The organism is Kordiimonas sp. (assembly GCF_048260245.1).
Lineage (GTDB): Bacteria > Pseudomonadota > Alphaproteobacteria > Sphingomonadales > Kordiimonadaceae > Kordiimonas.
Map to the genome: position 1 here is coordinate 1 of NZ_JBLXGZ010000019.1, position 57,671 is coordinate 57,671.

Sequence of the window (57,671 nt, forward strand, 5' to 3'; positions counted from 1 at the left end):
GAGGCGATTGATGGCCCGATCTCGCTGACACACTGCGCCGAAACCGGCACCAGCGAGATCGGGCCATCAATCGCCTCAATAATATCGGCGACGGTGATTTCGTCAGCAGGCCTTGCCAGAGCAAAACCGCCCCTGAGGCCACGGTGGGATTTGAGCAGCGTTGCCCGTCCCAGCGCATTCAAAATCTTGGCAACCGTTGGCGCAGGAATGCTGGTGGCGGCGGAAAGGTCCTGCGCGCTCACACGGTCGTCGGTATGTGTCATTTCACACATCAATACCACGGCATAATCTGCTAAATTTGTCAGCCGAATCACGGCGCCTGTCCTTATATGATTATGTATTCAGCGTCAGAACCGGGAGTTTTCCGGCCTTATCGGCTAAATCCTACCAAATTACTCATGATTTACATATGGGGAGTGCACCCCATGAGTCAATGGCTATTTCATGCGGGTTTGGTGGGCTTATGACGCATTTCAGTGATTATTGCACCTCTTTATTGAGGAATTGATAAGCATCAAGGTTAACAGCGACCCAAATTGGCTTTACATAAAGACCATGTCTGCAAGAGAGACCCGTGCCCGATGGATTTGACCGAGCTGAAATTATTGTATGAAAAAGCGCTGTTTATCCGCGCTTTTGAGGACCGCATCGCGTTGAGCGCCGATGGGGGCCATGTGCCCGGCCTTGTGCATCTGAACTCCGGCGCAGAGCTTGTGGAGCTTGCGGTGACAGCCCGCCTTGAAGGACCAAAGGATCAGGTTACCGGTTCACACCGTAGCCATGGCCTTGCGCTGGCGTGCGGGGCGGACCCGCTTGCCGTCGCGCGGGAGATACTGGGCCGCAAGGGCGGCCTCTCCGGCGGGCTTGGCGGTACACAACACCTGATGGCGCCGGAAGTGGGTTTCCTGACCTCAAACGGTATTGTCGGCGGGCAGGTGCCGCTGGCGGCGGGCGCGGCGCTTAGCGCCAAGACATTGAAGACGGGGGGCATTGCTGTTGCCTTCATGGGTGACGGCGCCGCCAATCAGGGCGCGGTGCTTGAGACGCTCAACCTCGCAGCCGCGCTCCACTTGCCGCTGCTTTTTATTGTCATCAACAATGGTTTTGGCCAGTCCACAGCGGTGGGATATGCCACGGGTGGCACGCTGGTGGGCCGTGCCCGCGCTTTTGGCCTTGCCGCCGATCAGGTGGACGGTCAGGACGCGCACCAGATGCTCAAAACCGCTGACCGTATGGTCGGCTGGGTGCGCAAAACCGGCAGCCCGGCCTTCATTGAAGCCAAGGTCACACGCCTTGGTGGTCATTACCACGGTGACGGCGAAGCCTACCGTGCGGGTGGTGAGCGCACAGACCCGCTGGCGCGGCTGCGGGACACGCTGATCAAAATGGACGAAGACACAGACACGCTGGATGAACTAGCCCTGACGGCAAAGCTGCGGGCAGAAGAGATTATCAGCAAGGCTGAAAAAAGTCAGGACACCAGCGACCGCGCACTGGCGCAGTGGCTGGCAGCGGGAGGCGTGTGATGGCAAAACGGACAATCGCACAGGCCCTCAATGCGGCACACCACGCTGTTATGGCCACCGATAACCGCGTGGTGGTGATTGGTGAAGATATCGTCGGAGGGTCCGACGTGGACGGCACAGTAGAACTGGGCGGTGCTTTTGGTGTCACCAAGGGGCTCGCACAGGCTTTTGGCCGCGATCGCGTCATCGACACGCCCATCTCGGAGGCTGCCTTTGTCGGCATGGCGACAGGGGCGGCGCTGACCGGTCTCAGGCCGATTGTCGAAGTGATGTTCTGTGATTTTCTTGGTGTATGTTTTGACCAGCTTTTGAACCAGACCGCCAAGCTCAGGTTCCTGTCCGGCGGGCGGGTCGCCCTGCCGCTGGTCATGCGTACCACGATGGGCGCGGGGGACGGCTCCGGTGCGGCGCACAGCCAGTCATTGCATGGCCTGATGGCAGGGGTCCCCGGCCTTACCATAGCCTGCCCGGCAACGGCCGCAGATGCGGCGGGGCTGTTGAAATCAGCCGTCATGAGCGACAGCCCGGTGATCCTGTTTGAACACAAGGGGCTATACGGTCTGGAAGGTGAGGTGGCGGACGGCCTGCCGCCGGTACCGCTTGGCCAGGGCCGTATCGCGCGAGACGGGCAGCATATAAGCATTGTTGCCACTGCGGCCATGCTGCATCAGGCGCTTGATGCGGCCGGGCAGTTGGCGGCAAGCGGTATCGAGGCCGAGGTGATTGACCCGCGCACCATCCAGCCGCTTGATTCGGCGATGATTCTATCGAGTCTGGCAAAAACCGGCCACCTGCTGGTGGTTGATGAAGGGGCGGCCTTTGCCGGGTTGGCTGATGCGGTGCTGTCGCTTGCGGTACAGCAGGGGTTTGCCAGCTTGAAGGCGGCGCCCAAGGCGTTGACGCCCCTGCATACGCCGGTGCCCTATGGCCGCGCGGCGGAGGCGGCCTGGCTACCGGACGCAGGGGATATTGTCACAGCGGTCAGAGCAATGCTGGCATAACGGGAGAAGAGGCATGAAAATCAAGGTTTGGGACGGCGGCACACGCCTGTTTCACTGGTCACTGGTGATCCTGTTTACCTTGTCGGCCTATTCGGCATTTCAGGATAAATACGGCATTTATGCCGCTATTCACCTCTACTCCGGTGTGGCGATCCTCGCGCTTGTCATCTGGCGTATCCTCTGGGGGGTTATCGGCAGCGACACCGCGCGCTTCAGCCATTTTGTCAAAGGACCAGGGGCCACGCTTGCCTATGCGGCAAAAGCATTGCGCCGGGAACCCTATACCCGTGTGGGCCATAACCCCCTGGGCGCGGTCTCGGTGGTGCTGATGCTGGCACTATTGCTGGCGCAGACCATCCTCGGTCTTTACGGTACCGATGCGATGTTCTTCTCAGGCCCGCTGGCGCGCACGATTGACAGCGGCCTCTCGGAAGAGCTGACGGAAATTCACGAATGGATCGGCTTTACCCTGATGGGGCTGGTGGTGGTGCACCTGCTGGCTATTGTGGCTTATGGCGTGCTGCGCCGTGCCAACCTTGTCGGGCCGATGATCACGGGCCGAAAGGACGTGCCTGAGGGCTCCAAAGCGCCGCGCACTGCAAACCCGCTTGTGGCGCTGGGTCTTTTTGCTGCTGTTGCGGCGGCGGTGTGGTTCAGTATTTTGTAACAAAAAAGCGCGCTGGCCAAAAGTCGCGCGCTTCCCTGTTGTCGTTTGTTCGCCTGCTTATTTGCGGTAGTCGTCGTGGCAGGATTTGCAGTGGCTGGCGGCCTTTTTGAACGCTGGGCCAATCTCGGCCATGTCACCACCTTTGGCGGCGGCGGCCAGCGCAGCGGTATCTGCCGCATAGGCGTCAAGCCGTTTGGCAAAGTCGTCCCAGTTTTCCCACACGCTGTCTTTGGCTTCTGTCTTGCCGTCCATGCCGCGAGTGTCTTCCTTGAAGGCCGCTTTCGACATCTCGGCCGACAATGCCATCACGTTCGCCAGCTTGGCCACATGTCCTTCATGGTCGGCCTTGCCCTGCAGGTGCTGCACGATATTGGTCAGCGAATATTTTGCCAGTTCCATCACGTCATGACGGTATTGGGATTGCGCAAAACGCTCTTCGTCGTCGTCACCATGCGCGAAGCTCATACCACCGGCCGCCAACAGCGACAGGGCGGCTGCGCCCGTGATTAATTTACGCCTAACAGTGTTTGTCATATAGCCCTCCGTGGAAATCGAAATTTGGGATGCCGCATTCTGCGCATAAGCTTAGCGCCTGCCCGTCTCCGGGCAAGCGCTCAATACTGACAAAATTGTGATTGTCTGGTTGTCGGGGCTTTGAAAGCCGACTCGAATCACAGAATCACTTTTTGTGGTTGCTGGCGACGGTCACGACGCGGCGGTTGCGCCTGATAGGCTTCCGCGCAGTGAGCGGCACAGTATGGCATGCCAGCCTCGGACGACTTGCCACAGAAGTGGAAATCGGCGTCACCGGGGTGGCCAAGCGGCCATTTGCACATGCGGTCCGTAAGGTCGAGAAGCGACACAAGCTGCTTGTCAGCCTTCTTCGCCACGCGCTTTGGCGGCGCTTTTTTCTTGTCTTTATCGGTCTTTACCGGGGATGGGCGCGATTTCAGCCCCAACCGGTGCGCTTTACCGATAACAGCGTTGCGGGTTACGCCTTCACCAAGCTCCTTGGCGATCTGGCTTGCGCTCAGGCCGTCGTCCCAATGTTTCTTGAGCTGATCAATGCGGTCATCCGTCCATGCCATGATGGTATCCTTGTCTTTTTTCCGGGGGGCTGCCTGCGGGGCGCCCGAGTCTTTCCCCGCTTATATCGCCCAACAGGGCCTCTTGCCAAGGGAACATTCATGCCCATATGGTGTTGCCGGGCCAATCGGCCCTGACAGGCATCAGAATTCCTGCCGGGAATTCACTATAGATAAGCATGACAGCGGAAGGAACAAGTCCCATGAGCGCGACCCTGCATGACGAGACGGACAGCTACCCCAAGCTTGGCGCCCGTACCATTGGTGCGGTCAACTGGCGTGGCCTGTGGACGCTTTACATGCGTGAAACCCGCCGCTTCATGAAGGTCTGGGCCCAAACGCTGGCGGCGCCGGCTGTGACAACCATTTTGTTCATGGTTATCTTTTCGCTGGCGCTTGGCGGGGCGGGGCGGCAGATCGCCGGGCTTGAATATGCGCAGTTTCTTGCCCCCGGCCTCATTGTCATGGCCGTGTTGCAAAACGCCTTCGCCAATACATCAAGCTCCATCCTCATCGCCAAGGTGCAGGGCAATATCGTTGATACCCTGATGCCGCCGCTGTCTGCGCTTGAACTGACGCTTGGTTTTGTTGGTGGTGGTGTGACCCGCGGCCTCGCCGTGGGGCTGAGCGTCGGCCTTGCCTTTGTGCTGATGCCGGGGGTCACCATGCAGGTGGTGCATATCTGGCCGGTGCTATATTTTGCCATCGCCGCCAGCACCATGCTGTCGCTTGCCGGTGTGCTGACCGGTATCTGGGCCGAGAAGTTTGACCATTCCGCCGCCATCAGCAATTTTGTGATTGCGCCGCTCAGCCTGCTGTCGGGTACGTTTTATTCGATCGAACGCCTGTCCACCAGTTGGCAGGTGTTCAGCCATCTCAATCCGTTTTTCTATATGATCGACGGTTTTCGCTATGGCTTTATCGGCCGTGCCGACAGTGACCTTATGGTCGGTTTCGCCTACACCATGGTGATCAATCTGGTGCTGACCTTCATTGTCTACCGCGTGTTCAAAACCGGTTACCGTCTGAAGGCATAAGCCCGGCTGTTTGCATTTTAATACCCCAGGTAGCATAATGTCCCCTTGCTCAATCAATTGTCGGGGGACGGACCATGCAGCTTCCTGCCGTGGATAGTGTGAAAAGACCGCTGTTTGCCGTGGCGTTCTTTACCTTGCTCATTTACATGGTCAACCGGGCGATCAGCGCGATCGTCTATCCCTTCGATAGCGAGATCCTCAGCCAAGGTGTGCAGCAGGAAGCGGGCGACCTGTTCTTTCTCGATCTCGACTTTTCGACGCACTATGTCGCCAATTCCATTGTGTTCCCGCTTCTGCTTGTCGTGTTTTACCGGCTGGCGGCCATGTCGCTCAAGAAGCCGCTCATCATGGCGCTCGCGCTGCATTATGTGTCTGTTGTCAGTGTGTGCGCAGTTGCGGCATACGCGGCTTATGAGGAATTCCACGAGCAGACGGCGCAGCTAACCCAATATGAAGATGCAACGGGCCACATCGTGACCGAAAGATATAGCCAACAGGGCGGCGGCGGCGATTTTGGTCCCTATGTGCAGATTGAGGAAGACGACCAGAACAGGCTGTATTATCTTGGTGACGAAGGCGAGCCGGTTTTTGTGACCCGGCGTAATACCATTGCGCTGCCGCTGCTGGCCATGGTTGGCTTTTTCTATTCCCCTATCGCCGCGTTTCTGCTCGTGCTTATTGGCCTTGCGGCCCTGCCGTTCCTCTACCGCTATGACTATGGCGCCATTTTACCGAATGCTGAGGCTGAGGCAGGGGCAAAGCCGGAAGACTGACATGGCACTATTCCTGTGCGGCGTGTTCGCTCAGCAGGTCGTCGGGGTCATCCATGTCGCGTTCGGCTTCCACCTTTTCCTCCACCGGGTCTGAGTGCGCCGGGTGGGTAACCACCGGGCTGGCTGGTGGTGGCGAGTGCGCGGCGGGCGCGGTGACTTCCTGTTTGGCTGGAGTCTGTGCAGGCGACGTTGCAGCTTGTGGCAGGGCACCGGTGCTGCCCTCCAGCTTCAGGCGGTAAATTGGCTCAGGCAGTTCCAGCCCGCCTGCTTCCATGGCATCCTTGGTGACGCGAATGGCTTCACCGCGCGCAGCGTAAAAGCTGGTGGCGCGCTGGTCGATCCAGCCGCCAAACCAGATGATAATGCTCGAATCGCCCACCTTCTCAACGCGCACGGACGGCGCCGGGTCCTTGAGCACAAAGGCAAGCGAGTGTAACGCCTCAAGCCCCAGATGCAGCGCCGTTTGAATATCGGCGTCGGCATTGATGCCAAGGGTAAAGTCAAAGCGGCGTTCGGGCGCGCGGGTATAGTTGACAATCACCCCCTTGAAGACGGTCGCATTGGGAATGCGTACATGGTTACCTTCCTGGGTCATGATGATGGTCGCACGCGAGGTCAGCCGCATGACGCGGCCTTCATGAGCGTCAATTTTCACAAGGTCGTTGGGCCGGAACGGTTGCCGGACTGAGAGCATCACGCTGGCGATATAATTCTCGATGGTGTCGCGTACAGCAAAACCGATCGCCAGCCCGGCGATGCCCGCCGCGCCCAATATGGTGCCCAGCAAAGCGGTGGCGCCAATGATGTCAAGCGCCACCACGAAGGCGGCGATAAAAAACAGGATGCGCACAAGCTGCCTGAGCAGGTTTTCAACAAATTCATTGGGCGCCAGCTTGTTGAAGGGCCACTCAAACCGGGTGACAAAATAGCCGAAAAAGACAATGACCGAAAACAGGATCACACCCACAATAATGAGCGGCACCATATTGACCGCCTGCGTCGCCCGGTCACCCAGCCGGTCAAGCGCGGGGCGCACGCGTTCACGCACCGAGGTATCCAGCACAAGCCCGTTCCTCACCGCGATCACGCCCTCAACCTTGCGGGCAAGGTCTTCCGCTTCGCCGATCAGTTCGGTTTCGAGCACACTGCCGGACAAGCTCACAACACCGGCATCCACTGTCACCGTGACGCTGCTGAAACGGTCATAATTGGCGTAGATGGCGTCAATGCGCGCCTCAATCACCGCGTCACTGCGGGCGCCGCTTGCCTGCTCGGGCGCGACCTCCTGCGCTGCGGTTTGCCGAGGCCCCGCGATCCCCGCCAATAGGGTGGCCACAATCATGAGTGTCAGGAAAAAATATCGCACGCGTGTGGCCCCCTTGTTCTTGCCGTGGCTGGCCATGATAGCCTTGTCGTGCAGAGCCTACAATACAGCTGAGGCGGGATTACGGCGGCAGCTTGCTCGCAACCTTGCTGCCGGGAATAGGTGGCCTTACCCCTGTCGGCATAATTTAACGCGAAAAAGCCTGCATTCCCCGGCGTCGCCCATTGACTTGCACGGCCTGTGGCGGCATCCTCTGCGCCAACAAGGCCGGGGCGTGAGCGCGTTCCGGCTGCTGCCATTTTTAGGGCCTGCAAGAGCCCGAGAAGGAGAGAAACGTGATCACGCCCCTGATGCCCGTATATTCCCGTATTCCCGTCGCGTTTGAGCGCGGTGAAGGCATGTATCTGTTTGATGAGAACGGCAAAAAATACCTCGATTTTTATTCGGGTATCGGCGTTATGTGCCTTGGGCACTCACACCCCACGCTGGTGAAAGCAGTGCAGGAACAGGCGGCAAAGCTGTGGCACACGGCCAACACCTATGAAATTCCGCTTGGTGCCAAGCTGGCGCAGCGCCTGACCGACGCAAGTTTTGCCGACACGGTGTTTTTCACCAACTCGGGCGCGGAAGCGATTGAATGCGCGATCAAGATGGTGCGCAAATATCATTATGACAAAGGCAACAAGGGCAAATACCGCTTGGTTACCATGGCAAACGCCTTTCATGGCCGTACGCTGGCGGGTATCGCAGCAGCGGGTCAGGAAAAGCTGACCAAGGGGTTTGAACCCCTGCCGGACGGTTTTGACGTGGTGCCCTTTGGCGACATCGAGGCCGTCAAGGCGGCCATCGGCCCCGAGACCGGCGGCATTATGGTCGAGCCGGTGCAGGGTGAAGGCGGTATCCGCCCGCTCAGCGCAGAACAGATGAAAGCGCTGCGCGACCTGTGTGATGAACACGGCCTTCTTCTGGTGCTGGACGAAATCCAGTGTGGCATGGGCCGTACCGGCAAGCTGTTTGCCTATGAATGGTCCGGCATCACGCCTGATATTGTAACAGCGGCCAAAGGCATTGGCGGTGGTTTCCCGCTGGGTGCCTGTCTCGCGACCGAAGACGCAGCAAGCGGCATGACTGTCGGCACCCACGGCAGCACCTATGGCGGCAACCCGCTGGCGATGGCGGTGGGTAATGCGGTGCTTGACGAAATGCTGGCACCTGGCTTTCTCGACCGTGTCCGCGACATGGGCGACAAGCTTCAGGCCCGTCTTGGCGCGTTGCAGCAAAAGCATGGCGAGTTGATCTCCGAAGTGCGCGGCATAGGCCTGATGGCGGGCCTGCGCCTGCCGGACGTGCCGACGCGAGCGGCGGTGATCGACCTGATCGAGCGCGGCATGTGCCCCGCTGTGGCCGGTGACATGGTGCTGCGTATGCTGCCGCCCCTGATTATTGAAGACGAACATCTTGATGAAGCCATCGAGAAACTTGACAGCGCGCTGACAGATTGGCGTGAAAAAGGTTTGCCTGCCTAAGCATGAGGCGACATCAGTCCGGTGGATGGTTCCCGGGCTCCGTTTTGAGAGGAAATGACATCATGACTACCAAGCCCAACCACTTTCTTGACCTCAAGGATATTCCCGCCGCTGACCTGCGGCTGATCATTGATACGGCGAGGGAGTGGAAAGAAGCACGACGTGGCTGGCCCAAGGGCAAGGTGGACGAAGGCGCGATCCTCGCGGGCTATAACCTCGCGATGATTTTTGAGAAATCGTCAACGCGCACCCGCATCAGCTTTGAAGTGGCGACCCGCCAGTTGGGCGCATCGCCGCTTATTTTGCAGGGCAATTCCATGCAGCTTGGGCGCGGGGAAACCACGTCTGACACCGCCAAGGTGATGAGCCGCTATGTGGACGCCATCATGATCCGCGCCAACACCCATGAGGCGGTGCTGGAACTGGCCGAAGAAGGCACGGTGCCGGTGATCAATGCGCTCACCAACCGGTCGCACCCCTGTCAGTTGATGGCCGATGTCATGACGATTGAGGAACACCGTGGCTCGATCAAGGGCAAAAAGGTGGCCTGGGTTGGCGACGGCAACAATGTTGCAACCTCGTTGATTGAGGCGGCGGTCAAGTTTGACTTCTCTCTCGTGCTGGGGTGCCCGGAAGCACTGGCCCCGTATGATGATGTGCTGTCGTGGGCCGAGGAAGAAGGCGGCAACGTGCATGTTGTTTTCAATCCGGAGGAAGCGGTATGGGACGCCGACGCCGTGATCACCGACACCTGGGTGTCCATGGGCGATGACCGCACCGGCTCCCGCGTGCGGGCGCTTGAGCCGTTTCAGGTCAACCGCGAGCTGATGAGCAAGGCGGCGGATGATGCGCTCTTTTTGCATTGCCTGCCCGCACACCGGGGGGAAGAGGTCACCAACAATGTGCTGGATGGCCCGCAGTCGGTGGTGTGGGACGAGGCGGAAAACCGCCTGCACGTGCAAAAAGCCATCCTTGCATGGTGTCTCGGGAAGTTATAAAAGCCGGGCAACAGTGTGATACCGGGCTTGTGCCAAAGTATGTAACATAGTGCGCAGCAGAGTGTGCAGGCCCGGCAACAAGAAGTCAGGTTCCATGGTTGATATTCCGTCTCAAGACAACATTCAGCGCCCTATCGTGGTGCCAGACCCCGATGGCAGTCGTGACAACGAAGTGCGGCCTTTTGCCATTGAAGGTATGGATGTGCGCGGCCGTGCCGTGCGGCTTGGCACCGTGGCGGATCAGATCCTCTCGGCGCACAATTACCCGGACCCGGTGGCACGCATTCTGGGCGAGCTGCTGACCCTGGCGGCGCTTCTGGGTTCGATCATGAAGTTTGACGGCATCGTCACGCTGCAGACCAAATCACAAGGCCCTGTACCGATGATGGTGGCTGACTTCGAAGCCAAAGGCGACGGGGTTGGCCGTCTGCGCGGGTATGCCCAGCTGGACGAAGACAAGCTGAAAACCTACGGTAAAAACCCAAGCTTTGAAGGCTTGGTCGGCAGCAAAAACGGCCACCTTGTCCTGACCATTGACCAGGGCGCGGATATGGACCGCTATCAGGGTATTGTTGACCTTCAGGGTGCAAGCCTGTCTGACGTGGCGCGCAACTATTTCATGAACAGCGAACAGACGCCAACCGAACTGCGCCTCAGTTGTGAGCGTGACGCGGTGACCGGGAACTGGCGCGCGGGCGGTATCATGGTGCAGCATCTGGCACGCGGCGAGGTGGGGCAGGAGCGTATCCTTGACCGCGAAACCAAGGAACAGTGGAACCGGGCATCTGTGCTGATGCACAGCGTCAAGGAAGCCGAGCTGCTTGACCCCGCGCTTGACCTCGATCAGTTGCTTTTCCGGCTGTATAATGAAGACGGTGTGCGTGTGTTCGACAGCGCCCGGCTGATCAAGGGCTGTCGCTGTGAACGGGAACGGCTGCTGGCTGTGCTGGGCCAGTTCAGCAAGGATGACATTGCGGATATGGTGCATGAGGGCGTGATTGGCGTGAACTGCCAGTTCTGTAACAAGACGTTTGAATTCAGCCCGGAAGACGCGCTGGCGCAGGCCGCGCAACAATAATTCCACCTTTGGCGCGCCTGTCCATTTTTTTGCCCTCATTCCCGGCGACAGCATAGGTATATGCAGACCGGGAGCATGCCATGCGCACATTTATCATTACACTGGTTCTAACTCTGGCTTCATGGAGCGCTCCGGCCTTTGCAGCGCCGCCCGAGGTTAGCATCCATAAGGTGCAAGACGGCGTCTGGCGCCATATATCCTTCCACACGTTTGACAATGGTGCGCGCCTGTCATCCAACGGCCTGATTGTTGAGGACGCCGGACGGCTTTACCTCATCGACAGCGCATGGGGCGACGACAGCACCGAAACCCTGCTGGACCTGATTGACGCAGAAATCGGCCTGCCGGTTGTCGCCGCCGTTGCCACCCATTCCCATGCCGACCGCGCGGCGGGTGCCGCCCTTATGGCAACGCGCGGCATTGCCTTTTACGCGCTGGAGGAAACCCGGCGTCTGGCGCCCCGGTGGGGCCTTGTTGCCCCCGCCCAGGCGTTGCCGCTTGAAGCCAGCGCGGGCGCCAGCACCCGCCTTGGCCCGCTGGAGATATTTTACCCCGGCACCGGCCACACCAAGGATAATCTGATGGTTTGGCTGCCCAAGCACAAGCTGCTGTTCGGCGGCTGTGCCGTGCGCGAAGCCGCGAGCCATGACCTTGGATATCACAAGGAAGGCGACCCGGCTGCGTGGCGTAACGCCATGGCGCTGACCCGCGCGCGTTACGCTGCGGCGGAGACTGTTATCCCCGGACACGGCGCATCAGGCGGGCCTGAGCTTCTGGCCCACACCAGCGCGCTTTTGGATGCCCACCTGGCGAAGGTCCGTTAGGGCACTGCTAAGGCACAGCCATCATGGGTTAAGGCAAAAAAGAAGGGCGCCATCGCTGGCGCCCTAATATTTACTCAGAACATTATACTGGGAAGGTTGGGAAACGCTGCCGGCTTAGAACTTGAAGCCGACGTTAACCCTGATAGCCCGAGGCTGCGCCGCAGAACGAACAGCGAGGAAGTCTTCATTCGGACCATCAAAGCTGTTGGTGATATACTCATACACCCGGTAAGCCTTCTGTGTGTTGAGCACGTTGAAGATATCCAGACCGGCATAAACCTCAAACCCGTTCACGTCGGTGGTATAGTCAAGGCTCAGGTCAAGACGAACCTGCCACGGTGTGCGGCCATACTGGCCCCGTTCGATATATTCAAACACGCGGTCCTGGCTTGTCCAGTTGCCGTCACCCGGGTCAAGGCAGTTATCAACACAGAGATAGTTACCAGCCTTGCGGGTCTGGCTGTTGAACGGGTTGCCATAGCCGCGGGCGTTGATCGGCGCGCCCGAGATCATGGAGAAATTGGCCCCCATCGTCAGATCCGGCGTGATGGCGTAGGCACCGTAAGCCTTGAACTGGTGACGGTGATCGTTCGCCATCATGCCGTAGTTCGAGTTGATGAACATCACGTCATCGCCTGATTCGGTCCAGCCCGGAATGTCGTTGCCGGTGTCGGAGTTGACGCCGCCTTCATAGTTACCCGTGCTTTTCGACAAGGTGTACGACAGGCGTGCCATCCAGGTGTCATCCCAGTGCCGGTTGGCGACAAATTCAAGCGCGCGGTATTTACGTACCGGCCGGTCAGAACCGATCGGGTCCGGGTTGCCGTCGCCGTCAAGGTCGTAGCCAAAGGCCTGCGCTTCCCCGAGGTCGACAGTGACCGTCTGGATGCCGCCGGTGTCACAGTCGTGATCGATGGTCAGTTCACGGCCCACATTACCGAAGACCCATTTGTTGATGTTACCGCATCCGGCGACATCCACGTCGATCTTCATGTCTTCGATCGCGTCGTGGAATTTACGGTAGATACCGCGCACGCCAAAGTCCCAGTCGTCATTGACCTGCATCTCGAAGCCAAGGATGAATTCGTCCTGGTAGGAAGCTTCAAGGTCTTGGTCGACAACAAAGTTTTTGTCGTCCCGGCCTTCGCCGCTGCCAAACTGCACCACCTGGCCGATTTGTGCGCCAAGTTGTGGTGTGACGTTGGTCAGGCCAGCCGATGTTTCATTTTCCAGCAGGCCTTCAAGGGCATAATAGGTGCGGGTGTCGATGGTGCCGCCGCCTTCACGCGCGGCAAGGCCGTTGGCGATCGGGAAATAATAGCGGCCCGCATTGGCATAAAGCTTCATGCGGCCTTCGCCGTTCACGTCCCATGCCAGACCAAAACGCGGCGAGAACATGTTATCGACCTTGATGAAGGAATTGCCTTCGGCGTCCTTGCTGTCGAAACGGTCCCAGCGCACACCCAGCGTCGCCGTGAGGTCATCGGTCACCGACCAGACATCCTCAAGGTAAGCGGCCGAGGTATTGGCGTCGAAGGTGCCACCCCGAATTTCGCGGCGCTCCAGAACGTAAGCAAATACACCGTCCGGCACAGAGACGTCGTTCACGCTGTCACCCGGCTGGGTGTCATAGAGGGTGAAGTTGGCCTGCTCGGGGCCAACGGACGCACGCTGCATGAAGGTCGAGCGTTTCTCGTGGTCGAAACCAAACCGCAGCAGGTGGCGGTCAAGCTGCCATTCCATATCAAGCCGCATGGCATCGCGCGAGTTGATGCGGTTGTCGTTACGGTACTGCGTGGTACAGCCGATGTTGGTGTCCACCCCGGCGCGGTCATCATACACGCGGTTACATTCGGTCGAGATATTGGTGTAGTCGTCCGAATTGCGTTCGTTCTGGCCGTATAGGGCTTTTACCGTGAAGTTATCGGTGATCTGGCCGGTGTAGGTCAGCGCCCAGTTGGTGCCGCCGCGTTCGCTGGTGGCGGTTTCGGCATAGTCGCCGTTCTGGTAGCGGTCGGTCACTTCCTTGGATTTATCCGAGAAGATGAAACCTTCGATCGAGTGGTTGTCGGTGATGAACCAGTCAACCTTGCCGCCCCAGAAGCCGGTGTTGTCCTTGTAATCAGAGAAGGACGTGCCGGTGGTGTCGTATGATTCGCCATTGTTCAGGCGCGGCTGGAACAGGGCATAGAAGAAAACCTTGTCCTTGATGATCGGGCCGCTCAGGTGAACGTTGGCCTTGAAGTTGTTCTGGACGTCATCGCTGCGGTAGATGGTTTTGTCATTGTCGCGGTTATAGAAATCATTCGCCTTGCCGCGCAGGGCGTCCGGTTCCCAGAACAGCTCACCGCCACCGTGAAATTCGTTGGTGCCTGATTTCAGCACCGCGTTGACAACACCACCCGTGGTGCGGCCGAATTCAACCGAATAGCCGCCGGTCTTGACCTGAAATTCCTTGAACATGGCAAACGGCACGTCGGAGAAGCCGACACCCGTTTCCACATCACTGACGTTAAGGCCGTTCACAAAGATGGAGTTTTCGCCCACCGATGCACCGCCAAAGGAAATGCCGCCGAAGGCCGGGCCCTGAACCACGCCGGGCGCCAGAAGCGCCACTGCGTCGGCGGAGCGTACGATCGGCAGGTCCTCAAGGGCGCCAGCCGAGATATTGAAAGCCGATTCCGTCGTGGTCATATTGATGCCCGAGACCGCGCCGGCGGAGACGATGATCTCCTCCATCGCCATGTCACCCAGGCTCATCGCCACATTGAGGTCTGTGGTGCCGCCGATGGAGACACGCACGTCCTCAAGCACCGCGCGCTCATAGCCGTCACGCGCGATCGTTACCCTGTAGGTGCCGACCGGCAGGCGCGCGAGGCGGAACTTGCCTGAATTATCAGCCGTGACAACCCGGCGAAAGCCGTTTTCCTCGTTCAGAACTGTGATGGTGGCACCGGCCAGCGCCGTGTTTGCCTCACTTGAGACCACACCGCTGATGGAGCCATCGCTGTTGGCGGCCATTGCACCACCTGCGGACACGGCAGCTGCGCTGACCCCCATGCCCAGTATCAATGCATATTTTCGCAAATTCCGTGCGTTCATTTCCTCACCCATTGATTTTTTGTTGCTGCGGCGGGGCTCTCTGCCCGACCACAGGAATATGAAGGAATAATTTATGCGTGCAATTATTCCTTCTGTAAAGAATTTTTCTCTGGCTCATCATGAAACTGCAAAAAAAGAGACTTTTCTGCTACGTTTGTATCTGTTAGAACCAAGGGGTGGTTTTGGAATAAATAATTCCGCACGTACTTTCAGGCCCCTGAAGCCGCGCTAGACGTCGCGCACAGGGGGCGGAGTGTGGCACTAATGAGAGAATAAAGAATACCAGCGCCACAGTTGGCGTATCTCAGGTGACTTGGGGAAGGGGTTGGGCTTGATTACACAAGGGTTTTCATATCTGGCAGTTTTGCTGTTTGTCGGCGGCGCAATCCGCATGCTTGAGACAAACAGCAAAAGCCGCCTGTTTGACTATCTGCCCGGTGTGGTGCTGCTGTATTTCATCGTCATGCTGATGTCGACCTTCGGGGTCTGGCAACAAAGCGACAGCGTTAACGCGACCTATGGCGCGGTGAAGGGCAACCTGCTGCCCGCAATGATTTTCCTCATGCTGCTCAAGGGTGACCTGCGTAAGATCATCGGCCTTGGCCCCCGCATGTTGCTGGCGTTTGCGGTGTCTGCCGTCAGCATCGGAATCGGTTTTGTTGTTACCTATGCCGCTTTCAAGGCCTGGTTGCCTGCGGATGCGTGGAAGGCTTTTGCCGCCCTGTCGGGTAGCTGGATGGGCGGCACAGGTAACATGGCGGCCATTCAGGGCGCGCTTGATGTGCCCGATACCGCCATGGGCTATACGCTGCTGATGGATTCGGTGGATTACGCGCTGTGGGTGATCATGCTTCTGGCGCTGGTACCCTATGCCGCCGCCTTCAACCGCTGGACCAAAAGCGACACCAGCACCATCGACCGCATCGGCGCGAAGCTTGAGGCGGAGGACGGCGGCACGGCAAAGCCGATCGACTTTACCGCCCTTGTCTTCCTTATTGGCGCTGCCCTTGCTGCCAGTGCGCTGGCGCAGACGGCTGCGTCCCTGATGCCTGCCACCAGCTTTTTCACCGCCACCACATGGGCGGTGCTGATCGCCACCGTCTTTGGCGTGATCGCCGCCATGACACCCATGGGCCGCATGGCGGGCTCAAACGAGGTGGCGAATGTCATGCTGTATGCCATCATTGGCCTGATTGCATCGCGCGCGGATTTTGCCGGGCTGGCGGAAGCACCGCTTTATGTGGCGGCCGGGCTTATGGTGCTGTCCGTGCACGGGCTGGCCATGGTCGGTGCCGCCAAGCTGTTCCGGCTTGACCTGTTTTCCTGCGGTATCGCCTCGCTTGCCAATATTGGCGGGGTGGCGTCCGCGCCCATATTGGCTGCGGCCTACTCACAAGTCCTGATCCCTATCGGTGTACTGATGGCCATGCTGGGCTATATCATTGGCACTGGCGGTGGTTTGCTTGTCGGCAAAATTCTGTCGCTTCTCTAAGAGGTTCATGATGTCACGTTCTAAGTTTAGCTTTGCCCTCGCCGCCCTTCTGCTGCTGCCGTCCTGCACTTCGGATGAAGGGCAGAAACACGATACCGCTGAGGCGCAGGACAGCATCATCGCGGGCCTCGCAGATCCCTTTGTTTCGGACGTGATCGGGGTGGGCGAAAAACACCTGTCGCAGGATTTCTGGGTGCAGGCTGCGGTGGGGGACACCGCCGCCAGTGGTGCGTTGCTGAGCGGCAGCGAAATATCGGCCATGAACGCCGAAAGCATAGACACAGACCCAACCATGTTTGACCTTGGCAGCTTCCCCGACATGCTTTCAGGTGATGAGGTGCGCGCGCGGCTTCGCTCCATCAGCAATGTGCCCTCATACCCGCGCATTTATATGAACGGCAACACGGTATCGGAGGCTGATTTTGCCGCCTATGAAGCGTCGCTCAATATGGACGGCATCGCGGATGAGGTTCCGCTCAGGTTTGCGCTCGCGGTGCGGCGTACGCCCATGCGCACCTACCCGACCATGGATCGCCTGTTCAGCGAGGGGGCCGATAATTTTGATATCGACCGTTTTCAGGAATCGACCCTTTTCCCGGCCGACGTGGTCGCCGTGCTGCATGAAAGTGCGGACGGTGCGTGGTATCTGGTTCAAAGCTATAATTATATCGCCTGGGTGCAGAAAAGAGACCTCGCCACCGGCCCGCGTGAGGCTATTTTTGACTATAAAGCCGCCGACCGTTTCCTTGTGGTGACGGGCGCCAAGGTGCATACGGTTTATAACCCCGAGCTGAAAGCGGTCTCCGAAGTACAGCTTGATATGGGTGTGCACCTGCCGCTGGACCGGCCCGCGGCGCTCGCGCACAATCTGTACGGCCAGAACCCCTATCTGAGCCATATGGTGGTGTTGCCCACCCGTCTTGATGACGGCAGCCTTGAATTTCGCCACGCGCTTATCCAGCGCAATCAGGATGTGCACATCGGTTACCTGCCGTTTACGGAAGAAAACATCATCCGTCAGGCGTTCAAGTTTCTGGGTGAACGTTACGGCTGGGGCCACAGCTATAATGGCCGCGACTGCACCGGTTTTGTCTCGGAGGTGTACCGCTCCATGGGTATCCTGCTGCCGCGCAATTCGGGCGATCAGGGCAAAAGCGTGATTGGGTCCAACATCCGCTTTGAGAAAGACACGACCCGTGCGGCCAAGGAAGACGCGCTGCGCGGTGCCAAGGTGGGGGATCTTGTCTATTTCCCCGGCCACGTGATGATGGTGCTCGGCCACGATGGCGGCGTGCCCTATATCATTCACGACGTGACAGGGCTCAATTATCTGGGTGATAATGGCGCAATCTACCGGGGTACACTCAATGGCGTGTCGATCACGCCGCTCTTTACGCTCCAGTCTTCGACGGAGCGCACCTATGTTGATGCAGTTTATGCAGTAAAATCGATCAGATGATCTGAGGGATAGGGTTTTTTCATGAAAATTACAGGCTATAAACTTGGTATGTTGCGGGTGCCGCTTGTCACCCCTTTCAAAACCGCGCTCAGAACGGTCGAAAACATCGAAGATGTCGTGCTGATCATTGAGACCGACACCGGCCACAAGGGGTACGGCGAAGCGCCAGCGACGGCGGTAATCACCGGTGACACGCATGGCTCTATCCTTGAGGCTATCCGCAGCTATATCATGCCGCGCCTCATTGGCATGGATGTCACCGATCTCAATGATATTACCCAGATTATCCAGGGTGCGCTGGTGAACAACTTCTCCGCCAAGGCGGCGGTAGAGATCGCCATCTATGACCTGTTCGCGCAATATTATAATGCACCGCTCTATAAAATTCTCGGCGGTGGCCAGCCACGCCTGTCAACCGACCTGACCATCAGCGTGGATTATATCGACAAGATGGTCGCCGACAGCATCCGCGCCTGCGACATGGGCTATGAGACGCTCAAGATCAAGGTGGGCAAGGACATCGGGGTTGACCTCAAACGGGTGAAAGCCATTTACGCGGCGGTCAAGGACCGCGCTCTGCTGCGTCTTGACGCCAATCAGGGCTGGTCGCCGCGCCAGACGGTGGCAGCGCTTCGCGAGCTTGAGGCCGCCGGTGTCGAGTTTGAGCTGATCGAGCAGCCGGTCAAAGGCGAAGACCTCAAGGGCATGAAATATATCACCGAGCGTGTCCGCACGCCCGTGATGGCGGACGAAAGCACTTTCGGCCCCCGTGAGGTGATCGAACTTATCCAGATGCAGGCGGCGGACATCATCAACATCAAGCTGATGAAAACCGGCGGCATTTCAAACGCCATCAAAATCGCTGACATCGCCTCCATCTACGGTGTGGAGTGCATGATCGGCTGCATGCTGGAAAGCAGCATCAGCGTCACCGCTGCCGCGCACCTCGCGGTCGCAAAACCGAACGTGATCACCAAGGCCGATCTTGATGGTCCGTCGCTGTGCCAGTTCAACCCGGTCGAGGGGGGCGCCAATTTTGACGGGTCGGAAATCACGCTGTCGGACGCGCCGGGCCTTGGCATTAAGAACATCGATCACCTGACCATGCTGGATGACTGATTCCGCTCAAGGCTCAGGACGCGCATTTCAGGAATAATGGCACGAATAGCCATTATTCCTTGCGCACATCCTGCACCGATCTTGCACAGATTTTAACAAAAAGCCGGGTTTTGTTGCACAGACCCTGCACACATCTGTGCAGGGTGACGCGGGAATAATTCCGCTTTTGCACCCCTATTTTATTCCGTCACGAATAAAATTGAGGTCCTGAATATCGAAGCTGAAGTCAAAGTCGGCGGACATATGCGCCAGTTTCATCCCGGTGACCTTGCCGTCAAAATCAAGCTCGAAACGCACATAGGCGTCCTCGCCGATCATTGGGTCATCCCAGCGGATAATGAAGGTATTCTGTTCAAAGGGCTCAAGCTTCCCCGTGAGCTTGACCGCCCGCGCTGAGCTGAACCGAAGGGCACCGCCGTCCAACGCCACCGTTGCAGCACCGAGCCAGGCGTCGCGGTAGGTGCCTGCATAGGCGTCAAGCGGCAGGAACACGTCGCCCGTGCCCTCGCGCGGGGTGCCTTCAGCGGCGGCCTTTGCCGCAAGCCGTGCGGCCAGCCAGTCGTCATAAACCTTGACCCAGTCACGGCTGACGGCCTCTGGCCCGGTGAGAAACCCATGCAAAACCGCCTGCATCACCGATGTGCGCGCGCCGTAGTGCGAACCATTGCTGAGGATGACCACGCCCAGATCCAACTCCGGCACAAGGCTGACATAGGCCTGCATGCCCGACAGCGTACCAGTGTGTGAGATAACCTCATAGCCCAGCACATCGGCCTTGCGCCACGCCAGCGCATAGGTACGGAAATGGGTGTTGTTCCAGTCGCGGTCGAGGCTGCCGACGCCCAGAATGGTCTCTGATTTCCACATCTCATCGCGGCGCGCTTCCGAGAAAACCCTGACACCACTTGGGCTTATACCACCTGCAAGCTGGGTCAGCATCCATGTGTTCATGCCGCGCGCGTTACAGACCATGCCGCCCGCCGCGGCTGAAACCGTGGCCTTGCCGGTGATGGCGTTGCGCGGGATGGTGACCAGTTTGTCGTCATGCCAGCCGTGCGGCGTGGCGACATCACCGAGACCTTCCACCGGGATGTCACCGGCATAACAGCCCATGCCCAGCGCATCCAGAATGCGGGACTGGACAAAGTTTTCCCATGACATGCCACTGGCGGCGGCCACCACTTCACCAGCCACGATATAGAGCAGGTTGTCGTAGGCATATTCGCTGCGGAAGCTTGATACCGGTTTGAAATGCCTAAGGTTTTTGATGATCTCCTCGCGGCTGAAGCCCGAAGGTTCTGGCCACAGCATCAGGTCACCGGCCCCCGCGCCCAGCCCGCTCCGGTGGGTCAGCAGGTCACGGATGGTAAACTCGCGCGTGACCCAGGCATCCATCATGCGGAAGTCGGGCAGATAGTCGATCACCTTGTCGTCCCAGCTCAGTGTGCCCTCATCAACCAGAATGGCCAGCGCGGCGGCGGTGAAGGCCTTGCTGGTCGAGGCAATGCGAAACAGCGTGTCTGGTGTAACCGCCTCGCGGCTGTGCATGTCGCGGATGCCGTAGCCCTGCAGATGAATGACCTTGCCGTCCTTGACAATACCCACTGCCATGCCGGGGGTGTTGAAGGTTTCCAGCGCTTTTGTCACGATACTGTTGATCTCGCCGTCCGGCAGCGGGTCCGCCTTAGCCGCAAGCGGTGTCAGCAGCAGCGCAGCGGTGAGGGCGAGGGTCTTGAACGGGACGCATAACATGGCAGGTTCCTTAAGGGGTTAGATCAAAAACAGCCCGGTGACGAGGTAAAGCACAATTGTGGCGGCGCCCGCTGTCAGCGCATAGGGCAGTTGTGTGCGCACATGGTCCAGAAGCTCACAGCCCGCCGCGAGCGAGGAGACCAGCGTGGTGTCGGAGATGGGTGAGCAGTGGTCGCCAAACACGCCGCCACCCAGAATGGCAGCCAGCAGGAAGGCGGGCGGCAGGTCGAACACACCGACAAGCGGCATCGCCAGCGGGATGAGAATGGCGAAGGTGCCCCAGCTTGTACCGGTGAAAAAGGAAATCATGCCACCCGCAATGAAAAGCAATGGTGCCAAAAGCAGCGGGTGCAGGTTCCCGCCGATGATTCCGGCAATAAACTGCCCGGTGCCAAGGCCCTTGAGGCTGCCGCCCAATGCGATGGAGAGCAGCAGCAACAGCGTGATGGGCAACAGCTCATTCATGCCCTTGATGCCAATGTCGACAATATGCTTGTGGCTGAAATTACCGTCTGTGATCAACAGGATATACCCTGTGAGGCAGGCAAGCGCCGTGGCATAGAGAATGGAACGCGAACCGCTGCCCGCCGCCATGTCGCCGTCGCCGGTCCACAGCATGAAACCGACCATGCCAAAAATCATCACAAAGAGCGGCAGGATCATGAAGCGGGCGCGGGTGGGCTCGAATTGCTCTTCGGTGACTTCGCTTTCTTCAAGCTCTGAGGCATCGCGGTTTTCTGCCGTGGCGAGCGGGCCGAAGAAACGCCCGGTGGCGGCGGAATAGAAGACGATGACAAGGGTGACGATGGCGTAGAAGTTGAAGATGACCGAGCCCCAGAGCACCTCCGCCGCGCTGACCTCAAACTCATAGGCGTTCAACAGCGCCAGCACAAAAGCACCCCAGCCGTTCAGCAGCACAAGGATGCACACAGGCGCGGACGTGCTGTCGATAAAATAGGCCAGTTTGGCGCGGCTCAGGCCGTAGCGGTCAAACAGTCCGCGTGAGACAAGACCGGACGTGAGCACGCTGAGGTTCGACTCGACGAAGACGATCACGCCGATGAGGGCCGAGGTGAGGCTAGCCTGACGGCCCGAGCGTACCCAGCCGCGGCCAACAATGATCTCCACCACGGCCGCCACGCCGCCGGAGCGGTACATGAAAGCCAGCAGGGCGCCGATCATCAGGGCAAAGGTCAGCAGGCGGGCGTTATCAATGTCGGTCAGGGTGGCGACGATGCGGTCCACCATGGCGAGGCCGGCAATGGGCAGGTCGGTGACAATATTGGCTTGTTGCAAGGCTTCGGATGCAAAAATGGCGAGGATCAGCGCCAACAGGACTTCCTTGCGCCACAGCACGACGCTGATTGCGATGACCGGTGGCAGCAGTGATAGCCAGCCCATGTATTCCTCCCCAAAAAACAGCTGCCCCGCAGCAAAATCGCGGGGACAGGGGCGAGATTGCCCAAGATTTCTGTTGTCTTCAAGCTAATTATTCCATTAGGAATAATATATTCAATAATATATGCGGTACTATTCCCGCGCTGTTTCCCTGCATTTTCAAGGATTTCCGCTATGAATCCCAACTATAAACACGGTGCACTGATGATGGAAGGCGTGAAACTTTCCACTGTCGCAAGCGTGATCGGCACCCCGGTATATTGTTATTCGCGCGGCGCGATTGAGGCGGCATACATGCGCTATCGTCAGGCTTTTTCAGCCTTGCCGGACACCTTGGTCTGTTATGCGGTAAAGGCCAACACCAATCAGGCGGTGATCGGCGCGTTGGCGTCGCTTGGCGCGGGGGCGGATGTGGTGTCGGAAGGGGAGCTCAGACGGGCGCTTGCGGCCGGTGTGCCTGCGGGAAAGATTGTCTATTCCGGCGTGGCCAAAAAGCGGAACGAGATGGCCTATGCCCTGAAGGCGGGGATTTACCAGTTTAATGTGGAATCAGAGCCCGAGCTTGAGGCGCTGAGCGATGTGGCGGCGGGCCTTGGCTTGACGGCCAGCATTGCGCTGCGCGTCAACCCGGACGTGGACGCGAAGACCCACGCCAAGATCGCCACTGGCAAGGCGGAAAACAAATTTGGCATTCCGTGGCAGCGGGTGCGGGACGTGTACCGGTTGGCCGGCGCATTGCCTGGCATAAGGATACAGGGCATCGCCATGCATATTGGCTCCCAGCTTTTGTCGCTTGAGCCCTACGCGGCGGCGTATGACCGGCTCGCGCATATGGTGGTGGCCTTGCAGGCCGATGGTATCCGCCTTGCCAGTATCGACATCGGCGGCGGGCTGGGCATTGCCTACGAAGATGACCAGCCCGCGCCGCCCGCACCGGCTGAGCTTGCGACCCTGGCAAAACAGCATCTGGGCCACCTTGGTAGCCGTCTGATCATTGAACCAGGCCGGTCGCTTCTCGGGCCCGCTGGGGTGTTGCTTGCGGAAGTGATTTATGTGAAGTCGGGCGAAAGCCGGGATTTCATGATTGTGGACGCAGCGATGAATGATCTCATCCGACCGGCCATGTATGACGCCTATCATGGCGTGATGCCGCTTGTGGCACGCGATGGGCCGTGCAAGGTGTATGACATTGTGGGGCCGGTGTGCGAAAGCGGCGATACCTTCGCGACAGCGCGCCCCATGCCGGAGGTAACATCCGGTGACCTCGTGGCCTTCAAGGACGCTGGCGCATACGGCGCCGTGATGGCGGGCACCTACAACAGCCGCCTGCTGGTGCCTGAGGTGATGATAGACGGGGACCAATTCGGTGTGATCCGTCCGCGCGGCAGCTATGAGGCGCTTATCGGTCTTGATACAGCGTGGCAAGCGGTGGCGGTGACGGATGAGCCAGAGGCGGCACCGGAGGCCTAGAGGTTTTCGACCGCCTGCTGGCTGAGGATCAAAAGCTCCCGCCCGTGGGTATCGCGGCTGGAGAGCACCATATATAGCGCGTCGATGAGGTGCTGCAGCGCGACCCGCGCCACAATGTGCGGGGCGCTGGCGCTATAGTGGCTGGCGGCGCGTTCATCCAGCGAGAACAGGCTGTGATCAGCGAGCAGGCTGAGCGGGTTAACGTCATATTTGGTCAGCGAGACAATGGTCAGCCCGGCTTCCTTCGCGGCTTCCGCCAGCTCGATCACATGGCCATTCTGGCCCGAGACCGACAGCGCAAAGAGCACATCACCCCGCCGCATGGAAGCAAGGTTGGCGCGCTGTACAAACGGGTCGCTTTCCGCCACGACCGATTTGCCCATGATCATGAGCTTGAGGGCAAAGTCTTTCACCACCAGTGAATAACCGCCAGCCGCGACAAACTGGATGCGGTTGGCTTTCTCGATCGTGCGTACGACCTCAAGCAAGGCCTGTTCGCTGTTCAACTCCGAGATGGCTTTGACAACATCGGCTTTTGTTTGTGCCAGCTCCTCAAATACCGTGCCGGTGCTGTCGTGGCTGGGTGGTGGAGGGATCTGGCCAAGGTCGGCTTGTGCGCTACCGCGTGCCAGTTCCTCACTGACCGCAAGCTTGAGCGCGGGATAGCCGCGGTAGCCCAGCTTCTGGCTGAACTTCACCACGCTGGACTGGCTTACGCCCACAGCCTCGGCCAGTTGCTGGGAGGAATAATCCCGCAACAGGGAGGCGTTATTCATGATGAATTCGGCAAGTTTCCGTTCGTTCGCAGACATGCCGTTAACAGCCCGCCGAATATTTGCCAAACAATCGTTCATCAAGTCCCCTTACCCGGTTTGCCGTCACACTGCCATGGGTGGCTATCGCCTGCCCGATTGCCTGTGTCAAACTCCCTCTCCTTCAATTCGTTTAGGCCGAAAGCGACCTCAACTCAAGTATTACGGTTAAAGACCATGGCACCCTTGCGCCGAAGCTCAGTTTTCCGTGTCCGGACCAAACCAGCGCAACCACCACCTTAAAACTTCTTCTTCCGCGCGGTAGAGAGGACTGGTGCCGCCACCCGCCGACGGATCGTTCGCCGTGCCGGTCATCAGCGCCACGAGCGCGGTGTTTGTGTAGAAGTCGATCCAGAACTGGCCCATCAGCCCGTACGCGTCGCCCAGGTGACCGGCGAGGTAGCGTGTCTCACCCGAGAGGCCCCATTCCTTGAGGTCGACGATATGGACGGAAAGGCCGTACGCTGTCATCAGTCGCTTGGACGGGCCGTCCGGGTTCACGTCTTCGCCCGTTGTATTGCCGTTTTCCGTCCCGGCATCATAAAGCCAGACAGGCTGGACCATTTCGCTGATGGTTTGCGGATCAAGAAGATGTTTTCCGTCCTTGGTCACGCCGCCGTTCATCAGGAAGGTCGCAACCTCGGCGAGGTCGCGGGCCGAGGCGCGCAGGCCACCTTGCGGCGAAAACAGCGTCGGGTTCTGCCCCGGTATATACCCGTCAAGAAGGGTGTCCGGCGCGTCACTGCGCCCGATCGGCTCCATACCGTAAAAGCAGGAGAAGCGGCTGCTGTCGAGCTGCGGCACCCAGTCACCTTCGGGCTGCCAAGTGCCGTCATCACTGCGTTTGCGGAAAAGTGTGGCCATGGTGTCCGGGTTTTGGGCCGTGACGTCGCAGACGTTATAGCTGGCGTTCAGGCCAAGGGGCGCCAGCACGTTTTCATGCATGTAAATGTCAAAGCGTTGGCCGCTGACGCGCTCAATCACCCCGGCAATGATGCCAAAATTAAGGTTCGCGTAGGTGAAATAGTCGCCCGGTGCCTTGCCTTTACCGCCCGCGAAATGGGCGCCGCCGTCATAATGTTTGCCACCGGGCTGGAAAAAGGCTTGAAAGTCTTCACCTTCTTTCAACCAGTAATAGCTGCCGTCGCGAATGCTGGAGGTATGGGAGAGAAGCATGCGCAGGGTGATTTTGTCATCGGGGAAATTCGGGTTCCTGAGCGGAAAACCAAGATAGTCCGATACATCGGAATCCAGTTCCGCCGCGCCGGTCTCAACCAGCCGCAGCAGGCCGATGGTCGCCACCAGTTTGGAGATGGACGCGACCCGTACCTTGTGCTCAGGGGTTAGCGCAACAGCCTTGCCGCCGTCGGTGCGAGCGAGGCCGCCAGCATAGTCAAACACCGTCTTGCCGTCCTTGAGGACAACCACTTGCAGTCCGCTGACCTCTGGCGCGCCAGACAGCTCACCGCTGATAATGCCGTCAAGCTCAAGTCGGGCGGCGTGGGGCAGGCTGTTATCCGGGAATGCGGCAGGCGAAAGCACACGACCGGCACGCGCGGAGCGCACGGTGTTGTTTTCAAACGCGACCGTGCCGCCAACGATCACCATATCAAAGCCGGTCGCTTTTTGGTGGGGGTCTACATAGCTGGTGGTCTCTCGCACGCCCGCCGGATCAAAGAGGATAAGGTCTGCCACCATGCCGGGTTTGATAATGCCGCGGTCGCGGATGTGCATGATCTCGGCGGGCAGGCCGGTCGCCTTATGGACCGCAGCTTCAAGGCTCATGCTTTTTTGCTGCATGACATAATATTCTATCAGGCGGGCATAGGTGCCGTACCCCCGCGGGTGCCGCATGGTGGGGCTGCCGTCGGTGGAAAGGGCAACACTGGCGTCGCTCACCAGCCGGTCAACGACACGCCGGTCCATGACGAAGTGTGCGGCTGAACCACCCTTGGGGCCTAGGTCTGCGATGAAGTGTGCCGCCGTTTTGCCAGCGGCCTTTGCCGCGCTTGCCAGCGTCTGCCCGGCATAAGGGCCAGCACCGAACAACAGGGCTTGCGGCCCGCCACGCTTTTCAATGCGTGCGGCCAGATAAGCCACAAGTTCCGCGTCCCGCGTTTGCCTGATATGTGCATAATCCGTTGGCGGTAGCGCCCATTCGGGAAACAGGATGCCGATGCCGGTGTAACTGGCGGCATAAGGATAGGCATCGGCGCTTAGCCTTGTGCCGGTCTCGCGTTTGCCTGCCATGAAGGCGAGCAAATCATCCGCCCGGCTTTCGCCCCGGCCATAGACCACCTTGAGGTGGGAGATATGCACCCGGCCCGTGGGGGCCATGGCGACAAGCTCGTCGATGGCATCTTCGACATCGCCGTCATCCTCGCTGCGCATATGGCTCATGATGATGGCGCCTGTGTCGGTAATGACGTCACCAAGGGCCTTGAGTTCTGAGGCGTCTGCATAGACACCCGGCACATATTCAAGCCCCATGGAAAGGCCAAACGAGCCAGCGGCCAGATCCTGACTGAGCGCTGCTTGCAGTGCCTTGGTTTGTGCGGGTGTCAGGTCGCGTGCGCCGTCAGGGATGCCGGCTTTCCGGCGCAGGGTTCCGTGGCCTGACATGGGGATGACGTTGAGCTCAAGCCCTTGTGCCCGCGCTTTGGCTTTCCAGCCCGCGAGGCCATTCGTGCCGTACGTGAGGCTGTCGCTGCTGCCGTCCATGCCCAGGGTGACGGTGGTCACGCCCATGGCGAGGAAGTTTTCAAATGACTGCGCCTGCGGGTCGCCGTGGGTGTGCAGGTCAATAAAACCCGGTGCCAGAACGCGTCCAGCGGCATCGATGCTGCGCCCGGCGCCTTTCTGGTTTTCTGCGCGTTCCGGGCCTTTACCGGGCGCGTAGATATGCTTGATGACGCCGTTCTCTACCAGCACGTCACCGCTGAAAGCCTCCGCGCCGGTACCGTCGACAATTTTCGCGTTGGTGATGAGCAGGCGGTCACTGGCGGACGCACCCATGGCCAAAGAACAAGCGGCGGCGAGCATGAGTATCCGGATAATAGAGCGCATCGCTTACTCCTTTTTAAGCTGACTTGCTCAGGTGCCCGCTACCCCAAAGGCGCGCCGGGGCGAGGGCGCCCTCAGATACGCCGTGGTCCAACAGCCACGCCGGGATTGCCCCGTTCAGGATCAGGCCTGTTGATAAAGCGGCCAGCGCCGGTGCGGTCTGGATACCGTAGCCGCCCTGGCCAGCAAGCCAGAAAAAGTTTGGCAGTACCGGGTCGAAACCTGCCACAGGCGTGCGGTCGGCGACAAAGCTCCTGAGTCCGGCCCAGCTATGGGCGATACGTCGCACTTGCAGCGTGGTGGCTGTCATCACGCGGTCAACCGCAATGGCAATGTCCAGTTCTTCCGGTTGTGCGTCACACGCCGGGCTTTCGGTCTCGTCACAGGGTGAGATCAGCAGCATGCCGGCGTCTGGCTTGAAATAGAAGCCCTCGTCCACGTCGAACACCATGGGCCATGGCGCCGGGTCTACGCCTGCGGGCGGCTCAACAAGAATGGCGGTGCGGCGCTTCGGCATCAGGCCGATTTCACGGCCGCCCGCGATCACGCCGATATGGTCGGCCCATGCTCCGGCTGCATTGACGACGGTGGCGGCGCGGACAATGCCCTCAGGGGTCGTGACGTGCCACATATCGCCGCTGTGGTGCATCTCCAGCACCTCGGCACCCGTTTGCAGCACGCCGCCACGCGCGCGAAACTGCTTCAGGTAGCCCTGATGCAAACCATGTACGTCAATGTCTGCCGAGCCGTCTTCGATAAGGGCGCCGATCATGTCTTCCCCGTGCAGGATAGGCACGAGGTTCTCCGCGTCTGCCGGGCTGATCCAGTAGGTGTTTGCCTTGATGTCAGGTTGCTGTTGCATCCTGTCAAAGGATTCGGCCTGTTTGGCGGTGGCGATAAACATGGTGCTGCGGGGGGTAAGAAGCGGGTTTTCTGCGAAGCCCGCCGGCGGGGTGTCAAAAAAACGGCGACTGGCACGCGAGAGCGCCCGCACCGGTGCACTGCCGTATATTTCTGAGAAGAGCGCTGCTGACCGGCCCGTCGCGTGGTAACCGGGCTGTTCCTCTCGCTCAAGCAGCAGAACGTTGCGCTCGCTCGCCAGTTCCGCCGCCACGGAGGCGCCAGCCATGCCTGCGCCGATGACGATGATATCAAACTCTGTATATGACATGGTTGACCTATTATTCTATCCAACTACCGCGATAGGGGCATATGCACTGTAGGAATAATTTATAGAATAATTTCTCAATTAGGAATAAAAAATTACAAATAGGAAAATTTTAATAATATCAGTGCTCTAGGTTGTTTTCAGTGGGGAATGGTGCGGCTGGTGAGGTGGTTCAGACCCCTGAATACGGTTTTTATTAATTCGTTGTCATGGTCTTCCGGGTAGGTGCCGTAAACCGGGTAGGTAAAGACAGGCGTATTTGGTATTCGCCGGAGTTCGCCGTTTTGCAAAAAGGGCGCGGCGATGCGCAACGGAAAATAGCCCGCAGCGTGATTTTCCAGCAGGAAGGAAATGCCGAGCGTGCCCACGTTCAGGTTCAGGGCGGGTGTTGCCATGCCGGGGAAGTTGAGCGCATGGTCTGCCTGAAATTCCGGTCCCCAATCGACAAAAACATAGCTCTCTTCATCCAATTGGCTGGTGGCAAGGTCGCTGCTGACCAGCACAAGCTGTTCTTCGAATATTTGCCGGATAATGAGGCCGGGCCTGGCTGTTGGCCGGTACAGCACGGCAAAATCAATCAGGCCGTCAAGAAGCTGCTGTGTCAGCATTTGCGATGACGCCATCATCTGCGCGCGGATCGCAACCTCGGGCGCGTGTTTGTGCATCCACGGCAGCCACTTCAGCAGAAACCCGTCCCACAGGCTGGGTTGCCCGCCAACGGTCAGGCGTTTCTTCTGCTCCGGCGGCAGCGCGAGGGTGAGCTTGGCCTGATCCCACATGCGCACAATGGCGGCGGCGTGGCGGGCGAACTCACGCCCCACCTGAGTTGGGCTTGCGCCAGCGCGGTTGCGAATGAACAGTTCCTGCCCCAGCGCTTCTTCCAGCGCCTTGATGCGTGTGCTGACGGTGGATTGCGCCACATTTACCCGCGCTGCCGCGTGCAGGAAAGAGCCGGTTTCCAGCACAGCAAGGAAGGTGCGCGCCTGTGTTATATCCATGAATTTTCTCTTGTATCGGGTTTTCCGATATTATCTATCAAATATATCCGCTTTTCAAATATTTGATGGAAGCGCAGAACGGCAGGACAGTGTTTCATCCATGAAGGATTTGAGAGTGCGCCGTCCTGAGCTTTATGTGAATGGCCCCAGTTATGGGTATGGGGAGAACCCGAGCCAGTCTTTTAACGTACAGTGGCCGCTTAGCGAAGTGATGCTAAGCGCAGAGATGTGCTGTGACCAGACAGTAGATGATATCGCCCGTAAATACGGGGTCAGTGTCACCGATGTGCTTTCGCTGCGCGAAGAGTACGAACTGGATTTCGGCTAGAGCCCGTGGCCCCACGCGGCGACATGGTACCGGGTTATGGTTTGGCATTAAGGCAGCACGGGTTTCAACTTGCGCCTGCCCTTGTCCCCGCCTTCCTGAGCGCTGACGAATGTCATGTGCTTCAGGGGCTTGCCACCGAGCATATGATGGCGCGGGCTCGGCTTTCGGGTGGGGCCAGCGTCCATGCCGTCCGGTCCGCCGGCGCACATTGGCTTGATGAAGATGATCTGCCGTGGTTGTCGCACAGGCTTGTGCAGACCTTGTCGCGCCTGTCGCAGGACGCTTTCCCCTTTGCTTTTGACGGCTTCGCCGAAGGGTTGCAGCTGTTGCGCTATGACGGCGGGCCAGAAGGCAGGCCGGGTGATTTTTACGACTGGCATATCGATATCGGCAACGCGGGCAGTACGGTGAGCCGGAAGCTGAGCATTGTGATCCAGCTCAGTGACCCGGCGGAATATGAAGGTGGCGTACTGGAGGTCAACGCGGGCGGCGATGTGGCCGCGATGCCCACAGCACAAGGTACCCTTGTTGCCTTCCCCAGCTTTATGCTGCACAGGGTTTGCCCGGTCACAGCAGGCACACGCTTTTCGCTCGCGGCCTGGGTGCATGGCCCGGCTTTTCGCTGATAGCCGCCGTTAGACGTCGCTATACTGGAGAGAGCGGTCGCTAGGCCCTTTGGTCGGAGTAGCTTTGGCGCAAGCCTACCTGGCGGAGGTAATGCCGAATGGGCTGGGGCCGGCCGAGCAGAAAGCCCTGCACTTCGTCGCAGCGGCTCGCTTTCAACATTTCAAGCTGCGTCGTGGTCTCCACGCCCTCCGCAAGAACCGGAATGCCCAGTCCATGGGCGAGACCGATGACACCTTTCACGATGCCCGCCGAATGTTTGCTTTCGGCCATGCGCATGACAAAGGACCTGTCGATTTTCAATTTGTCGAACGGGAAATTCTGCAAATAGCTGAGTGAGCTGTAGCCGGTACCAAAATCATCCATAGCAAGCCGGATACCAAGGGACTTCAGGTCGTTCAAAATTTTGAGAGCACGGTCACCGTCGGTGATCAGAACACCTTCGGTTATCTCGAACTCCAGGCGGTCAGCGGAAAGGCCGTATTTATGCAGTTTGCGCTGGACCACGTTGACCAGTCCGTCTTCGAGGAACTGAACCGGGGACAGGTTTACCGCAATGCTGACCGGAACTTCCCACGAAGCGGCTTCCTGGCAGGCTTCGTTCAGCAACCAGTTGCTGATTTCGTTGATAATGCCGGTTTCTTCCGCCATTGGAATAAATTCGGCGGGTGAAATCATGCCTTTTTCGGGATGCTTCCACCTTAGCAGGACTTCAAACCCGACAAGGGCCTCGTCCCTGACAAGGTGCTGGGGTTGGTAAACCAGAAAAAGTTCCCCGCGCTCAATAGCCCCTTCCAGATCCCGCTTGAGCTGCCGTCTTTCCTCCAGCTTTTCGTCAATGGCGTGTTCGAAGAAATTATATTGACCGGTGCCTTCCCCTTTCGCGCGCTTCATGGCGATTTCAGCCCTGATCAGCAGATCTTCGGGATCCTGCGCGTCTTCGGGGTACATCGCAATGCCGGTACAGGCGGTAATATTCAACGTCTCGCCTTTTACCGTGATCGGGCGGGTAAGGGTTTGTTTGGCCTTGAGCGCAAGAAAATCGGCGCCGTCGCTGCTTTCTATATCTTCCTGAATGATACAAAACTGGTCGGCGGAGAGCCGCGCAACGGTATCGATCTCGCGGGCTGCTTCCTTGATACGGCCTGCGACGGCTTTCAGCACTTCATCGCCTCCGGCATGACCAAGGCGCGCGTTCAGGTCATTGAACGAATCGATGTCGATAAAATGAAGTGCCACCTTGCGTCTGGCCTTTTTGGCAAGCGCAAAAGAGTGTTCCAGGCGGTGCGAGACTAACAGCCTGTTTGCCAGCCCGGTGACGTTATCGTGTCTTGAGAGATAGTCGATCTGCTGCTGGGCAGTCTGCCTTTCGCGAATGTCCCGAACAATGGCGACCATCGTTGCGTCGGTATGTTCGGGCACGGGTCGGAAGAAGACTTCCGTTGGAATTTCCCGTGCCTCTGTGGCGATCAACACCGCGTCCCCTGCATAACCAGCGGACCTCACGGACGCATCAAAACGCAGGTTCTGGAAACAGACTGAGAAAGACATGCCTTTCAGTGTCGCCAGATGGCGGCCGCATAGTCCGAGGAAGCTATAGTTTGCATCGACAATCTTGCCTTCCGCGTCAAGGAGGACAATGCCTTCCAGCGCTGCGTTGGCCAAACCCCGTAAACGCCGGGTTTCCTGTGAGCGACGCTCGGCAAGATGGCGATCAACCGTGGCGCCAATCAGGCTGAGGGTTAGAATAAGGAAAGTTGCAAGAGTGACAAATATTGCCAGCACGGAATCCGAGAGCGCGCCGGCACCAATAGTGACCGTTGGGTTTGGCTCTATGCTGAGCGCGGTCATGCCGGTAAAATGCAAACCGCAGATAGTAAGGGTAAGGGCAGAGCCGGCATAAACCTGACGCTTTATGCCAGAGAAGCGGCGGTATAGCGCCAAAGTGCTGATGGAACCGACGAAGCCAATCACGAAAGACAGCATAATCCATGAGGGCGTATATGATGTCACGCCCAGAATTCTGAGGCCCGCCATGCCTGTATAGTGCATGGCAGCTATCCCGATGCATATAACAGCGGCACCGGCGATGAGATGACCTTTCGAATTATGGTTGAGGAAGGTCGCAAAGCCCGTGCCAGCGAGCCCCATGGCAATAAGCCCAGATAAAATTGTTGGTACTAGATCGTAACTTTTGGGCAGGCCGACGTCATATGCCAGCATCGCGACAAAATGGGTCGCCCATATGCCAACGCCGGAGGCCATGGCAGTCAACAGCAGCCAACGGGTGCGCGTCGTTGTTGTTGTTTCCTCTGCCCGAAGAACAAGATTGATTGTTGTATAACAGGCAAATGCACAGATGGCTGCGGCCAAAAACACCAGCCTGAGGTCATGGTCGATAGCGATGCAGCGGTAGAACTCGTTAAACATAAGGCCTGCATAAGGTTCATTGATTTCTGCACACCACTATGCCACGGATTTCTTAACAGTTTGTGTGCAAACGGCGGCTCGGCATGCATACTTTCAGTGACAAGTCCCGCAAACAAGCCATTGCACTGGCGACAATAACTTGGCTATTCCTGCAGCACCATGTGCCGCAGGAAGCGACAAGCTAAACACACGTTGGCTTTCAAGCTTTTCTAGTGGGTTTCTGGCGCGTTCTGGTGCCGGTTTTCGCCTTGGTGGCGCCTTTGGTTTTGGGCCGGGCTTTTGGTGCAGGCGAGATGGCCTGCGGCTGCTCCCTTTTTGTGAATAATTCGGCTAACTCACGTTCAGCCTGCAGCCAGTGGTCTAGCGCATGACCAGTTGGCCGGCCTTCCTGTTCCCATATCAAAAAGCTGCGTTGGGCGATTTGCTCATGTGGCTGGTGCGGCATCGGGTGCTCCTTTAATTTTGAAGAAAGAAGAACACAAAACAGGCCCGCGGGTAATCTCGCGAGTCGGTATTCACTTTAGCACAGCAGCATGTCAGAAACTTGACCAACTGACTTGATCGGCGGGTGTCTTTTGCTCATGGAAGGTTGTCGGCAAGGCCGAGGCGCCGCCGCCAGAAGGGCTTGCCTGCGAAGCGGCTTTCACTTCCGTATAGCTGTGCCCTTACGCGCGCAAACTGTTCAAAATCGTGAAAGACGCGGCGGCCATAGGCTTGCAGCTTTTCTGTGTGACCAAAGATGAGTTTATGGGCGATGGCGGTTCCGGCGTCATGCCCGTGCATCAGGGCCTTGGTTATGCCTGCGGACGAGATTGGGTCGTAGCTGCTGGCCGCGTCGCCCACAGCAAGCCAGCTTTCGCCATATACCGCGGACAGGAGGCTGGATGGGGCTGCACGGGGTATAATGGATATACTGTCCGGCACGGCGCTGGCTGGTATCTGATGGTGTAACCATACGGTGTTGCGAAAAGCTTGGCGCCACCGCGCGGGGTCGCGCAGGTTTTGCTCTTTCACCAGGGCAGCATCGGTACAGTATGTGATGATCGCTTTATTGTCTGGCAGGCGCGCCGCGTACCACCAGCCGTCTTCAACGGATTCGACCAATGTTCGCTCCGACATGGCTTCGCCTGCGGGCATGTCTACAATTGCACAAAGGAAAACAACGTCATCGAGTGTATTACGCATGACGCCGATGCGCCGTGCATAGGCTGCGGGCAGCCCGGACGCGTCAACAACGAAATCTGCCTTGATCGTATGGCGTTTTTTCTCCGGGACCGAGAATTCCAATAAAGCCCCCTCAGGGTACTCGCGTGCGCCCACAAGCCGCCAACCCTGATAAACAGACGCTCCGGCTATGATTGCTTCTCTGAGCATCTGGCTGTCGAAACAGGCGCGGTCAAGGTGATAGCCATGCCCCATGACTTCAAACATGAAGTCATTATAGCCTGGCTCCTTGCTGCTCCAGAGCGATGTGCTCCCGGGGCAGGGCCGGTGTGGACCGTGCAGATTGTTCTTGTCGACCGGATTGTTTAATAGATCTCCCAGCCCCAGTGCACGCAGGGCAGGAGTCGCGGCAGGGGGGATGCTTTCCCCGACCCGGATGGCATTTGGTGGAGGCTCGCAGAATATTTTGACCGAGACGGAAGGCGCGCTTGGCCTGTCGTCCGGTGGCTTCAGGGCACGCAGGAAGGACAGCGCAGTAGCAGAAGCTGCGGGACCACCGCCAATGATGGCGATGGTCTTGCGGTTATGATCATCCTGTTCGGGCACGGCGGTGCCGGTCAGCTTTTGGCTTTGGGAATAGCCGACGTTGGCCATGGCTGTACAACGTCACCGTTCGAGGTGAACAGGCTGGCGACTTCAAGGAACTTGTCAGCGCCGTAGTTGCTGCCCTGATCAGCCGGAATCTGGGTACCCTGGATGATGAAGCCGACCTTGTGCCAGTTGGCGACAAAATCCGGGTAGAGCTGGTAGCGCCCCTCATTTTGCGGATAGTTGGTGTGGGTGCCGTTATCGGCGCCTTCACCGTCACCGCGAACAGAGAACAGCTGGCCACCAAGGTTCCAGACTTTATTGTTCGTGTCAAAGGTGCACAGGTTGGCCGGGTGAACCTGCACCGGGCGCTGCGCGGGCCATGACCAATAGAGCGTGTTATTCTGGCGCGGGTTGGGGTCGGGCTCATGCACTGCACAGCTGTTATAGTCGGTGTGCCAGGGCTGAGACATGAACTTACACAGGTCTCCCGGTTCGACCATCGCTTTCTGTAACGGGACATAGCCCACGCCGAGGAAAGGCTCATCCTTGCTGGCCTTGGTATAGTCCAGCGGCTGCTGGTTCACCCGGAACGGCCCGGTTTCGCCCTGCCAGCTTTGTTTATAGAGGTTTACGTCCCGTACAATGAAGGTCAGGTCAATGCCCGGCGAATACCGCCCGCCAAGGCAGTTGTGCAGCACGTCACGGTCCAGCGCTTCACCGCCGCCAATGGCGGGGGCGTCCTCGACCGACACACCGTCATACCACTGCATCATGAGGAAATATTGCGTGGGGCTGAGGGACAGGAAGCTTTTGGTTGCGTCGCCAAGCGCCAGCGGCATTTTCACGCCTTCCCCGTCCTCGTCCGGGTTGTTGGGGTCGCGCAGCAGATCCTTGAAGTTGGGGATGCGCTCCTTGGGGTTATCCTGATAGCTGATCTGGGCCATATAGTTATGACCGTTCACGCCCTTGTCGGGCAGGCTGGTATTCCAGCGTTGCAGGAAAGCGCCGTGGAAGACCGGCAGGATATCGCCGTAGAATGATGCTTGGTAGCTGGGCTGGTACTGGCCGCCGCTGTATAGCGAGGGGATCAGGCCCAGCTCTTCAACCCAGGTGTTGAACATGTCATCCCAGGTGGAAACCACGTTGCGGGTTTGCGGCGCATAGCCGGGGTCTGTGGTGACAACCCAGCCGCCGACAACCTCCTGTGTGCTCCCGTCGTCGAAGACAACAACAGCGTTCACCGGCCCATCCGAGGTGTCGTCGAACCAGTAGTCGTTATCAATGGGGTCGGTCATGGCGGGTGCGTTGCCGTCCGGCTGGATAATCCCGCTGGCGCGGCCATAAGCACCAGCGACAATCAACCGGCCTGTGCCTTTCTCGATCTCCAGTTCGCCAAGCGTGTCGATGGCGCCGTCATACTGGTACATATTGAAATGATCATCCGGGAAGCTGACGGGGTAGTTGGGCACGTCATGAACCTTGCCAGTGCTGTCGGCGTATTTGCAGGGGGTATTGGCGTCAAAGGAAATGGCGGTGCCTGCGCCACTTGCGGAATGGATGGCGCGGGGGCCCGCGTCAATCACCAGTTGGCTGCGCCGGGTGGTATTGGCAAGGTCGTCACCAAAACTCGGGTCGCGCACAGGCGGGTGGTTCGGCTTGCCGGTGTCGGGGTTGATACCCTTATAGGCGTTGATGCCTTCTTCTTCTCCATTAGCGCTGGTGATCTGGTAGAAGTTGTTCTTCTTGTTTGCCAGGTGCACGGTCCAGACGATGTCGGTGATTTTCTTGCCGCCCACCGTGTCACCGACCTGCACTTCGTGCCCGCCGTCCGCCGCCGGATATTCCTCTTGCGGACTGTCATAGGCATAGATTCGGAAACGCGCCGCCTGGCGTTTCACATTCTGGTCGTTGTCGCGGAAATCGGCAGCTTCAATCGGCGTATCTTCGGTGCCGGGCTTGATGGGCAGGCCGCCAAACAGGCCGGTTTTCTTATCGATAAGGTCGCCGGCGGCGGTTTCAGGCGCGATGTAATATTCTTTCGAATTGCCTACACGGGCAAAGTTGATATTGGGATGGACCCTGAAATAGGTGTCAGACATTGAAGTTCCCCTGAATTCTGTGTGTCAGTATTCTGTGTGTCGGTTGCACGTGAGGCGGGAACCCGGCACGCCCATTTGTGGGGCGCGCCGGGTTGCCGCGCTTCAGTTCTTGGCGGGTAAAAGCTCGTCGCCGTTCTTCATCTGCTGGGACCAGAAATAGATATTCTGGAAAGCGTGCGAGATATTGATGTTCTTGGCAGGCAAGGGCATCAGCTCTGCTGAAGGCGGGAACACCTGTTCCGTATTGTGACAACGAAAACAGTTGTTCATGGTGCTTTGTATCTGCGTGAACGTCTCAATCGTCGCGTTGGACAGTTTCAGCGAACCAATCAGAAGCTGGTTGCCAGCACTGTCAAAATCGGTCGCCAAGGTCATGCCGGGCTTGAGCGCATTTGTCGGGCGGAACCATATGGCACCCACCTCGCGGTAATTGGCCCATACGTCGTCCTCGGCAGCAAGTCGCGGCATCACCGCCTTATTCATGTCAGAGACATTGAGGTCGTTTGTCTCTACGCTTGCTTGCAGTTTGGGGTCGTTCGTGGCGCTGTTGCCAAACTCGTATTGCCGACACGCCTGCGTGATGGGTGACAATTTTTGTGTTGCCTCGTCAAGTTTCAGGTCGGGCGATTTGGCGTAGTTGATATTGCAGCCCGAAAAGGGTGTGCCGCCCTCATAAAACGTATAGTCATCTTTAGAGATTATCGTGGTCGGGGTGAAGTCGGATGGCACATTCGGTGCATTTTCAACCTGCTCAAACGTTGCCCAGATCATCTCCGGATGACCTTTTACCACGCCACCAATATGAAAGCCGACGAGCGCCAAGGTGACCTCGCGGATGTCGCTGGTGTCGATAACGATTTTGCCGCCCTCGTTGGCAAGGCCGTAGACGGAAGATTTCATGGTGAAGAATCTGCTGGTGTCTTCGCCGTTTTCGACGATTCGCCACGATGCTTTCAGTTCAAGGGAGCCAATGGGGAAAGATGTGGTGGCGTTAAACGCGCGGGCGGCGTCTGGGTTTGTGAGATCATTGTCTTCCATGAATTTGACAAAGGTGTCGTCCAGATACTGGGAGTAATAGACCGCGTTGCCGTTCTGGTCGACAAAGATACCGTCTGTGCCGGCTTGGAGGAATTCGTCAAAGGTCTCCGCCTTGTCGCTTTTGCCCATGCGCGGCATCAATACACCACGTGTTTCAACGCCCAGAAGCTCATAGGGCGACGCGAAGCTCAGAAATCGCGGCTGGCCGCCATCGTCTTGTGTTAGCCACAGGAACATCTGCCACGACCATTCATGGAAATTGCAGATAGTGCTGCTGTCAAAGTTTGCGTTGTCAGGTTCTGGAGTCTGGCTGTGGGGAAACCAGCTGTCGATATTTTCCGTCGGGCACGACGACCCGCCATATGCGTTGGCCCCCGACCATGGCGTGATGGCCATGATCATGATCGTTCCGGCCACAAGGGCCGCCTTTGCCATATACTGCTTCATACCAGTCTCCCCCCGTTTGGGATTGCGGTTAGTAGCATCCGGATTGTAGCGTACCGCTGGGCGGAACCGTATGACGGGACAAGGCACAATTCATGCTCTGCGACCACATGGCGTTCTTCAATCTTTGGATGCCAATAAACAACTATAAAGTTTATATCCTGATATATAATTGTATTTTGGACAAAATGCTAAATTAAAAATTTATTTCATGCCATTTATAGCGGTATTTGCACCGTTTAGCACGCTGGGGTAGCGGGACAATCCCATCAGAACGTCAGGCGCCCGGCCAAGGCACCGAATCACTGCATTCGGCGCAGTGGTAATGCGCCGCGGGTCACCTCAGGCAAAGAAACGAATGCGCTCGCCGCCGGATGCCCGTTTGATTGGGGTAATGCTTGCCTCAGCGTAGTCTGGCTTAAAATGGTTCCTTCCGGTTGGGTACAAGTCAATGTGGCCCAGAGAAATGTGGTCGAGAGCGATGTAGTGCGAAAGTCAGACCCAAGTGTAGTAGAACGTGCTGAGCAAGGCCCCGGGAAAAGCCAAGATGGTGCTAACCAGAGACCGGCGTCGCCGTGATTGGCTCTCAGTAAAGAATGACCCCGGTGTCATTTTTCTGTCAAAACACTTGTCGGGTTAAAATGTTTGCGGTATAACAATCCAAATGACACCGGTATCACCTTCTATGACACCGGTGTCATTACGGTCTGCCTTTGGGAAGAGGCAAGTGAAATCTGATTATCAGACTGGAAGGTTCACAATTGACGCCAGCGCCCCTTAAGGGTAGTCGGCGATATAACCTGGGGAGGTTTAACATGATCACCAATATCAATCGGCGCCGCCATGCGCGGCTGCTGGGTACCGTTATCTCATCAGCAATTATGGTGGCCGCAGTGCCTGCAATCACGTGGGCGCAGGACACAAGCTCTGACGCCGCTGAAGTCGATTCGCTGGAAGAAATTGTCGTTACCGGCTTTCGCAGCAGTCTGCAGGCAGCGCTTAGCGCGAAACGCGATTCGGTTGGCTCTGTCGATGCCATCATGGCGGAGGATATCGCTGATTTTCCGGATCTCAACCTAGCGGAGTCATTGCAGCGTATCCCAGGTGTTTCCATCCGACGCGAAGCTGGTGAGGGTCGCAACATTACGGTGCGGGGCCTTGGGCCACAGTTTACCCGTGTTCGGGTAAATGGTATGGAAGGGCTCGGTACGTCAGGCGGTACCGACAGTTCCGGTGGTGCCAACCGGTCACGGCAGTTTGACTTCAACATCTTTGCTTCAGAGCTTTTCAACTCGCTCATCGTTCACAAGACGGCGGAAGCTTCCATTGATGAGGGCGCGCTGGGTGCGACGGTTGACTTGAATACCGGGCGGCCCTTTAGCTATGACGGTGAGACAATCGTTGTCTCGGCGCAGGGTTTGTATAATGACCTTTCCGATAAAATAAGCCCCAGAGCATCAGCGCTGTATTCTAATACGTGGAACGACAAAACCGTCGGCCTATTGCTTGCCGTGTCCTATTCCCAGCGGGATATTCTTGAAGAAGGGGCAAGCACCGTGCGGTGGCAAAACAATGATTTCGCTTCTTGTTCGGGCTGTGCGTCAGATGCCGACTTTGCCGCCGTTAACGCGGCCTATCACCCGCGCATCCCTCGGTACGGCAGGCTGAGCCATGATCAGGAGCGACTGGGCATCAATGCGGCACTTCAATTTGCCCCCGGTGAAAATACGGAAATTGTGATTGAAGGTCTATACGGCTCGCTCAAGGGTACGCGGCAGGAACAGTTTCTTGAGGCTCTGATTCGCAACAATGAAGATGAGATGGATGTCGTTGATTATGCCATCGATAACGGCAAGCTGGTGTCTGGCACATTCAATAACGCCTTCATTCGGGTGGAAAACCGCCTTGATGAGTTGGAGACTGATTTTTATCAGGTAACGGCTACGATCGAGCATGATTTCTCAGATCGTTTTCGTGCTGATGCGCTGTTGGGTACGTCCAAATCGAAATTTGACAACCCTGTACAAACCACCATCATTTTCGACGCCCGTGCAGACAGTTATAGCTATGATTATTCAGCTGACGAAAACCTGCCGTCCTTCGACTATGGTTTTAACGTAACCGACCCGGGTGCGTTTGAATATACAGAGTTCCGTGACCGTCCAAACCATGCCGATAACAGTTTCGACACCCTGCAGTTCAATCTGGAATATGACCTGAGTGACGAACTGAGCGTAACTATGGGTGGTAACTGGAAAAAGTACGAATTCGATGTAGCGGAAGCACGCCGGGATGATCAGGTTGCCGATGTGCTGGGTGCCAGCGTACCTGTTACAGCCTCTCTTGCTGGCTTGCTGGATGGTTTTGGCTCAGGTCTGGATCTGCCAGCAGGCGTGGACACGTCCTGGATTGACCCGAACATCGACGCAGGCGCTGCTCTAGTTGATCTCTATAATCTGCCTGCGACACCGCGTTCCGGTGACATTCGCAATGTCAAAGAAGAAGATCTCGGTGGTTACATCCAGCTTAATATTGACACCCAGTTTGGCGAAATGCCGTTTCGGGCCAACGCCGGTGTCCGGGTTGTTGAAACCAAGCTTGAATCAACCGGTATCCTCTCAGGCGAGACGGTCGTTGTAGAAAATAGCTACACCGATGTCCTGCCCGCGTTTAATGCGGCCCTGAATGTGACGGAAGATTTCATTGTGAGAGGCTCCTACTCGAAGGTGATGTCGCGTCCTTCACTTGGCTCATTGACGCCTGGTGGCTCAATTGGCGTGTTTGGCGATCCTACGCTGAGCTTTGGTAACCCTGACCTGGCACCGTTCAAGGCTGACGCATTTGATGTATCGTTTGAATGGTATTTTGCTGAAGAAGCGCTGTTTTCGGTTTCAGGTTTCTACAAGAAGATCGACTCCTTCATCGCCCGCATCTCGGAAGACAATATCCCGTTTGATACTCTTGGGCTTCCATGCAGCCTACTGGACGCGTCACCGATTGAAGGGCAATGTAATACACCGTTCACGGTTACCCGCAATGTCAACGGTAACGGCGGGAACCTTAAGGGCTTCGAGGTTATTTTCCAGACACCATTCTCATGGTGGGACGGTTTCCTCGGCAATATGGGTGTGACTACCAACTATACCTATGTGACTTCTGAGGTGAATTATGCCGCGCCTGGTGAGGCGGATGACCTTGGCCAACTGGTCGGCCTTTCCGAGAATGCCTATAATGTGACCCTCTATTATGAGGACGAGAAGTTCAGCGCACGTTTCGCTGGTTCTTATCGTGATGACTTCCTCATCCAGTATCCGGACAGGTTGGTAGAGGGTGGCTTCAGCCTCGATTTCTCGGCATCCTATGCATTGACGGAGAATCTGGATGTAACCGTTGAAGCCGTGAACCTGACCGACACCAAATTCAATCAGCGTCATTTGGTGGAAGACGGATCCATCGATCTGCCATACGTCTACCACCACACCGGCCGTAACGTTATCTTCGGTGCCCGGTACAAGTTCTAAAACCGATTGTTGGGGCAGGGCGACGAAGCCTATGCCCCAGCCTCCGGGGTCTCAGGCTCTGAGACCTCCGGCTTCGGCATTTATACCCGCCGATGATTCTACTCTCCCTCGTCAGTGACGATTGAGCGTTTATTCTCTCTTGGGGCAGGACGGAACCCCTTCCAAACGACCTCTGTCCTGGTTCTCAACCTTCGCCTGAAGTGGACCTCCAAGCCGCTTCAGGTTTTTTTTATCCCCCTTTTCCCTGAGGCGGGGCGGTTTATTGCGTGATGGTGATGGCGGCTTCGAGTATGAGCGGGCGCTGGGTGGATACCGTGGCCGGTATGCGGCCGGGATAGGCGCAGTTCTGCATGCTCAGTTCCTGCCGCAAAATCCAGCTGTGCCAGGGTGCGCCATCAACCTTGCAGGCGACGGCAATGGCAGATGGCCAGCCCGGCGGCGGTGCGCGGAAGCGGAATTCTACTTCATCGCCGGTTATAACAGGCGCAGGTGTCGCCTGCAGGCTTTTCCTGCCTGAGGTAATATCCATCCTGTCGGCCCGGCCAAAGCGGAAGGACATCCCGCCATAGCCCTTTTCATTGTCAGATCCGGCGATGGCCACACCGTCCACAAGTGCCGTAAGCGCCACACGGACGTGTAACCTGCTTCTGCCGTCCTTTGTGGGCCAAACATGCACCTCGGTATCCTCGTGCAGGAAATCCGTCGGTGTTGGGGTGGCGTCTGTGCGCCAGACTGTCGTGGTGCGGAGCTCCACACCGCCGTCCGGCAAGGTGTTTGTGGACCGGCTGACCGGGATATAGGTTATATGGTCACCCACCCAAGCATCGCCCACGCCTTTACCGCTGATAAACAAACCACGCCACGACCAGAAGATACCCCGGTGGTGGATATGATCTGCGGGGGCGTTCTCGGTAACAGGGGCGCCTGACGGTGCCATGACAGGGTGCAGGTAGTTGGTGCGCCAGGGTTCTGCGCTGTCGGGCGGGCTGGTCTGGTACCTGAGCATCAGACCCGTGTCGTCGGCGACATCGATATGGTCTGCCGCGTTGCGGATGCTCAGCGTGGTATCTGGCGCTTCGCTGCACGCGGCCACCGATGTGACGGCCGCGCACAACAGGAAGGAGTATAACCTTTTCGCCATATTACTTCAGCAGGTTAGGCAGCCACATTGAGATAATCGGCACGTAAGCCACCAGTATCAGCACAGCGAGCCCAGCCAGATAAAACGGCCACAGGGTCTTGAGTGTCTGCGCGATACTGATCTTGCCGATGGCTGTGCCGACAAACAGCACCGACCCCACAGGCGGTGTAATCAGCCCGATCCCGGCGTTGAGCACAAGGATGATGCCAAAGTGCACAGGGTCGATACCAAAGGCTTTTGCAATTGGCAGGAAGATCGGTGTGCATATGATGATTAACGGCGCCATGTCCATGAAGGTACCAAGGATCAGAAGCGCGATGTTGATCAGGATCAGGATACCGATCGGGCTGTCGGTCAGGGCGCTGATTGCCTCAACCGCTTTGGTCGGTACTTCAAGGTAGGCCATGAGCCAGCCGAAGGCAGCGGCGGAGCTGATGACAAAAAGGATGACCCCGCTCATGCGGGCCGCACGCATACAGGCTGCAAAAAACTCCGACCACGGCAGGTCGCGGTACAGAAGCGCCGTTACGGCAAGGGCATAGAGCACGGCGACCGACGCACTTTCGACCGCGGTGAAGATGCCGGCGCGGATACCGCCAAAGATGACAAAAATCAGCAGCAGGCCCGGCAAGGCTGCGATGAACCGCACGGCCAGTTCGGAAAAACCGGGGAATTTGGCGGTCTCGTAACCACGCTTGCGGGCAATGATATAGGCGGTGAACATGATGGCAATCATCAGCATCAGTGCCGGGATAATACCCGCGGCAAACAGGTCCGCGATCGAGATCGAGCCGCCAGCAGAAGCGGAATACAGAATAAGGTTATGGGACGGCGGCACCAGAAGCGCCACCAACGCGGAGGCCACCGTCACATTGACAGCGTAATCCCGGTCATAACCCCGTTTGACCATTTGCGGGATCATGGCACCGCCCACAGCAGACACGTCCGCAAGCGCGGAGCCCGAGACGCCGCCAAAAAACAGGCACGACAGTACGTTCACCTGTCCCAGGCCGCCACGGATATGGCCGACAAAGGCGGTCGCCAGTGAAATCAGCTTGGCGGAAATTCCGCCCGACATCATGAGTTGCCCGGCAAAGATAAACAGCGGGATTGCGATCAGCGTTGAGCTGTCGGTCCCGGCCACGGTTTCAATCACAAACACATGAGCGGGAAGGCCGAGGTAAAGCACTGTCAGAAACGAGGCGCTGGCCAGGGCAAAGGCGACCGGCACACCCAGAAGCAGAAGCGCCAGAAAGACAAAAAACAGGATACTAACGGCCATGGGTTTGCTCCAATGTCTCTGTCACAGGGGGTTCGGTCTTGGGTGCGGGCAGAAACAGGCGCTCAATCGCGAACAGACAGATGAGCGCGCCACCGGTGAAGAACGGCACAAAATAGATGCCCGTGGGCAGTGCGGCCCCCGCGACCTTGATGCCCCAGGTGTCTGTGGCCATGATGGATGACCAGATGGTTAGCACGGCACCGATGAGGGCACATACCACAAGTGCAATGGCTTCAAGCCGGGCGCGCCATTTGGGGCCGCTGACCTCGACCAGCAACAGAAAGCGGAAATGCGCGCCGCTTCTGATGCCGACCGCCGCACCCAGCATGAGTGCAAATTTAAGTAGCAGCAAGGCTACCGGTTCGGTCCAGCTTGGCGAATCATTGAGCGCATACCGCCCGATCACTTGCCATACTTCCACCAGCACCAGCGCCACAAGGGAACTGCACGAACCTATAAGCGCCAGAAGTGCCAGTATTCGGAAAGGGCCACTTTCGAGGCCATCACTATCGGTCATCTATCCCTCCCCAGGGGTTGCATGTCGTCACGCCCGCGTGTGTGGGCACTTGCGCATCCGGCCTCAGGCCTGCGCGCGCACCGCTTCATAAAGGCGGCGAATTTCCGGGTCTTTCAGGTAACGGTCCAGAAGCGGTTCCGCCGCTTTCCTGAACGCGTCCTTGTCTACCGGGTTGATCTTTACGCCTTCCGACAGAACAATGTCGCGAGACTTGCCGACCGCCGCGTCCCAGTGTTGCCGCATCACCGGCACGGACCGTTTGGCGGCACCAATCATGAAGTCCCGCTCTGCCGCGCCCAGCGCGTTCGCGACTTTCTCCGACATCAGCAGGATATCGGGGGCAAAAGAATGTTCTGTCTCTGACCAGTAATTGGCAATCTTGTACTGCTGGCTGGTCTGGAAGCTCGGCCAGTTGTTTTCCGCGCCGTCAATCAGATGTGTCTGCAGGCTTGAGAACACCTCGCCATACGACAGCGGTGTCGGGTTGGCACCAAGCGCGGCCACGGTTTCGATGAAGATGTCGGATTGTGGTACACGAAGCTTCAAACCATGCAGGTCTTCAGGTGTTTCGATGGCATGGCGAGTATTATAGAAATTTCGTGAACCCGAATCGTAAATTGCCAAGCCAATCAGGCCGATGGAGCGGCAGGCGGCGAGAATCTCTTCGCCAACCGGGCCGTCGAAAACCCGGCGCATATGGTCAGTAGAATCGAACACATAGGGCAGCGACATGATGCGCGTTGCCGGCACCGCGTTATTCAGCGCGGAGCTGTGCACCCGGGTGCAGGCAAGCGCGCCTACGCGGGCAAGCTGCAGCGTGTCTTTCTCTCGGCCCAACTGGCCGGAATGGTATACGCGCATGCCAAGGTTGCCACCAAAGGCATGCTGCAGTTCAGCGTTCATCCATTGCATGGCCTTCACTGTCGGGAAGTCATGTACATGCACTTCCGCAACACGCAGGGTCTGTGCTGGCGTGCTGGCGCGGGCGATCCCGCCGAGTGCAGGCAAGGCAGTGGCGGCAGCAAGACTCGTGAGCAGATGGCGTCGGTTCATCATGACGGCGGGTCTCCTTTTACGCGGTGAAAGCGTCAGGGTAGGCTTCAGGCTCGGCCCCACCTTTGACGGCTGCGCAGAAAATATCACCATCTTTACCAAAGCTGATGCGCGAGCGTTGGCCGGGCAGGATGTCATGAACGCCCGAGATAGCGCCACTGGAGATAAGACAGCCTCGCCTGAGCGGCATACCGCGTTTTGCCGACAGTTCCAGCAGGAACCGCACCGATTCAAACGGTCCGCCCGGCAGGCCTGCAGCGGTACCGGTGGCGATGCTGTCGTCCTCGATAAATGTTTCTACGCGCCAGTCGTCAAATGGCCGGGTTTGCCAGCCATCAAGCTCTGGCCCGACAATCAGGCTGGCGTTGTTGCCAAAGTCGGAAACGATAACGCGCGGGCCATGTTGGTTGATCGTGGCCAGCGGGCTACTGGCGATCTCAACGCCGGTATAAACGGCGGAGATAACAGCTTTTGCCTCATCGCGTGTCCACACGGTTTTATCCGCCGGTGTGTCGTCGGCAACTTCCAGTATGAATTCGGCTTCCACAGCACCAAAGCCGCCCGCGAAGATCGGGAAGTCGGTGGTGTCTGCACCTGCGCACCAGATATGGCGTTTAAAAATTGGCCCGGCCAGTCGGTCTACACCAAATTCCGTGGCGAGCGGTTCACCGATACGGCCCACTTTCCAGCCGCCGATGTCATCCTGCCACAGGTCAATGGCGGCATCCTGAATTGCATAGGCTTCATCCAGGTCTGCCGGGATGGCACCGGGAAAGTCCGCAATTGCCTGGCCCTTGGCCCGAGCCGACACAAATGCGCGGGCAATACCTCCCGCGGATGGGTGTTTGATGCTATTCATATGGTCTTCCCTGTTCCCGCAAACATAATCTGAATAAAACTATGGTAACCGGTGTCATTTTTTGGTTAAGCTATACTCAAGGTCATATTCCCCGCTTCCCACGAGGCAGGAGGAACGCTATAGGAAACCGGTGTCATTTGCAAATGTTATTGGTTGCTGTTTTTAGTTTAAGTCCCGAAGGTCTTGGCAAGCGGGGCGAAAAAGGGGAGAAATTCTATGAAGTTGCGACTTAAGTCGTTCTGTGGCGCCATCGTTGCGGCCTGTTTTTTGGCTGTATTTGCGATTGTTGGCCAATATTCACCGGCGCATGCTGATGCGGACGGGCAGGTCAGGCTTGCCTTCCCGGACGCTGAGGGGTGGGCAAAACACACGCCGGGCGGCCGTGGCGGCAAAATTATCAAGGTCACAAACCTGAACGCCGAGGGTCCGGGATCACTGGTTGAAGCGCTCGCGGCTGACGGCCCGCGCATCGTGGTTTTTGAGGTCGGCGGCGTTATCGACCTTGGTGCAACAGAGTTCAGGCTTACATCACCGTTTGTCACTGTCGCCGGTCAGACGGCACCTTCGCCCGGCATCACAATCATCCGGGGTGGCCTGACGATCGCCACCCATGATGTGATCGTGCAGCATCTGCGCATCCGGCCCGGGGAAGGCGGGTACGCCAAACGCAGCGGCCATGATATTGACGCGGTTACCACCACGGCTGGCGCCTATAATGTGATTGTGGACCACTGCTCGCTCACTTGGGCCACGGACGAGAATATGTCCGCCTCCGGTCCACGTTTTACCGGCGAAAGCCTGGACGAATGGCATAAAGGCACGTCGCATAAAATCACCTTCAGCCATAACCTTGTGGCGGAAGGGCTTTCGCATTCGACACATGCCAAGGGCGAGCACTCCAAAGGTTCGCTGATTCATGACAATGTCAGCGATATCCTGATTTATGCCAACCTCTATGCACATAATTTTGAACGCAGCCCTTTATTCAAGGGCGGTGTGCGCGGCGTGATCGTGAATAATTTCATCTATAATCCGGGCCAACGCGCTGTCCACTATAACCTGCAAGGGCTTGAGTGGGGTGACGTGCCGCCGGTGAACGGTCATATGACAGCCGTGGGCAATGTGCTGCGTGCAGGACCTGACACGCCGGTGCCGTCCAGTTTCCTGATGATCGGTGGTATCGGCGACCTTGACTATTACAGCAAGGACAATATCGCCGTGGACCGCATCGGTCATCCGTTGCCGGAGGTTGGCCGCTACACCACGGGTCGCGCACGTATTATCAAGGCGAAAAAGCCGCTTGATTGGCCGGCGGGACTGAAGGCCAAGCCTGCGCAGGATGTTGAGGCCTGGGTATTGGCCACCGTGGGTGCCCGCCCTTGGGACCGTGACTATAACGATACGCGGGTGCTTGCTGATGTTGCTGAAGGTCGGGGCACTATCATTGATAGCGAAGAGGAAGTGGGCGGGTATCCCAAAATGGATGTAACCCGCCGCGCCTTTGAGCCGTCGCTTTGGAACCTTGACGATATGACCCCCCGCACACCAGAAGCACTGGACAGCGGCAGCAAGGCGCGTGGTACCTAGGGGCGGGTGAAATTGGGGCTGGTATCTCGTCAGCGTGCGAACTAAGCTCCGGAAAATTTAGCGCAAGGCATGGATGGGCCTGTCGCGGCGCTCGCGCCGCGACGGACGAGGGGAAAGTAAACAGTGAAAACCAAACTGACGATCAACGACATCGCCAGGCTTGCGAACGTGTCGAAGAAGACAGTCTCTCGGGTGATCAACGAATCGCCGAGGGTGCGGTCCGAGACGCGGGAACGTATCAAGGCGATTATCGCTGAACATGATTTCTCGCCTGATTTGCAGGCGCGGGCACTTGCCTTCCGTCGCTCGTTCCTTGTCGCCATGATCTACGATAACCCCAGCCCGCAATATGTGGTCAACATGCAGCGGGGTATACTCGACACCCTAGAGGATACGTCCTTTCAATTGGTGGTGCGGCCATGTGACCGGAATGCACCGCGATTTTATGACGCCATGCAGGCGTTTCTTGAGCAGCAGCGCCTGTTTGGCGCCATCCTGCCGCCGTCGGTATCCGAAGATGAAAAGGTGGCCGAACTATTGCGCTCGGTGAATTGTCCTTATGTGCGCATCGCGTCGGTGGTGTTGGATGAGCCGGACCGGATGATCTGGACCCACGATGCCGAGGGTGCGGCCGAGGCGGCGCGTCATATCGCTAAGCTGGGTCACAAGCGAATCGCCCATATCCGGGGGCCGGAGATGTTCCGCTCGTCACATGAGCGATTGCGTGGCTTCACGGCCGGGCTCGCGGAATATGACCTCGCGCTCGCTGATGATATGATTGTCGAGGGTGGTTATACATTCGATTCAGGCGTTGAATGTGCCCGCTTATTACTTTCCGGGGCTGATCGGCCGACCGCAATTTTTGCCGGTAACGATGAAATGGCGCTTGGGGTTTATCAGGCTGCGCGCGAGATGAAACTGCGCGTGCCATACGATGTTTCTGTGGTCGGTTTCGATGACACACCGATCTCGGCGCGTGTGTCGCCGACCCTGACCACCGTCCAGCTCCCGATCCGCGAGATGGGTAAGTCAGCAGCTGAAATGCTGCTCGCACCGCCGGACCGCCCACGACCAACTGAGCCCATAAGCTTCGTGCCAAAAATCGTGGTGCGAGAGTCTGCTGCCAGGCCGATAAAATAAGCTGAGAATTCATTTGCACCCCTGATGCCAACCATATATGTTTCCACAAAATGACACCGGTTACCCAGGTGGTGCGCACCGGTAGAAGTGCGAAAGACAAGCGCACAATGATCTGAGGAGAAGAGCATGTTTGAAAAGACTTACCAGGCAACCCACCCCGTGATGATGGACGGCGCCAGCAATGACGAGCTGCGCGAGCGTTATCTCGTGACCGGCATGTTCAAGGCCGATGAAGTCAGCCTGAACTATTCGCACAACGAACGTTTTGTCATCGGTGGTGCTGCGCCGGTCTCGAAAGCTGTGCCGCTGCCGGAGCAAGCTGAGCCGGTTGCCGGCAAACCCTTCCTTGAGCGCCGCGAAATGGGCGCCGTGAATGTGGGTGGCGGTGCAGGCCGCATTACCATCGACGGCGAGGCCTATGAGATGCAGCCGCGTGACGGGCTTTATATCCCGATGGGCTGCAAGGACGTTGTGTTTGAAAGCCTGGATAAAAGCAACCCCGCGAAGTTTTACCTTGCGTCCACACCGGCGCACACGCGCTTTGATATCGTTAAAATCTCCATCGATAAGGCTGTGCCGCTTGAGCGTGGGTCACTGGAGACCTCCAACGAACGCACGATCTACCAGTATATTGTGCCGGAAACCTGCAAGTCCTGTCAGCTTTTGCTCGGCCTGACGATCCTGAACACCGGCAGTGTGTGGAACACCATGCCGCCGCACCTGCATGATCGCCGCTCGGAAATTTATTTCTACTTCGATCTCGCGGCCGATGACCGCGTGTTCCACTTCATGGGCGAACCTGACAAGGCCCGTCATATCGTGGTCGAAAACGAAGAAGCGGTGATCTCCCCTCCATGGTCGATCCATATGGGCTCAGGCACGCAAAACTATGCCTTTATCTGGGCCATGGGTGGTGAAAACCTTGATTACACCGACATGAACGTTCTTGATATCTGCCAGCTTAAATAAGGGCGGGACCGATGCAAAATCCATTTGATCTTTCGGGCAAGGTGGCGCTGGTAACCGGCGCCAACACCGGGCTTGGTCAGGCCCTTGCGGTGGGTTTGGCCGCTGCGGGTGCTGACATTGCCGCCGTAGGCCGCAGTACGCCGGATGAAACAAAGGCGGAAGTTAAGGCCTTGGGTCGCAAGTTTCATTTCATCAAGGCTGACCTTGGTGATGCTTCCGTGGTCGGTGACGTGATGGATGCAGCTGTGCAGAATTTGGGCACGGTTGATATTCTGGTCAACAACGCAGGCACTATCAAACGCAATGACGCGCTCGACTTCACTGAAGACGAGTGGGACACCGTGATGAACGTCAACCTCAAGACCGCGTTTTTTCTCTCGCAGGCGTTTGCGCGCCATGTGACGGGGGCGGACAAGGGTGGCAGCATTATCAATATCGCCTCCATGCTCTCATTCCAGGGTGGCATTCGCGTGGCGTCCTATACCGCCAGTAAAAGCGGTATCGCGGGGCTGACAAAACTGTTGGCCAACGAATGGGCGTCAAAGCGCATCAACGTGAACGCTATCGCGCCCGGTTATTTTGCCACCAACAACACCACGGCCCTGCGCGCAGATGAAAAACGCAACGCGGAAATCCTCGGACGCATCCCCGCGGGTCGCTGGGGCCAGCCGAGTGACCTCTCGGGCGCTGCGGTGTTCCTCGCGTCCGAGGCCGGGGCTTATGTGCACGGCGCTGTCATCCCGGTGGATGGCGGCTGGCTCGCGCGCTAGGCCCCTCTGATGACAGAGCGCATCGCATTTTTTGGTGAACTGTTGCTCCGGCTTTCGACGCCGGGGCGGCAGCTTTTGCTGCAAAGCCCTTCGCTGGAAGCCTTTGTCGGCGGGGCCGAGGCCAATGTTGCGATCGGTCTGGCGCATCTTGGCCATAAGACACGCATGATCAGCGCGGTGCCCGAAAGTTCGCTAGGCCGCGCGGCGGTGGGCGAGATTCGCAAACATGGGACGGACTGTTCCACCGTTGCCTATACAGGCGGCCGTATGGGTCTTTATTTCCTCACCCCCGGTGCTGGCTTGCGGTCATCTGAAGTGATCTATGACCGGGCGGGCTCCTGTTTCGCGGAGGCCACGCCTGAAAGCTGGGACTGGCCCGCACTGCTGGACGGTTGCAGCCATTTGCATCTGTCGGGCATCACGCCCGCGCTTGGCCCCGGTGCAGCAAAAGCGGCCATCGCTGCGGCGGAATACGCCCGCGCGAACGGTATCAAAATCTCCTTTGACGGCAATTACCGCGCCCGTCTGTGGGACGCTTGGGACAGCGACCCGCGCACCATCCTCAACGAGCTGGTGGGATATGCCGACATCTTGTTCGGCAATCACCGCGATATGTCGCTACTGCTGGACCGTGAGTTTTCCGGCGAAGGTCCGGCACTGCGCCGCGCGGCGGCAGAAGCCGCGTTTGATGCCTTCCCGAACCTGAGCCTGATGGCGTCAACGGCCCGGCACATTGACGATGCCGACCGGCACCGCATTGCCGCCCGTGTCGACCTGCCCGGCCATTTTGCCCAGACAGACGAGGTTGTCGTCTCAGGCATTGTTGACCGGATCGGTACTGGCGATGCCTTTGCCGCCGGTGTGCTGCACGGCGTGCTGACCGGTGCGTCGCTTGAAGACACGGCGGAGACAGGCCTTGCGCTTGCCTGCCTCAAACACAGCTTGCCGGGGGATGCAGGCCTTTTTGCCAGCGCTGACATTGCCGCCTTCCGGCAGGGCATATCGGATGTGCGCCGCTAAAGCACGGCTTTCTACCAATCGGGGCGCGAAAAATAACTGCATTTTGGGGAGGATGCACCATGATCAACCGTCGCACCATGCTTGCGGGCACCGCTGCCAGCCTGGCGCTTGCCGCCGCGCCCGTAGCCGCAAAAACTGATCCGGTCGCCACGACGACAGAAGGCCGCCTGAGTGGCACACGGGAAGGGGGCCTTTCGGTCTTTCGCGGCATCCGCTACGGCGAAGACACGGCGCACACCCGCTTTCAGGCGCCGGTTGCCGCCGCGCCGTGGTCGGGCACACGCGCCGCCACCGGCTTTGGGCCCGTTTGCCCACAGCGCGGGGACCGTTACGCCCCCCACAGTGAAGACTGCCTTTTCCTCAATGTCTGGACACCGGACCTGCATGAGAAGGCCAAGCGCCCGGTGATGGTTTACTTCCACGGTGGTGCCTATTCTACCGGCAGCGTGACAGACCCCCTCAATGATGGCCGCCATCTGGCCGCGCGCGGTGACGTGGTGGTGGTTACGGTCAATCACCGGCTGAATGCATTTGGCTATCTTTACCTTGCGGGGCTTGATGCCCGTTTTGCCGACAGCGGCAACGTGGGCCAGCTTGACCTGATCCTTGCGCTTGACTGGATCAAACGCAACATTGCGGCCTTTGGCGGTGACGCCTCACGCGTGATGGTGTTTGGCCAGTCCGGTGGCGGTGCCAAGATCGCGACGCTTATGGGTATGCCGGCGGCCAAGGGCCTCTTCCATTCTGCTGCCACGATGAGCGGCCAGCAGGTCACGGCCCAGGGCGCAATGAATGGCACCGCCCGCACGCGGTCCTATATGGCGGCGCTGGGGCTTGGTGACGGCGATGTCGACAAACTGCTTACCCTTCCGACCGGGCGGCTTGTGGAGGCCCTGTCTGCACCTGACCCGATTCTGGGCAAAAGTGTATATTTTGGCCCGACGCTCGACATGAAATGGTTGGTCCGGCATCCCTTCTGGCCTGATGCGAATCCGCAATCGACCGCCATTCCGATGATCCTCGGCAATACGCACGATGAAACCCGGGCCTTTATAAGCCCGGATGGTGACAAGGTACGGGGCCTGTCTTGGGACAATATCGCCGCGCGCCTTGGGCCTGAGCTCAAGATCGACCTGCCGCCTGACTGGGTGGTGGCGCAGTACCGCGCGCAGTTCCCGCACTATAGCCCTGAGGAACTTTTTTACGCCGCCACAACCGCAGGCCGCAGCTGGCCGGGGCAGGTGATTGAGGCGGATGCGCGCGCCGCTGCCGGCGCCAACGCCACATGGGTTTACCAGCTTGATTTTCCGTCCCCCCTGGAGCCGCGCCGGGGCGCTTTCCACACCCATGATATCCCGCTGGTGTTCGGTACGCTGGGGGCGAAGGGGTCGCTGACCGGCACCGGGCCAGAGGCGACAGCGATCAGCGGCAAGATTATGGATGCCTTTATTGCGCTTGCCAGAAGGGGTAACCCCAACCACGCCGGGATGGCAAACTGGCCCGCGTATGACCTGCCTGACCGTGCCACCATGGTGTTTGACAGCCATACCCGCGCAGTGAACGACCCGAGAAAATGGCAGCGCGAACTGTTTGCCCGCGCACCCTATATCCAGCCCGGCAGCTAAGGACCGCACAGGAGAGAGCCATGAAAACCAGCCGCAGAAGCATTCTTATGGGCAGCCTCGCCGCACTTTTGGCCCCTGTTGCCGTGCGCGCGCAAACGGCGCCACCCGCGCTTGCGGGCAGCGAACTGCCGCCGGGCCTGCCGCAGCCGGACGAGACCATAGACCTGTGGCCGGATGGCCTGCCGGGCGGTGAAAACCCGGCGCTTACGGAAACGGTGATTGAGCGCAGCCGTGACCGGCTGGTCACCGACCGCGCGGTTTACGGCATCACGAACCCCCGCATGGCAGTGTTCCGGCCGCGAAAACCTAATGGCGCGGCGATTATGATCACGCCGGGCGGCGGTTACAAATGGGTCGTGGTCGACAAGGAAGGGTATGAAGTGGGCAGGCGCCTGAGTGCGCTCGGCTATACCGTGTTTGTGCTGTTTTACCGCCTGCCAAACGAAGGCTGGCAGGATGGGGCCAATGTGCCGCTGGCGGACGCGCAGCGTGCCATGCGTCTCATTCGCGCGCGGGCGCAGGACTATGGTGTGGACCCCGAGCGTGTCGCCGCCATGGGCTTTTCCGCTGGGGGGCATCTGTGCGCAGACCTTGGCACCCGCTTTGACGCGGGCGTGTATGAGCCCCTGGACGCTGCCGATCAGCTCTCTGCCCGGCCTTTTCTCGCGGCCCCCATCTATCCGGTGATCTCCATGACTGCGCCAAATGCGCACCCCGGCTCCCGCGCGCTGCTTGTTGGGGAAGACGCAGACCCCAAACGCGAGGCGGCCCATTCCCCCGACAGGAACATGCCTGAGGGTGCGCCGCCCTTCTTCATCCTGCACGCCGAAGATGACCCTGTTGTGCCGGTGGAAAATGCAGTGCTGCTGCGTGCGGCCCTCAAGGCAAAGGGAATACCGGTAGAAACCCACCTTTTTGCCCATGGCGGGCACGGCTTCGGGTTGAGAAAAGCCGTTGGCAAGCCGGTTGAAGGCTGGCTTGACCTGTTCCTCGCGTGGGCGCAGGCGGTGGGGTTTGCCAACCGCTACTAGTCCCAAGGCCGCGTCATAACCACATAGTCCGATCACTGGAAGCACCGGGCAAAGTCGTAAGCTTTTTCCGCCCCGCGCGGTGTTCGGCGCAATGTTCGGCGAGCGCGAGAAACCCGGTGTTTTGTGTGCGTGGGCTGAAGGCGGGACCAACCCGGCGTTTTTCTCAATTAATGTGTTGCGAATAATTATTAGTTGCAATACTAAGGGCAGCGATACTCGATTGGCGGGCCATGTGCGCGCCGCTGCCGGTGTTTATGTGTACAGGAGTCCCCGATGAATCTGAATGTTAACTTGCAGGCCCGCGCCTCTTCACCGACTGGACCGACACATGAAAAGGTGCTGGCCGTCACTCACTGGACGGATTTTCTTTTCTCGTTCAAGATTACACGGCCCGCAGGCTTTCGTTTCCGCTCAGGCGAATTTGTCATGATCGGCCTTGAAGTCAACGGCAAACCGCTGCTGCGCGCCTATTCCATTGCAAGCCCGAGCTGGGAAGACGAACTGGAATTCTTCTCCATCAAGGTGCCGGATGGTCCTTTGACGTCGCGTCTGCAAAAAATTGCTGTGGGAGACACGATTTTATTGGGCCGTAAGCCGGTTGGTACGCTGGTTATTGATGCGCTGACGCCGGGGGAGAACCTTTATCTGTTGTCCACCGGCACAGGCTTTGCGCCTTTTGCCAGCGTGATCCGGGACCCGGACACTTATGAAAAATTCAAGCATGTAATCGTGACGCATACCACGCGGGAAGCCGCGGAGCTGGATTACAGCAAGGCGACGCTTGGGGCCCTGATGGAGCATGAATTCCTCGGCGAACTTGCTGCTGGTAAACTTTACTATTTCGATAGCGTGACGCGGGAGCCCTATTTCCGCAACGGGCGTATCACGAACCTTATCGAGAATGGGGACCTGTTCCGGGCAACGGATCTGCCACCGTTCGATCCCGTACGGGACCGGGCGATGATTTGTGGGTCCATGGACATGATCCACGACACAAAACTGCTGCTTCAACAGGCCGGGCTGCGGGAGGGTTCCAACGCGTCCCCCGCCGAATTTGTGGTTGAGAAAGCGTTTGTCGGCTGATTGTGAAGCGCGCCTAGCCTGATCAGCCTTGCAGTGAATTCGCGAGGAAGGGCCATTTTTTAAGTGCGAGTTCAATTTCAATCGCAGCGTCCTGCAGCAAAGGCAGACGCTCCTCGATCAGCTTTTCACGTGAAACCCGGGTGGTCGAGGTTGAGCAGTTGATGCTGGCAATGACCTGGCGGTTGCTGTCAAAAATGGGAACAGCGACCGAGACGATGCCGTAATCGAGCTCGTCCTGCGCTGAATCGTAACCCTGCTGGCGGATCTTGCGCAGGCGCTTCTCAAGTTCTGCTTTTGCGGTAATAGTATGTTCGGTGAATTTTCTCAGCTCAACCGTATCGATGTATTGATCGATGATGCTGTCGCGCTGGTATGCCATCAGGGCACGGCCAAGCGAGGTGGCATGCACGGGGAAACGGGTGCCGACGCTGGCGCCGAGGCGTATTTTTCTTTCGGTGGAGACATGCACGAGATAGAGAATGTCATGCCCCGACAAGACAGAGAGCGAGGAGCTGTCGCCGGTCTGGTCCCTGAGTTTCTGCAGGTAGGGGGTCGCCACCTGCTCAAGGTTCATCGAATTGAGGTAGGCCGAGCCAAATTCAAGCACCTTGGGCTTGAGAATAAACCGCCGTCCGTTTTTGCCCACATAACCAAGCTCAAGCAGGGTGTGCAGGCAACGGCGCGCCACAGCAGGACTGAGGCCCGTGATGGTAGCGACCTCGCTGAGTTGAAGCTCAGGGTGCCCGGCATCGAAAGCGTTCAGTACCTTCAGCCCACGCTCCAGCGTTGACAGATACTCTGGATCTTTGGGCTTGGGAGTATCGTCGGCCATGGACATGAATGTGTGGGTCTCGCGTAAAGTTTGAAGATAGCCTCAACTTTTTACTTTAGGTGTTGGTCTTGTAAAGGGATTTTATCGCCTTGTCGTGTTCGCCCAGCACCGGTGGTGCTGTGACGTCGCTCGCATACTCATGATCGTAGGATATGGGCGAGCGAATAGTGCGGAAGCGCCCCTTGGTGGGGTGCTCCGTCTCCAGCATCAGCTTGAGGTGTTCAAACTGTGGGGTTTTGGTCACTTCCTCGGATGTATACATGGGCGAATGGGGTACTTCGTTTGCACCCAGTACCTCGCACCAGTCGGCCAGTGGCTTTGAGAGGAAAATTGGCCTGAGAAAGGCGATCACCTCGCTGTAGTTTTCTATCCGCGCCATGCGGTCGGCAAAACGCGGGTCATCCAGCATGTCCGGCTTGCCGACGGACAAGGCCAGGTTTTCCCAGAATTTGGTCGGTGACGACATATGCAGCGCCAGCCATTTATGGTCCGCCGTCTCGAACACATAAGACTGGGACACATTCGGGCGGCTATAGGCCGTCATCACCTGATCATCCGAGAAATAATGGGTGAAGTCGTCAAGGTTGAAGTGGCACATGGCTTCCAGCATGGAAACTTCCACCAGGCGCCCGCTGCCGCTTTTGGCACGCTCGAACAGGGCCCCTAATACACCGTAGGCCGCGTAAAATCCGGTCACAGCGTCAGCGAGCGCCGGCCCCACCACGCGCGGGTTCTCGGGGTTGACCAGCAGCCGCAGGAAGCCGCTTGCGGCCTGGGCCACTGTGTCGAAAGCCGGGCTGTCGCGCTCCGGGCCATCCTGCCCAAAGCCGGAGATGGAACAATAAATCAGT

At 58.1% G+C, this 57,671-nt stretch carries 47 protein-coding genes (1 of these 47 running past the window's edge); 24 read left to right on the forward strand and 23 right to left on the reverse strand.

Annotation, left to right across the window (positions count from 1 at the left end; translation table 11 throughout):
* Positions 1-314, reverse strand: a 314-nt coding sequence (locus ACN0VM_RS10915) for an RrF2 family transcriptional regulator (RefSeq protein ID WP_417450915.1), incomplete at its 3' end; no start/stop codon positions are given.
* A 267-nt stretch (positions 315-581) separates the two neighbouring features.
* On the opposite strand from ACN0VM_RS10915, the gene ACN0VM_RS10920 reads away from it, so the two are divergent.
* Genes ACN0VM_RS10920 through ACN0VM_RS10930 form a run of 3 tightly spaced genes read left to right on the forward strand, consistent with a single transcriptional unit; the run spans position 582 to position 3,194 of the window.
* Entirely contained in the window at positions 582-1,526 is a 945-nt protein-coding gene (locus tag ACN0VM_RS10920; RefSeq protein ID WP_417450916.1) for a thiamine pyrophosphate-dependent enzyme, read from the forward strand.
* Positions 1,526-2,527, forward strand: coding sequence for an alpha-ketoacid dehydrogenase subunit beta (locus tag ACN0VM_RS10925; RefSeq protein ID WP_417450917.1), 1,002 nt, complete (start codon positions 1,526-1,528; stop codon positions 2,525-2,527). Before ACN0VM_RS10920 ends, ACN0VM_RS10925 begins: the two co-directional genes overlap by 1 nt.
* A gap of 13 nt (positions 2,528-2,540) precedes the next feature.
* On the forward strand, positions 2,541-3,194 hold the full coding sequence (locus tag ACN0VM_RS10930) for a cytochrome b/b6 domain-containing protein (protein ID WP_417450918.1): 654 nt from the start codon (positions 2,541-2,543) through the stop codon (positions 3,192-3,194).
* Between the two features lie 57 nt (positions 3,195-3,251).
* Here ACN0VM_RS10930 and ACN0VM_RS10935 read toward each other — a convergent pair whose 3' ends face one another.
* Both ACN0VM_RS10935 and ACN0VM_RS10940 read right to left on the reverse strand, forming a co-directional pair.
* On the reverse strand, positions 3,252-3,728 hold the full coding sequence (locus ACN0VM_RS10935) for a c-type cytochrome (RefSeq protein ID WP_417450919.1): 477 nt from the start codon (positions 3,726-3,728) through the stop codon (positions 3,252-3,254).
* Positions 3,729-3,865: 137 nt separating this feature from the next.
* On the reverse strand, positions 3,866-4,282 hold the full coding sequence (locus tag ACN0VM_RS10940; RefSeq protein ID WP_417450920.1) for a GcrA family cell cycle regulator: 417 nt from the start codon (positions 4,280-4,282) through the stop codon (positions 3,866-3,868).
* 200 nt (positions 4,283-4,482) lie between these two features.
* Here ACN0VM_RS10940 and ACN0VM_RS10945 point away from each other — a divergent pair, with 200 nt between their 5' ends.
* Both ACN0VM_RS10945 and ACN0VM_RS10950 read left to right on the forward strand, forming a co-directional pair.
* Positions 4,483-5,316 carry an ABC transporter permease gene (locus tag ACN0VM_RS10945; RefSeq protein WP_417450921.1) on the forward strand — a complete coding sequence of 278 codons (834 nt, stop codon included), beginning with the start codon at positions 4,483-4,485 and terminating at the stop codon, positions 5,314-5,316.
* Positions 5,317-5,390: 74 nt separating this feature from the next.
* Positions 5,391-6,089: a hypothetical protein gene (locus tag ACN0VM_RS10950; RefSeq protein WP_417450922.1), complete on the forward strand. Its 699-nt coding sequence runs from the start codon at positions 5,391-5,393 to the stop codon at positions 6,087-6,089.
* A gap of 7 nt (positions 6,090-6,096) precedes the next feature.
* Here ACN0VM_RS10950 and ACN0VM_RS10955 read toward each other — a convergent pair whose 3' ends face one another.
* Positions 6,097-7,455: a mechanosensitive ion channel domain-containing protein gene (locus ACN0VM_RS10955; protein WP_417450923.1), complete on the reverse strand. Its 1,359-nt coding sequence runs from the start codon at positions 7,453-7,455 to the stop codon at positions 6,097-6,099.
* A gap of 293 nt (positions 7,456-7,748) precedes the next feature.
* On the opposite strand from ACN0VM_RS10955, the gene ACN0VM_RS10960 reads away from it, so the two are divergent.
* The 4 genes from ACN0VM_RS10960 (at position 7,749) to bla (ending at position 11,839) form a co-directional block, all read left to right on the forward strand.
* Positions 7,749-8,939, forward strand: a complete 1,191-nt coding sequence (locus ACN0VM_RS10960; protein ID WP_417450924.1) for an aspartate aminotransferase family protein — start codon at positions 7,749-7,751, stop codon at positions 8,937-8,939.
* A 62-nt stretch (positions 8,940-9,001) separates the two neighbouring features.
* Complete coding sequence (gene argF, locus ACN0VM_RS10965; protein WP_417450925.1) at positions 9,002-9,937, forward strand: ornithine carbamoyltransferase; 936 nt, start codon at positions 9,002-9,004, stop codon at positions 9,935-9,937.
* A 94-nt stretch (positions 9,938-10,031) separates the two neighbouring features.
* A complete protein-coding gene (locus ACN0VM_RS10970; protein WP_417450926.1) occupies positions 10,032-11,015 on the forward strand; it encodes an Hsp33 family molecular chaperone HslO in 984 nt (327 codons plus the stop codon).
* An 80-nt stretch (positions 11,016-11,095) separates the two neighbouring features.
* A complete protein-coding gene (bla, locus tag ACN0VM_RS10975) occupies positions 11,096-11,839 on the forward strand; it encodes a subclass B1 metallo-beta-lactamase (protein WP_417450927.1) in 744 nt (247 codons plus the stop codon).
* Between the two features lie 114 nt (positions 11,840-11,953).
* On the opposite strand, the gene ACN0VM_RS10980 is transcribed toward bla, so the two are convergent.
* Entirely contained in the window at positions 11,954-14,941 is a 2,988-nt protein-coding gene (locus ACN0VM_RS10980; RefSeq protein WP_417450928.1) for a TonB-dependent receptor, read from the reverse strand.
* Between the two features lie 331 nt (positions 14,942-15,272).
* On the opposite strand from ACN0VM_RS10980, the gene ACN0VM_RS10985 reads away from it, so the two are divergent.
* Genes ACN0VM_RS10985 through ACN0VM_RS10995 form a run of 3 tightly spaced genes read left to right on the forward strand, consistent with a single transcriptional unit; the run spans position 15,273 to position 19,011 of the window.
* Positions 15,273-16,433 (forward strand): DUF819 domain-containing protein, encoded by a 1,161-nt coding sequence (locus tag ACN0VM_RS10985; RefSeq protein ID WP_417450929.1) that lies wholly within the window; start codon positions 15,273-15,275, stop codon positions 16,431-16,433.
* Positions 16,434-16,440: 7 nt separating this feature from the next.
* Positions 16,441-17,892 carry an SH3 domain-containing protein gene (locus ACN0VM_RS10990; RefSeq protein ID WP_417450930.1) on the forward strand — a complete coding sequence of 484 codons (1,452 nt, stop codon included), beginning with the start codon at positions 16,441-16,443 and terminating at the stop codon, positions 17,890-17,892.
* Positions 17,893-17,913: 21 nt separating this feature from the next.
* Complete coding sequence (locus tag ACN0VM_RS10995) at positions 17,914-19,011, forward strand: dipeptide epimerase (RefSeq protein WP_417450931.1); 1,098 nt, start codon at positions 17,914-17,916, stop codon at positions 19,009-19,011.
* A 174-nt stretch (positions 19,012-19,185) separates the two neighbouring features.
* Here ACN0VM_RS10995 and ACN0VM_RS11000 read toward each other — a convergent pair whose 3' ends face one another.
* Positions 19,186-20,763 carry a serine hydrolase gene (locus ACN0VM_RS11000; protein WP_417450932.1) on the reverse strand — a complete coding sequence of 526 codons (1,578 nt, stop codon included), beginning with the start codon at positions 20,761-20,763 and terminating at the stop codon, positions 19,186-19,188.
* A gap of 18 nt (positions 20,764-20,781) precedes the next feature.
* Positions 20,782-22,164: a Na+/H+ antiporter NhaC family protein gene (locus ACN0VM_RS11005; protein ID WP_417450933.1), complete on the reverse strand. Its 1,383-nt coding sequence runs from the start codon at positions 22,162-22,164 to the stop codon at positions 20,782-20,784.
* A 171-nt stretch (positions 22,165-22,335) separates the two neighbouring features.
* On the opposite strand from ACN0VM_RS11005, the gene lysA reads away from it, so the two are divergent.
* Positions 22,336-23,631 (forward strand): diaminopimelate decarboxylase, encoded by a 1,296-nt coding sequence (lysA, locus tag ACN0VM_RS11010; RefSeq protein WP_417450934.1) that lies wholly within the window; start codon positions 22,336-22,338, stop codon positions 23,629-23,631.
* Here the strand turns inward: lysA and ACN0VM_RS11015 are convergent.
* The 4 genes from ACN0VM_RS11015 to ACN0VM_RS11030 all read right to left on the reverse strand — a co-directional run bounded on the left by ACN0VM_RS11015 (position 23,628) and on the right by ACN0VM_RS11030 (position 29,672).
* On the reverse strand, positions 23,628-24,485 hold the full coding sequence (locus ACN0VM_RS11015) for a MurR/RpiR family transcriptional regulator (RefSeq protein WP_417450935.1): 858 nt from the start codon (positions 24,483-24,485) through the stop codon (positions 23,628-23,630). The two genes, lysA and ACN0VM_RS11015, sit on opposite strands and share 4 nt — an antisense overlap.
* A gap of 156 nt (positions 24,486-24,641) precedes the next feature.
* Positions 24,642-27,509, reverse strand: coding sequence for a serine hydrolase (locus tag ACN0VM_RS11020; protein WP_417450936.1), 2,868 nt, complete (start codon positions 27,507-27,509; stop codon positions 24,642-24,644).
* A 13-nt stretch (positions 27,510-27,522) separates the two neighbouring features.
* On the reverse strand, positions 27,523-28,677 hold the full coding sequence (locus ACN0VM_RS11025; RefSeq protein WP_417450937.1) for an NAD(P)/FAD-dependent oxidoreductase: 1,155 nt from the start codon (positions 28,675-28,677) through the stop codon (positions 27,523-27,525).
* A gap of 137 nt (positions 28,678-28,814) precedes the next feature.
* Positions 28,815-29,672 (reverse strand): LysR family transcriptional regulator, encoded by an 858-nt coding sequence (locus ACN0VM_RS11030; RefSeq protein ID WP_417450938.1) that lies wholly within the window; start codon positions 29,670-29,672, stop codon positions 28,815-28,817.
* Between the two features lie 100 nt (positions 29,673-29,772).
* Between ACN0VM_RS11030 and ACN0VM_RS11035 the strand changes: the two genes are divergently transcribed.
* Positions 29,773-30,000, forward strand: coding sequence for a hypothetical protein (locus tag ACN0VM_RS11035; RefSeq protein WP_417450939.1), 228 nt, complete (start codon positions 29,773-29,775; stop codon positions 29,998-30,000).
* Between the two features lie 5 nt (positions 30,001-30,005).
* Entirely contained in the window at positions 30,006-30,626 is a 621-nt protein-coding gene (locus ACN0VM_RS11040; RefSeq protein ID WP_417450940.1) for a 2OG-Fe(II) oxygenase, read from the forward strand.
* Positions 30,627-30,666: 40 nt separating this feature from the next.
* Here ACN0VM_RS11040 and ACN0VM_RS11045 read toward each other — a convergent pair whose 3' ends face one another.
* The 5 genes from ACN0VM_RS11045 to ACN0VM_RS11065 form a co-directional block, all read right to left on the reverse strand.
* Positions 30,667-33,054 carry an EAL domain-containing protein gene (locus ACN0VM_RS11045; RefSeq protein ID WP_417450941.1) on the reverse strand — a complete coding sequence of 796 codons (2,388 nt, stop codon included), beginning with the start codon at positions 33,052-33,054 and terminating at the stop codon, positions 30,667-30,669.
* Between the two features lie 199 nt (positions 33,055-33,253).
* Entirely contained in the window at positions 33,254-33,499 is a 246-nt protein-coding gene (locus ACN0VM_RS11050; protein WP_417450942.1) for a DUF2934 domain-containing protein, read from the reverse strand.
* 134 nt (positions 33,500-33,633) lie between these two features.
* The gene (locus tag ACN0VM_RS11055) at positions 33,634-34,872 is read right to left on the reverse strand and encodes a tryptophan 7-halogenase (protein ID WP_417450943.1); all 1,239 of its coding nucleotides are present in this window, start codon (positions 34,870-34,872) and stop codon (positions 33,634-33,636) included.
* On the reverse strand, positions 34,836-36,908 hold the full coding sequence (locus ACN0VM_RS11060) for a LodA/GoxA family CTQ-dependent oxidase (RefSeq protein ID WP_417450944.1): 2,073 nt from the start codon (positions 36,906-36,908) through the stop codon (positions 34,836-34,838). The genes ACN0VM_RS11055 and ACN0VM_RS11060 overlap by 37 nt, the downstream gene beginning before the upstream one ends.
* A 102-nt stretch (positions 36,909-37,010) precedes the next feature.
* Entirely contained in the window at positions 37,011-38,393 is a 1,383-nt protein-coding gene (locus tag ACN0VM_RS11065) for a hypothetical protein (protein WP_417450945.1), read from the reverse strand.
* 812 nt (positions 38,394-39,205) lie between these two features.
* Between ACN0VM_RS11065 and ACN0VM_RS11070 the strand changes: the two genes are divergently transcribed.
* The gene (locus tag ACN0VM_RS11070; RefSeq protein ID WP_417450946.1) at positions 39,206-41,911 is read left to right on the forward strand and encodes a TonB-dependent receptor; all 2,706 of its coding nucleotides are present in this window, start codon (positions 39,206-39,208) and stop codon (positions 41,909-41,911) included.
* A gap of 259 nt (positions 41,912-42,170) precedes the next feature.
* Here the strand turns inward: ACN0VM_RS11070 and ACN0VM_RS11075 are convergent, their stop codons facing one another.
* The 5 genes from ACN0VM_RS11075 to ACN0VM_RS11095 all read right to left on the reverse strand — a co-directional run bounded on the left by ACN0VM_RS11075 (position 42,171) and on the right by ACN0VM_RS11095 (position 46,763).
* A complete protein-coding gene (locus ACN0VM_RS11075) occupies positions 42,171-43,052 on the reverse strand; it encodes a DUF6807 family protein (protein ID WP_417450947.1) in 882 nt (293 codons plus the stop codon).
* 1 nt (position 43,053) lies between these two features.
* Positions 43,054-44,334: a TRAP transporter large permease gene (locus tag ACN0VM_RS11080; protein ID WP_417450948.1), complete on the reverse strand. Its 1,281-nt coding sequence runs from the start codon at positions 44,332-44,334 to the stop codon at positions 43,054-43,056.
* Complete coding sequence (locus ACN0VM_RS11085) at positions 44,324-44,851, reverse strand: TRAP transporter small permease (protein WP_417450949.1); 528 nt, start codon at positions 44,849-44,851, stop codon at positions 44,324-44,326. The genes ACN0VM_RS11080 and ACN0VM_RS11085 overlap by 11 nt, the downstream gene beginning before the upstream one ends.
* A gap of 63 nt (positions 44,852-44,914) precedes the next feature.
* Entirely contained in the window at positions 44,915-45,907 is a 993-nt protein-coding gene (locus ACN0VM_RS11090) for a TRAP transporter substrate-binding protein (RefSeq protein WP_417450950.1), read from the reverse strand.
* 16 nt (positions 45,908-45,923) lie between these two features.
* The gene (locus tag ACN0VM_RS11095) at positions 45,924-46,763 is read right to left on the reverse strand and encodes a 2-keto-4-pentenoate hydratase (protein ID WP_417450951.1); all 840 of its coding nucleotides are present in this window, start codon (positions 46,761-46,763) and stop codon (positions 45,924-45,926) included.
* Between the two features lie 216 nt (positions 46,764-46,979).
* Here ACN0VM_RS11095 and ACN0VM_RS11100 point away from each other — a divergent pair, with 216 nt between their 5' ends.
* From ACN0VM_RS11100 to ACN0VM_RS11135, 8 genes are all read left to right on the forward strand, one after another.
* The gene (locus ACN0VM_RS11100) at positions 46,980-48,350 is read left to right on the forward strand and encodes a pectate lyase family protein (RefSeq protein WP_417450952.1); all 1,371 of its coding nucleotides are present in this window, start codon (positions 46,980-46,982) and stop codon (positions 48,348-48,350) included.
* A 123-nt stretch (positions 48,351-48,473) separates the two neighbouring features.
* The gene (locus ACN0VM_RS11105) at positions 48,474-49,490 is read left to right on the forward strand and encodes a LacI family DNA-binding transcriptional regulator (RefSeq protein ID WP_417450953.1); all 1,017 of its coding nucleotides are present in this window, start codon (positions 48,474-48,476) and stop codon (positions 49,488-49,490) included.
* 126 nt (positions 49,491-49,616) lie between these two features.
* Positions 49,617-50,459, forward strand: a complete 843-nt coding sequence (kduI, locus tag ACN0VM_RS11110; protein ID WP_417450954.1) for a 5-dehydro-4-deoxy-D-glucuronate isomerase — start codon at positions 49,617-49,619, stop codon at positions 50,457-50,459.
* Positions 50,460-50,470: 11 nt separating this feature from the next.
* A complete protein-coding gene (gene kduD / locus ACN0VM_RS11115) occupies positions 50,471-51,229 on the forward strand; it encodes a 2-dehydro-3-deoxy-D-gluconate 5-dehydrogenase KduD (protein ID WP_417450955.1) in 759 nt (252 codons plus the stop codon).
* Between the two features lie 9 nt (positions 51,230-51,238).
* On the forward strand, positions 51,239-52,249 hold the full coding sequence (locus tag ACN0VM_RS11120) for a sugar kinase (protein WP_417450956.1): 1,011 nt from the start codon (positions 51,239-51,241) through the stop codon (positions 52,247-52,249).
* Between the two features lie 59 nt (positions 52,250-52,308).
* Positions 52,309-53,874, forward strand: coding sequence for a carboxylesterase/lipase family protein (locus ACN0VM_RS11125; protein ID WP_417450957.1), 1,566 nt, complete (start codon positions 52,309-52,311; stop codon positions 53,872-53,874).
* A 20-nt stretch (positions 53,875-53,894) separates the two neighbouring features.
* On the forward strand, positions 53,895-54,905 hold the full coding sequence (locus tag ACN0VM_RS11130; protein WP_417450958.1) for an alpha/beta hydrolase: 1,011 nt from the start codon (positions 53,895-53,897) through the stop codon (positions 54,903-54,905).
* 273 nt (positions 54,906-55,178) lie between these two features.
* A complete protein-coding gene (locus ACN0VM_RS11135) occupies positions 55,179-55,988 on the forward strand; it encodes a ferredoxin--NADP reductase (protein WP_417450959.1) in 810 nt (269 codons plus the stop codon).
* A 22-nt stretch (positions 55,989-56,010) separates the two neighbouring features.
* Here ACN0VM_RS11135 and ACN0VM_RS11140 read toward each other — a convergent pair whose 3' ends face one another.
* Positions 56,011-56,826, reverse strand: a complete 816-nt coding sequence (locus tag ACN0VM_RS11140) for an IclR family transcriptional regulator domain-containing protein (protein ID WP_417450960.1) — start codon at positions 56,824-56,826, stop codon at positions 56,011-56,013.
* Between the two features lie 49 nt (positions 56,827-56,875).
* Positions 56,876-57,671 carry the 3' portion of a CaiB/BaiF CoA transferase family protein gene (locus tag ACN0VM_RS11145; RefSeq protein WP_417450961.1) on the reverse strand. It continues 344 nt past the right edge of the window, so only the last 796 of its 1,140 coding nucleotides appear in the window; its start codon lies off the right edge, out of view; its stop codon occupies positions 56,876-56,878.

Coding starts and splice junctions, on each gene's coding strand:
- argF (WP_417450925.1), top strand. CDS start 9,002: ATGACTACCAAGCCCAACCACTTTCTTGACCTCAAGGATATTCCCGCC.
- ACN0VM_RS11120 (WP_417450956.1), top strand. CDS start 51,239: ATGACAGAGCGCATCGCATTTTTTGGTGAACTGTTGCTCCGGCTTTCG.
- ACN0VM_RS10945 (WP_417450921.1), top strand. CDS start 4,483: ATGAGCGCGACCCTGCATGACGAGACGGACAGCTACCCCAAGCTTGGC.
- ACN0VM_RS10935 (WP_417450919.1), bottom strand. CDS start 3,728: ATGACAAACACTGTTAGGCGTAAATTAATCACGGGCGCAGCCGCCCTG.
- ACN0VM_RS11055 (WP_417450943.1), bottom strand. CDS start 34,872: ATGGCCAACGTCGGCTATTCCCAAAGCCAAAAGCTGACCGGCACCGCC.
- ACN0VM_RS11020 (WP_417450936.1), bottom strand. CDS start 27,509: ATGCGCTCTATTATCCGGATACTCATGCTCGCCGCCGCTTGTTCTTTG.
- kduI (WP_417450954.1), top strand. CDS start 49,617: ATGTTTGAAAAGACTTACCAGGCAACCCACCCCGTGATGATGGACGGC.
- ACN0VM_RS11125 (WP_417450957.1), top strand. CDS start 52,309: ATGATCAACCGTCGCACCATGCTTGCGGGCACCGCTGCCAGCCTGGCG.
- ACN0VM_RS11045 (WP_417450941.1), bottom strand. CDS start 33,054: ATGTTTAACGAGTTCTACCGCTGCATCGCTATCGACCATGACCTCAGG.
- ACN0VM_RS10950 (WP_417450922.1), top strand. CDS start 5,391: ATGCAGCTTCCTGCCGTGGATAGTGTGAAAAGACCGCTGTTTGCCGTG.
- ACN0VM_RS10990 (WP_417450930.1), top strand. CDS start 16,441: ATGATGTCACGTTCTAAGTTTAGCTTTGCCCTCGCCGCCCTTCTGCTG.
- ACN0VM_RS11065 (WP_417450945.1), bottom strand. CDS start 38,393: ATGAAGCAGTATATGGCAAAGGCGGCCCTTGTGGCCGGAACGATCATG.
- ACN0VM_RS11070 (WP_417450946.1), top strand. CDS start 39,206: ATGATCACCAATATCAATCGGCGCCGCCATGCGCGGCTGCTGGGTACC.
- ACN0VM_RS11005 (WP_417450933.1), bottom strand. CDS start 22,164: ATGGGCTGGCTATCACTGCTGCCACCGGTCATCGCAATCAGCGTCGTG.
- ACN0VM_RS11080 (WP_417450948.1), bottom strand. CDS start 44,334: ATGGCCGTTAGTATCCTGTTTTTTGTCTTTCTGGCGCTTCTGCTTCTG.
- ACN0VM_RS11130 (WP_417450958.1), top strand. CDS start 53,895: ATGAAAACCAGCCGCAGAAGCATTCTTATGGGCAGCCTCGCCGCACTT.
- ACN0VM_RS10925 (WP_417450917.1), top strand. CDS start 1,526: ATGGCAAAACGGACAATCGCACAGGCCCTCAATGCGGCACACCACGCT.
- ACN0VM_RS11060 (WP_417450944.1), bottom strand. CDS start 36,908: ATGTCTGACACCTATTTCAGGGTCCATCCCAATATCAACTTTGCCCGT.
- ACN0VM_RS11000 (WP_417450932.1), bottom strand. CDS start 20,763: ATGTTATGCGTCCCGTTCAAGACCCTCGCCCTCACCGCTGCGCTGCTG.
- ACN0VM_RS11025 (WP_417450937.1), bottom strand. CDS start 28,677: ATGTCATATACAGAGTTTGATATCATCGTCATCGGCGCAGGCATGGCT.
- ACN0VM_RS11030 (WP_417450938.1), bottom strand. CDS start 29,672: ATGGATATAACACAGGCGCGCACCTTCCTTGCTGTGCTGGAAACCGGC.
- ACN0VM_RS11140 (WP_417450960.1), bottom strand. CDS start 56,826: ATGTCCATGGCCGACGATACTCCCAAGCCCAAAGATCCAGAGTATCTG.
- ACN0VM_RS11095 (WP_417450951.1), bottom strand. CDS start 46,763: ATGAATAGCATCAAACACCCATCCGCGGGAGGTATTGCCCGCGCATTT.
- lysA (WP_417450934.1), top strand. CDS start 22,336: ATGAATCCCAACTATAAACACGGTGCACTGATGATGGAAGGCGTGAAA.
- ACN0VM_RS10940 (WP_417450920.1), bottom strand. CDS start 4,282: ATGGCATGGACGGATGACCGCATTGATCAGCTCAAGAAACATTGGGAC.
- ACN0VM_RS10970 (WP_417450926.1), top strand. CDS start 10,032: ATGGTTGATATTCCGTCTCAAGACAACATTCAGCGCCCTATCGTGGTG.
- ACN0VM_RS11050 (WP_417450942.1), bottom strand. CDS start 33,499: ATGCCGCACCAGCCACATGAGCAAATCGCCCAACGCAGCTTTTTGATA.
- ACN0VM_RS11100 (WP_417450952.1), top strand. CDS start 46,980: ATGAAGTTGCGACTTAAGTCGTTCTGTGGCGCCATCGTTGCGGCCTGT.
- ACN0VM_RS11135 (WP_417450959.1), top strand. CDS start 55,179: ATGAATCTGAATGTTAACTTGCAGGCCCGCGCCTCTTCACCGACTGGA.
- ACN0VM_RS11075 (WP_417450947.1), bottom strand. CDS start 43,052: ATGGCGAAAAGGTTATACTCCTTCCTGTTGTGCGCGGCCGTCACATCG.
- bla (WP_417450927.1), top strand. CDS start 11,096: ATGCGCACATTTATCATTACACTGGTTCTAACTCTGGCTTCATGGAGC.
- ACN0VM_RS11090 (WP_417450950.1), bottom strand. CDS start 45,907: ATGATGAACCGACGCCATCTGCTCACGAGTCTTGCTGCCGCCACTGCC.
- ACN0VM_RS11035 (WP_417450939.1), top strand. CDS start 29,773: ATGAAGGATTTGAGAGTGCGCCGTCCTGAGCTTTATGTGAATGGCCCC.
- ACN0VM_RS10995 (WP_417450931.1), top strand. CDS start 17,914: ATGAAAATTACAGGCTATAAACTTGGTATGTTGCGGGTGCCGCTTGTC.
- ACN0VM_RS10930 (WP_417450918.1), top strand. CDS start 2,541: ATGAAAATCAAGGTTTGGGACGGCGGCACACGCCTGTTTCACTGGTCA.
- kduD (WP_417450955.1), top strand. CDS start 50,471: ATGCAAAATCCATTTGATCTTTCGGGCAAGGTGGCGCTGGTAACCGGC.
- ACN0VM_RS11085 (WP_417450949.1), bottom strand. CDS start 44,851: ATGACCGATAGTGATGGCCTCGAAAGTGGCCCTTTCCGAATACTGGCA.
- ACN0VM_RS10920 (WP_417450916.1), top strand. CDS start 582: ATGGATTTGACCGAGCTGAAATTATTGTATGAAAAAGCGCTGTTTATC.
- ACN0VM_RS11015 (WP_417450935.1), bottom strand. CDS start 24,485: ATGAACGATTGTTTGGCAAATATTCGGCGGGCTGTTAACGGCATGTCT.
- ACN0VM_RS10980 (WP_417450928.1), bottom strand. CDS start 14,941: ATGAACGCACGGAATTTGCGAAAATATGCATTGATACTGGGCATGGGG.